The 40,616-nt window shown below is 71.1% G+C and carries 46 protein-coding genes and 1 pseudogene; 20 read left to right on the top strand and 27 right to left on the bottom strand.

Annotated elements, in window-relative coordinates:
• Nucleotides 1-226 (top strand): hypothetical protein (locus C472_RS17670; RefSeq protein WP_206536581.1); only part of this gene is annotated, 226 nt, incomplete at its 5' end.
• Here C472_RS17670 and eif1A read toward each other — a convergent pair.
• On the bottom strand, nt 218-508 hold the full coding sequence (eif1A, locus tag C472_RS12525; RefSeq protein WP_006630209.1) for a translation initiation factor eIF-1A: 291 nt from the start codon (nt 506-508) through the stop codon (nt 218-220). The two genes, C472_RS17670 and eif1A, sit on opposite strands and share 9 nt — an antisense overlap.
• 96 nt (nt 509-604) lie before the next feature.
• Between eif1A and C472_RS12530 the strand changes: the two genes are divergently transcribed.
• Nucleotides 605-784 (top strand): DUF7470 family protein, encoded by a 180-nt coding sequence (locus C472_RS12530; RefSeq protein WP_006630210.1) that lies wholly within the window; start codon nt 605-607, stop codon nt 782-784.
• Nucleotides 785-847: 63 nt separating this feature from the next.
• On the top strand, nt 848-1,093 hold the full coding sequence (locus tag C472_RS12535; RefSeq protein ID WP_006630211.1) for a hypothetical protein: 246 nt from the start codon (nt 848-850) through the stop codon (nt 1,091-1,093).
• Nucleotides 1,094-1,132: 39 nt separating this feature from the next.
• On the opposite strand, the gene C472_RS12540 is transcribed toward C472_RS12535, so the two are convergent.
• Entirely contained in the window at nt 1,133-2,845 is a 1,713-nt protein-coding gene (locus C472_RS12540) for a cryptochrome/photolyase family protein (RefSeq protein ID WP_006630212.1), read from the bottom strand.
• Between the two features lie 129 nt (nt 2,846-2,974).
• On the opposite strand from C472_RS12540, the gene C472_RS12545 reads away from it, so the two are divergent.
• Together C472_RS12545 and C472_RS12550 are read left to right on the top strand one after the other, a co-directional pair.
• Nucleotides 2,975-3,952, top strand: coding sequence for an aldo/keto reductase (locus tag C472_RS12545; RefSeq protein ID WP_006630213.1), 978 nt, complete (start codon nt 2,975-2,977; stop codon nt 3,950-3,952).
• Nucleotides 3,953-4,051: 99 nt separating this feature from the next.
• Complete coding sequence (locus tag C472_RS12550) at nt 4,052-4,486, top strand: hypothetical protein (protein ID WP_006630214.1); 435 nt, start codon at nt 4,052-4,054, stop codon at nt 4,484-4,486.
• Between the two features lie 188 nt (nt 4,487-4,674).
• On the opposite strand, the gene C472_RS12555 is transcribed toward C472_RS12550, so the two are convergent.
• Complete coding sequence (locus C472_RS12555) at nt 4,675-7,836, bottom strand: adenosylcobalamin-dependent ribonucleoside-diphosphate reductase (RefSeq protein ID WP_006630215.1); 3,162 nt, start codon at nt 7,834-7,836, stop codon at nt 4,675-4,677.
• 426 nt (nt 7,837-8,262) lie between these two features.
• Between C472_RS12555 and C472_RS12560 the strand changes: the two genes are divergently transcribed.
• Nucleotides 8,263-8,505 (top strand): hypothetical protein, encoded by a 243-nt coding sequence (locus C472_RS12560; RefSeq protein WP_049906626.1) that lies wholly within the window; start codon nt 8,263-8,265, stop codon nt 8,503-8,505.
• Nucleotides 8,506-8,535: 30 nt separating this feature from the next.
• Here the strand turns inward: C472_RS12560 and C472_RS12565 are convergent, their stop codons facing one another.
• A complete protein-coding gene (locus C472_RS12565; RefSeq protein ID WP_006630217.1) occupies nt 8,536-10,803 on the bottom strand; it encodes a CDC48 family AAA ATPase in 2,268 nt (755 codons plus the stop codon).
• Nucleotides 10,800-11,051, bottom strand: coding sequence for an Hsp20/alpha crystallin family protein (locus C472_RS12570; protein ID WP_006630218.1), 252 nt, complete (start codon nt 11,049-11,051; stop codon nt 10,800-10,802). The genes C472_RS12565 and C472_RS12570 overlap by 4 nt, the downstream gene beginning before the upstream one ends.
• A gap of 185 nt (nt 11,052-11,236) precedes the next feature.
• On the opposite strand from C472_RS12570, the gene C472_RS12575 reads away from it, so the two are divergent.
• The 4 genes from C472_RS12575 to C472_RS12590 all read left to right on the top strand — a co-directional run bounded on the left by C472_RS12575 (nt 11,237) and on the right by C472_RS12590 (nt 14,919).
• A complete protein-coding gene (locus C472_RS12575) occupies nt 11,237-12,007 on the top strand; it encodes an alpha/beta fold hydrolase (RefSeq protein ID WP_006630219.1) in 771 nt (256 codons plus the stop codon).
• An 83-nt stretch (nt 12,008-12,090) separates the two neighbouring features.
• On the top strand, nt 12,091-12,792 hold the full coding sequence (locus C472_RS12580) for a DUF2391 family protein (protein WP_006630220.1): 702 nt from the start codon (nt 12,091-12,093) through the stop codon (nt 12,790-12,792).
• Nucleotides 12,793-12,867: 75 nt separating this feature from the next.
• Nucleotides 12,868-13,242, top strand: coding sequence for an Hsp20/alpha crystallin family protein (locus tag C472_RS12585; RefSeq protein WP_006630221.1), 375 nt, complete (start codon nt 12,868-12,870; stop codon nt 13,240-13,242).
• 3 nt (nt 13,243-13,245) lie between these two features.
• Nucleotides 13,246-14,919, top strand: a complete 1,674-nt coding sequence (locus tag C472_RS12590; RefSeq protein ID WP_006630222.1) for an ABC1 kinase family protein — start codon at nt 13,246-13,248, stop codon at nt 14,917-14,919.
• A gap of 1 nt (nt 14,920) precedes the next feature.
• On the opposite strand, the gene C472_RS12595 is transcribed toward C472_RS12590, so the two are convergent.
• The 4 genes from C472_RS12595 to C472_RS12610 form a co-directional block, all read right to left on the bottom strand.
• Complete coding sequence (locus C472_RS12595; RefSeq protein ID WP_006630223.1) at nt 14,921-15,805, bottom strand: FkbM family methyltransferase; 885 nt, start codon at nt 15,803-15,805, stop codon at nt 14,921-14,923.
• A gap of 7 nt (nt 15,806-15,812) precedes the next feature.
• A complete protein-coding gene (locus tag C472_RS12600; RefSeq protein WP_006630224.1) occupies nt 15,813-16,961 on the bottom strand; it encodes a site-2 protease family protein in 1,149 nt (382 codons plus the stop codon).
• A 198-nt stretch (nt 16,962-17,159) separates the two neighbouring features.
• Nucleotides 17,160-17,420 (bottom strand): DUF7123 family protein, encoded by a 261-nt coding sequence (locus tag C472_RS12605; RefSeq protein ID WP_006630225.1) that lies wholly within the window; start codon nt 17,418-17,420, stop codon nt 17,160-17,162.
• A gap of 335 nt (nt 17,421-17,755) precedes the next feature.
• Complete coding sequence (locus C472_RS12610) at nt 17,756-18,619, bottom strand: molybdopterin synthase (RefSeq protein ID WP_006630226.1); 864 nt, start codon at nt 18,617-18,619, stop codon at nt 17,756-17,758.
• A 140-nt stretch (nt 18,620-18,759) separates the two neighbouring features.
• On the opposite strand from C472_RS12610, the gene pyrH reads away from it, so the two are divergent.
• The 4 genes from pyrH to C472_RS12630 all read left to right on the top strand — a co-directional run bounded on the left by pyrH (nt 18,760) and on the right by C472_RS12630 (nt 22,495).
• Nucleotides 18,760-19,479: a UMP kinase gene (gene pyrH, locus C472_RS12615; protein ID WP_006630227.1), complete on the top strand. Its 720-nt coding sequence runs from the start codon at nt 18,760-18,762 to the stop codon at nt 19,477-19,479.
• Nucleotides 19,476-21,224, top strand: coding sequence for a lysine--tRNA ligase (lysS, locus tag C472_RS12620; RefSeq protein WP_006630228.1), 1,749 nt, complete (start codon nt 19,476-19,478; stop codon nt 21,222-21,224). Before pyrH ends, lysS begins: the two co-directional genes overlap by 4 nt.
• Nucleotides 21,225-21,485: a DUF7573 domain-containing protein gene (locus C472_RS17385; protein ID WP_006630229.1), complete on the top strand. Its 261-nt coding sequence runs from the start codon at nt 21,225-21,227 to the stop codon at nt 21,483-21,485.
• Nucleotides 21,486-21,583: 98 nt separating this feature from the next.
• On the top strand, nt 21,584-22,495 hold the full coding sequence (locus C472_RS12630) for a sensor histidine kinase (protein WP_006630230.1): 912 nt from the start codon (nt 21,584-21,586) through the stop codon (nt 22,493-22,495).
• On the opposite strand, the gene C472_RS18035 is transcribed toward C472_RS12630, so the two are convergent.
• The 4 genes from C472_RS18035 to C472_RS12645 form a co-directional block, all read right to left on the bottom strand.
• Nucleotides 22,479-22,613, bottom strand: coding sequence for a hypothetical protein (locus C472_RS18035; RefSeq protein WP_004597316.1), 135 nt, complete (start codon nt 22,611-22,613; stop codon nt 22,479-22,481). The two genes, C472_RS12630 and C472_RS18035, sit on opposite strands and share 17 nt — an antisense overlap.
• A 117-nt stretch (nt 22,614-22,730) precedes the next feature.
• On the bottom strand, nt 22,731-23,024 hold the full coding sequence (locus tag C472_RS12635; protein WP_006630231.1) for a DUF5808 domain-containing protein: 294 nt from the start codon (nt 23,022-23,024) through the stop codon (nt 22,731-22,733).
• Nucleotides 23,025-23,100: 76 nt separating this feature from the next.
• Entirely contained in the window at nt 23,101-24,858 is a 1,758-nt protein-coding gene (locus tag C472_RS12640) for a bifunctional N(6)-L-threonylcarbamoyladenine synthase/serine/threonine protein kinase (RefSeq protein WP_006630232.1), read from the bottom strand.
• 10 nt (nt 24,859-24,868) lie between these two features.
• Complete coding sequence (locus C472_RS12645; protein WP_006630233.1) at nt 24,869-25,174, bottom strand: 30S ribosomal protein S24e; 306 nt, start codon at nt 25,172-25,174, stop codon at nt 24,869-24,871.
• 149 nt (nt 25,175-25,323) lie between these two features.
• Between C472_RS12645 and C472_RS12650 the strand changes: the two genes are divergently transcribed.
• Entirely contained in the window at nt 25,324-25,908 is a 585-nt protein-coding gene (locus C472_RS12650; RefSeq protein ID WP_006630234.1) for a hypothetical protein, read from the top strand.
• A 22-nt stretch (nt 25,909-25,930) separates the two neighbouring features.
• Here C472_RS12650 and C472_RS12655 read toward each other — a convergent pair whose 3' ends face one another.
• The 5 genes from C472_RS12655 to C472_RS12675 are packed head-to-tail and all read right to left on the bottom strand — an operon-like array spanning nt 25,931 to nt 29,153.
• Nucleotides 25,931-26,614: a GTP-dependent dephospho-CoA kinase family protein gene (locus C472_RS12655; RefSeq protein ID WP_006630235.1), complete on the bottom strand. Its 684-nt coding sequence runs from the start codon at nt 26,612-26,614 to the stop codon at nt 25,931-25,933.
• Between the two features lie 28 nt (nt 26,615-26,642).
• Entirely contained in the window at nt 26,643-26,840 is a 198-nt protein-coding gene (gene spt4, locus C472_RS12660; protein WP_006630236.1) for a transcription elongation factor subunit Spt4, read from the bottom strand.
• Nucleotides 26,840-27,415 (bottom strand): DNA-directed RNA polymerase, encoded by a 576-nt coding sequence (locus C472_RS12665; protein WP_006114408.1) that lies wholly within the window; start codon nt 27,413-27,415, stop codon nt 26,840-26,842. The genes spt4 and C472_RS12665 overlap by 1 nt, the downstream gene beginning before the upstream one ends.
• A gap of 21 nt (nt 27,416-27,436) precedes the next feature.
• Nucleotides 27,437-27,907 (bottom strand): DUF188 domain-containing protein, encoded by a 471-nt coding sequence (locus C472_RS12670; protein WP_006630237.1) that lies wholly within the window; start codon nt 27,905-27,907, stop codon nt 27,437-27,439.
• Nucleotide 27,908: 1 nt separating this feature from the next.
• Nucleotides 27,909-29,153, bottom strand: a complete 1,245-nt coding sequence (locus tag C472_RS12675) for a translation initiation factor IF-2 subunit gamma (protein ID WP_006630238.1) — start codon at nt 29,151-29,153, stop codon at nt 27,909-27,911.
• 543 nt (nt 29,154-29,696) lie between these two features.
• Here C472_RS12675 and C472_RS12680 point away from each other — a divergent pair.
• The gene (locus tag C472_RS12680) at nt 29,697-30,182 is read left to right on the top strand and encodes a DUF5810 domain-containing protein (protein WP_006630239.1); all 486 of its coding nucleotides are present in this window, start codon (nt 29,697-29,699) and stop codon (nt 30,180-30,182) included.
• A gap of 36 nt (nt 30,183-30,218) precedes the next feature.
• On the top strand, nt 30,219-30,656 hold the full coding sequence (locus C472_RS12685; RefSeq protein WP_006630240.1) for a DUF5809 family protein: 438 nt from the start codon (nt 30,219-30,221) through the stop codon (nt 30,654-30,656).
• 103 nt (nt 30,657-30,759) lie between these two features.
• On the opposite strand, the gene C472_RS12690 is transcribed toward C472_RS12685, so the two are convergent.
• The 8 genes from C472_RS12690 to cofD all read right to left on the bottom strand — a co-directional run bounded on the left by C472_RS12690 (nt 30,760) and on the right by cofD (nt 36,663).
• Nucleotides 30,760-31,026 carry an elongation factor 1-beta gene (locus C472_RS12690; protein ID WP_006630241.1) on the bottom strand — a complete coding sequence of 89 codons (267 nt, stop codon included), beginning with the start codon at nt 31,024-31,026 and terminating at the stop codon, nt 30,760-30,762.
• Nucleotide 31,027: 1 nt separating this feature from the next.
• Nucleotides 31,028-31,207, bottom strand: a complete 180-nt coding sequence (locus C472_RS12695) for an HVO_2753 family zinc finger protein (RefSeq protein WP_006630242.1) — start codon at nt 31,205-31,207, stop codon at nt 31,028-31,030.
• Nucleotides 31,208-31,350: 143 nt separating this feature from the next.
• Nucleotides 31,351-32,586, bottom strand: coding sequence for a tripartite tricarboxylate transporter permease (locus tag C472_RS12700; RefSeq protein ID WP_006630243.1), 1,236 nt, complete (start codon nt 32,584-32,586; stop codon nt 31,351-31,353).
• 182 nt (nt 32,587-32,768) lie between these two features.
• A complete protein-coding gene (locus C472_RS12705) occupies nt 32,769-32,963 on the bottom strand; it encodes a 30S ribosomal protein S17e (RefSeq protein ID WP_006630244.1) in 195 nt (64 codons plus the stop codon).
• Between the two features lie 130 nt (nt 32,964-33,093).
• Complete coding sequence (locus tag C472_RS12710) at nt 33,094-33,771, bottom strand: DUF447 domain-containing protein (RefSeq protein ID WP_006630245.1); 678 nt, start codon at nt 33,769-33,771, stop codon at nt 33,094-33,096.
• A complete protein-coding gene (locus tag C472_RS12715; protein ID WP_006630246.1) occupies nt 33,768-34,805 on the bottom strand; it encodes a triphosphoribosyl-dephospho-CoA synthase in 1,038 nt (345 codons plus the stop codon). Before C472_RS12715 ends, C472_RS12710 begins: the two co-directional genes overlap by 4 nt.
• Nucleotides 34,802-35,632, bottom strand: a complete 831-nt coding sequence (locus tag C472_RS12720) for a tRNA-dihydrouridine synthase (RefSeq protein WP_006630247.1) — start codon at nt 35,630-35,632, stop codon at nt 34,802-34,804. Before C472_RS12720 ends, C472_RS12715 begins: the two co-directional genes overlap by 4 nt.
• A complete protein-coding gene (cofD, locus tag C472_RS12725; RefSeq protein ID WP_006630248.1) occupies nt 35,629-36,663 on the bottom strand; it encodes a 2-phospho-L-lactate transferase in 1,035 nt (344 codons plus the stop codon). The genes C472_RS12720 and cofD overlap by 4 nt, the downstream gene beginning before the upstream one ends.
• Nucleotides 36,664-37,179: 516 nt before the next feature.
• On the opposite strand from cofD, the gene C472_RS12730 reads away from it, so the two are divergent.
• Complete coding sequence (locus C472_RS12730) at nt 37,180-37,494, top strand: nucleoside triphosphate pyrophosphohydrolase (protein WP_006630249.1); 315 nt, start codon at nt 37,180-37,182, stop codon at nt 37,492-37,494.
• Between the two features lie 107 nt (nt 37,495-37,601).
• On the opposite strand, the gene C472_RS12735 is transcribed toward C472_RS12730, so the two are convergent.
• Nucleotides 37,602-38,513 carry an isoaspartyl peptidase/L-asparaginase gene (locus tag C472_RS12735; protein WP_006630250.1) on the bottom strand — a complete coding sequence of 304 codons (912 nt, stop codon included), beginning with the start codon at nt 38,511-38,513 and terminating at the stop codon, nt 37,602-37,604.
• Nucleotides 38,514-38,668: 155 nt separating this feature from the next.
• Between C472_RS12735 and C472_RS12740 the strand changes: the two genes are divergently transcribed.
• The gene (locus C472_RS12740; protein WP_049906629.1) at nt 38,669-40,240 is read left to right on the top strand and encodes a hypothetical protein; all 1,572 of its coding nucleotides are present in this window, start codon (nt 38,669-38,671) and stop codon (nt 40,238-40,240) included.
• A gap of 79 nt (nt 40,241-40,319) precedes the next feature.
• Nucleotides 40,320-40,616: pseudogene (locus C472_RS12745) on the top strand (glycosyl transferase); the annotation flags it as partial.

A 40,616-nucleotide genomic window follows, 5' to 3' on the forward strand; every position in this document is an offset into this window, starting at 1 on the left:
CGCCGGCTGCCAGAGAATCTTCGATTCTCGCGGCTGGGGCTTCGGAGGTATTCGTGTCGATCGGCAATTTATAAACGAGGACGTACAGCCTCGCGGCTGGGGCTTCGGTGGGCGTGTCGCCGGAAACGACTGTTTCGTATCGAGCGGTCGGGGCTTCGGCGGTGTCGGCTGCGGAGGCGCTCGCGGCGAAAAACTCGACCGCTACTCTGTGGCCGACTTATTGTAGGTGGCCTTCCTCGCGGAGCTGTTCGGCCTCGCTCTTCTCGTAGCGCCACGAGATGTCGGCCTTCTCGTCCTGCCAGTCCCACGGCTCGACGAGGACGATGTCGTCTTCGCGGATCCACACGCGCTTTTGCATCCGGCCGGGGATGCGCGCGGTCCGCTCGGTCCCGTCCGCACAGCGCACTTTGACGCGGTTCGCGCCGAGCATCTCGACGACCTCCGCGAACACCTCGTCGTCGTCGGGCATCCGGAGGTCGTTCCGACCGCTGCCGTCTCCGTTGCTCATGCGTACGCGGCCATACGCACTCGCCGAAATAAAAGGGCCGCTCTCCGTCGGGACCGAAACGGCCCTTTTACTTCACCGGACCGCGGACCCGAGCACATGCGCGACACGCTCGGACTCGAAGGCATCGTCGGCGTCCTCGTCGTCTTCGCCGGAATCGGCATCCTGACCCTCCACGACCCGGTCGTCGCCGGCGCGCTGATGGTGGTTCTGGCCGGCCTCGCGCTGATCGCCAAGGGGCTGGCCGACACGGTCATGCGGTCGTTCGGACTGAAGTGAGTCGGGCGCGGCGTTCACCGTTCTCTCGAAAGAGTCATACTGATCGACCGTCCCTCGTCGGGTATGGTCGAAGTACCCGCCGTCGCGGTCGAACTCGCCGAACTCCTCGTCGTCACGCTGGGTGCCGGCGTCGCGTCCGTGCTCGGCGTCGTGCTCGAACAGTTCGGACTCTCCGCCGTCTCGGGCGGCGACCTCGTGCTCGGCGCGTGGGCCGTCGGGATGGGCCTGATCGCGCTGTACGTCGGCCTCGTCGGGCTCGGCTACGAGCAGGCGATTCCGCGGCTGCGGCGGCTCGCGAGCGGCGAATAGGCGGTCCGACCGTTCCGATAGAACGTCTCTCTCTCCCAGCTATAACTCGCCCTCCGCCGCGAGTTCGCGCACTCGGGCCGCGCGCTCGCGGATCTCCGCCCACTCAGCGTCGTCTTTCCCGTCGACGTGCGAGTACATCAGCCCCATCCGCCCGGTGCCGCGGAGCGTCTCCTCGTTCTCCTTCAGGAAGTCCCAGTAGAGCGCGTTGAACGGACACGCGCCCTCGCCCGTCGTCCGCGAGACGGCGTACGGGCAGTCGGCGCAGTGGTCGCTCATCCGGTTGACGTAGCTCCCCGAGGAGGCGTACGGCTTCGACGAGAGCACGTCCGTGCCGAACGACCCCATCGCGACGACGTTCGGCGTCGTCACCCAGTGGTAGGCGTCGACGAAGCCGAGGTGGAACCACTCGTTCAGGTCGGCGGGGTCCGCGCCGTAGATCAGCGCGAAGTTCGACAGCACCATCAGCCGCTCGATGTGGTGCGCGTAGCCGTACTCGCGGACGTGACCGACCGCCTCGGAGAGACACGCCATGTCGGTCTCGCCGTCCCAGTAGGCCGGCGGGAGCGCTCGCTCCTGTTCCAGCCGGTTCGCGTCGGCCAGTTCCGGCATCGCCTCCCGGTAGACGTGGCGCACGAACTCCCGCCAGCCGATCACCTGCCTGATGAACCCCTCCGCGGCGTTGAGCGGGACCGGGGCGGGGTCGTCGGCCGACGCGTCGGCTCCCCCGTCCTCCGAGCCGCGACCGTCCGTCGCGCCGTCGCCGAACTCGTCGAGCGAGGTCGCTCCGGCGTCCGCGCCGCCGCGCTCCGTCGGGTCGTACCCGCCCGGCTCGACGCCGCGCTCCTCGTAGGCGCGCTCGACCGCCCGCACCGGCTCGTGCGGATCGAGCAGCCCGAGGTTGATCGCCGGCGAGCACAGCGAGTGCGAGCAGAACGGCTCCCCGCCGACCATCGCGTCCTGATACCGGCCGAACGCGGGCAGCCCCTCGCGGACGAACCGGTCGAGCGCCTTCAGCGCGTCCTCGCGGGTGACCGGCCACGCGAACCCGTCGAGCGAGTCGTTCCCCCACGTGTCGAACCGCTCGCGGACCCACGCGTGCGTCTCGCGGGTCAGGTCGTCCGGCTCGAACGTCGGCCGCGCGGGCGGCTCCCAGCCGTCGGGCGGCGTCTCCTGGTTCGCGTCGTCGTAGTTCCACTCCCCGCCGACGGGGTCGCCGTCGTCCATCAGCACGCCCGTCTCCCGGCGGACGTGCCGGTACCAGTTCTCCTGTCGGTAGCTCCGGTCGGCGGCCCCGTCCGGACCGATCTCGGCCTCCTCGCCGCCGGCCCACGACCGCCAGTCGGCCGGGGTCGTCCAGAACAGCTCGTTGTCGACGAGTTCGAGGGTCCCGCCGCGCTCGGCGACCAGTTCGCGGAGCCGGTCGCCGGCCCCGTGGCTCGCGGGGCGCATGAGCCGCAGGTCGGACGCGTCGCCGTCGCCCCCCGTCTCCGCCGAACGCTCCGCGAAGAACTCGTCGAGGCCCTCGCCGAACGACGCGGCCCGCACGTAGGTCACGTCGTGGCCCCGCTCGCGCAACTCGTCGCGGAAGTGCCGCATCGCGGAGAACACTAAGGTTAGCTTGTGCGCGTGGTACGGCTTCCGGTCGGCGAAGCCGTGCGCCTCGATCAGTAGCACGTCGTCGGCGTCGTCGAGGACGTCGAGGTCGGGGTTGAGCTGGTCGCCGAGCAGCCAGCAGGTCGTCCGGTCGCTCACGCCCGATGTACGGGTGCCGGCGTCATAGCTCCGGCGGCGCGTCCGCGCACGGGACCGCTCGCGACGCCCCGTGACCCTCCGGATCGCCGCCGCGCGTAGCTTTTTGTCCCGCCTCGAACTGATCCGCGTATGGAGTACACGACGCTCGGGAACACCGGCACCACCGTCTCGAAGATCTGTCTGGGCTGTATGAGCTTCGGGGACCCCGACTGGCGCGAGTGGGTCCTCGACGAGGAGGCGGGGAAGGAGCTGATCGAGCGCGCGATCGACCTCGGGGTGAACTTCTTCGACACCGCCAACATGTACTCGAACGGCGAGAGCGAGCGCGTCCTCGGCGAGGCGCTCGACGGGTACGACCGCGACGAGTACGTCCTCGCCACGAAGGGGTACTTCCAGATGGACGAGTCGAACCCGAACTCGGGCGGACTCTCGCGGAAGGCGATCGAACAGGAGCTACAGCACAGTCTCGACCGCCTCGGCGTCGACGCGATCGACCTCTATCAGATCCACCGCTGGGATTACGAGACCCCGATCGAGGAGACGCTCGCCGCGCTCGACGACGCCGTGCGGCGCGGCGACGTGCGGTACGTCGGCGCGTCCTCGATGTGGGCCCACCAGTTCGCGGACGCCCTCCGCACCAGCGAGCGCGAAGGGTACGAGCGGTTCGCCACGATGCAGAACCACTACAACCTCGCGTACCGCGAGGAGGAGCGGGAGATGCTCCCGTTATGCGAGAAGGAAGGGATCGGCGTGATGCCGTGGAGTCCGCTCGCCCGCGGCTACCTGACGCGCCCCCACGAGGACGTGGACGCGACGCTCCGCGGCGAGACCGAAGAGCACCTCTACGCGCACCCCTACCGCGAGGGCGGCGGGCTCGCGGTCAACGAGCGCGTCGAGGAACTCGCCGCGGAGAAGGGCGTGAAGATGGCCCAGGTCGCGCTGGCGTGGCTGTTCCACAAGGAGTGGGTCGACACGCCCATCGTCGGCACGACGAGCGTCGAGCACCTCGAGGACGCGGTCGAGGCGCTGGACATCGACCTGTCCGACTCGGACATGGAGTGGCTCGAAGCGCCATACGAGCCCGTCCGCGTCTCCGGCCACGAGTGAGCCGCCGGAGCCCCGACTCGGGCGCGTCGCGCCGCTTATAAACGCACCGTCGCGGACGCCACGACAACCCTTTTCGGCAGCGCCGCCGAACCGTGGCGCATGGCAGACGACGACGCCACAGACGGCGGAGCCGACGAACAGGGCGACGCCCCCGAGGGCGACGACGGCGAGGAGAAGTCCTTCCGCGAGCGCGTCGAGGAGATCCGCGAGCGACGCGAGGAGGAGCGCGAGGAGGGCGACCGCCCCGACCCAGAGGAGATGATGGGCGGCGGCGGCCCGCCGGGGATGGGCGGTGGCGGCGGCGGCAACCCCTTCGCGCAGATGATGTCCGGCATGATGGGCGGCGGCGGCCCCGGCGGCGCGGGCGGCCCGCCCGGCATGGGCGGCGGCCCCGGCGCGCAGGGCGAGCGCGGCGGCCGCGGCGACGACGGCGGCAACGAGGAACTGGTCCGCGAGGTGCGCCAGCTCCGCGACGAGGTCCGCGACGCGACCCGCCAGCTCCAGCGCATCGCGCAGGCGCTCGAAGACGACTGACTGACCCGTCGGCGATTCTCTCTCCGCTTTTCGACCCCCAGAACCCGCGTGTCCGCCGATCGACGGGAGATTACCACCCCGTTCCCGTCGAACCGCGACGTTCGCCCCCGACAGCCGTCGCTTCCGAACCGATCTGAAAAGAACAGCCGCGTCGCCGACCGCTCGTTACCGGCGTCGATCCGGCCCGTCTAACACTCCGACCAGCCGCACGACTCGCACGTCTTACAGCCCTCGGAGTAGTAGAGGTTCATGCCGCCGCAGTCCGGACACTCGGGCGACTCGCCCGCCGCGATGAGCTCCTGCATCGCGTCGTCCGCGCCCGCCGCGTCGTCCTCTGCCGCCGGTCCGGGTCCGCTCGGGGCGTCGGTCGCCGTGGCCGCGTCGACCGCACCGCCGTCGGTCTGGCTCGGGCGGCCCGCGGACTCGCTCGCCGCGCTCTCTTCGACGTCGTCGAGGCTCTGCTGTTGGGGGATCCCCTTGTCGACGTCGTCGTCGAGGTAGCGGCGCAGGGCCGTCCCGATCGCGTCCGGGATCGACTGGATCTGCTCGCCCTTGTCCCACGCGACCTTCGGGCTCCGGGTGCCCTGTAGCTCGTCGACGATCTCCTCGGGGTCGACGCCCGAGCGGAGCGCCGTCGAGATGACCTTCGCGAGCGCCTCCGTGAAGGAGTTGGTGTAGCCGCCGGAATGGCCGATGTTCGCGAACAGCTCGAAGGGCAGCCCCTCGTCGTCCTCGTTGATGGTGACGTACAGCTTGCCGTAGCCGGTCTCGACCCGCTGCGTGACGCCGTTCAGGGAGTCGGGACGCGGACTGCGCTCGCTGTAGTCGATCCGGGGCTGTTCGGTGGCTTCGAGCAGACCGTCGACCTCGGCGTCGATCGCGGTCTGGACGTCCTCGTTGTCGAGGAACGCCTCGACGCCGCCGAAGACCTCGTTGATCTGCTCGACGATGGTCTCCGCGGCCTCGCTCTCGTCGGCGAACTCCGTGTTCTGCGCGCGCGTCGTGAGCACCTGCTTCGAGCGGGTGCCGTCGCGGTAGTAGGTGACGCCCTTCCCGCCGTTCTCGTAGATGTACTCGAAGACCTCCTTCGCGTCGCCGAGCGTGGAGTCGTTCGGCGCGTTGACGGTCTTCGAGATGGCCGAGTCGACGCCCTTCTGACAGGCGACCTGAACGCCGGCGTGGTCCTTCGCCGTGAGGTCGCCGGTGACGACGAACAGCTCGCCGATCGCGTCCGGCACCGTCTCTAAGCCGTCCACGCCGTCGAACTCGTTTTCGGCCATCTGGGCCTGCGCCTCCTGCTTGACGGCCTCGACGTCGATGTCGTTGGCCTCCAGCGTGCGGAGGAAGTAGTCGTCGAACTCGACGAGCATCTCGTCGCCCTGGACGTCGTCGGAGACGTTCTTGTAGTAGGCGACGTTGTAGATGGGCTCACAGCCGCCCGTCGTGTTGCCGATCATCGACGTCGTGCCCGTGGGCGCGATCGTCGTCGTGTTGTGGTTGCGGATCGGGAACCCGTCCGCCCACTCGTCGGCGTCGAGCCCGGTGTAGTGTTCGAACCAGTCGCGGTACTCGGTCGGGTTCGCGTACTTCGAATCGCCCCAGTCGTTGAACGTCCCGCGCTCCTCGGCGAGCTCGTGGGAGGCCAGCTTCGACTCGTGGTTGATGTGAGTCATCAGCTGGCGGGCGATCTCGTTGCCCTCCTCGGAGCCGTAGCGGACGCCGAGCTGGATGTACAGCTGCGCGAGCCCCATGATCCCCAGCCCGATCTTCCGCATGTCGCGGACCTTCTGCTCGATCTGGTCGACCGGGAAGTCGGACATCGTGACGACGTTCTCGAGGAAGCGGGTGCCGTACGCGATCCGGTCGTCGAACTCCTCGAAGTCGATCGCCTCGTCGAGGAAGGCGTCGATCGCGTCGGCGCGCGTCTCGTACTCGTCGCCGTGCTCCTCGGACCAGACGCGCCAGTCGGGCGCGTCGAAGTCGGCGAGCGTCGAGAGGTTGATGTGCCCGAGGTTACACGCCTCGTACTCCTCTAGGGGCTGCTCGCCGCAGGGGTTCGTCGCGAGGATCCGGTGGTCCGGGTTCTCCTCGACGTCGAAGGAGTGCTCCTTGTTGATCCGTTCGAGGTAGACGACGCCCGGCTCGCCGTTCTCGTGGGCCCCCTCGATCATGTCGTCCCAGATCTCGGCGGCCGGGATCGAGAGCTCCTCGCCGACCTCGACGTGCTCGCCGAGCCCGAACATGTCGTACAGCTCCTTCGTCTCCGGCGTCGCGACGTGGGCCTCACCGGTGCGGGGGTTGGTGAAGGTGAACTCCTCGTCGTTCCGCAGCGCGTCCATGAAGTCGTCGGTGACGCCGACGCTGATGTTGAAGTTCGAGAGGTGTCCCTCGACGGCGTTGCGGAGGTGCTCGGGGACCTTCCCGTCCTCGTCGATGAGGTCGCGGGCCTCCTCTAGGGCGTCCGCGAAGGAGTTGTGCGTGAAGTCGTCGGGGTCGTTGAGCCGCAGCGAGTGGGCCAGCGAGACGTCCTTGTTCTTCGCGTGGATGAACTGGATGACGTCCGGGTGCGAGATGCGCATGACGCCCATCTGCGCGCCGCGGCGCGCGCCGCCCTGCGCGATCGTCTCGCACATCTGGTCGAACGTCCGCATGAACGTGATCGGTCCGGAGGCGATGCCGCCGGTCGAGCCGACGGAGTCGCCGTAGGGACGGAGCTGCCAGAAGGCGTACCCCATGCCGCCGCCGGACTGGAACACCTCGGCCGCCTCCTTGGCGGTCTGGTGGATGTCGGTGATGTCGTCGCCGGGGGAGTCGACGAAGCAGGCGGAGAGCTGCTGGAGCTCGTCGCCCGCGTTCATCAGCGTCGGGGAGTTCGGCATGAACGACAGCGACTCCATCCCGTCGCGGAACGTGTCGGCGGTCTCCTCGACGTGCCCGCGCACGCCGTCGGGCAGCTCGGGCACGACGGTCTCGTACGCGAACTTGTTGACGTTGTGCTCCGTCAGCGTCGTCTCGATGTCGTCGTCGGCCGTGACGCCCGCGCCGAAGACCTCCTCGGCGAGCTCGTCGCGCCGCGGATGGTCGGGCTTCAGCTGGTCGGGCGTGACGGTGACGTCGACGCCCTGTCGCTCGGCCTCGAAGACCGCCTCCGCGAGCGCGACGTTGCGCGCGACGCGGTCGAACAGCTCCTCTTGATCTTCGTCCGGTTCCCCGTCCGCGTTCTTCCGGAGGTAGCGCGCGGGCAGAATGTTGTGGTAGGCGTTGCCCGTGAGGCGCTCCTCCATCGTGTCGCCCGTGGTGCGTTTGATCGGCAGTTCGAGGTCGTCCGCGGTGACACCGTCGCTGCTCATTCGACGGTCACCCCGCTGGCTTGGCGTGGGATCTGGATCATTCGTAGTGTTGGTGTACTGGCGAGGCGGGCCCTTGTAGGTTCGGATGTCCGGACCCGACCGGCGTCTACGTGTCCGATTCGATATGTAACGGCTGTGCCGCGCGTCTGACGCTAACTCCGGTACGTCGGCAACGAACGGACTCCGGACACATAAGCGTAGCCAGACCGCGGTGAAACTGATCGTCGCTCGCGGAAAACGCGGGACAGAAGCGGCTTCCCACCGGAACAGAAGGGGGGTTGGCCGTCGGCGATTCTCGGAGTCAGGATGGCCAGTAGCACCGTCTTGATCCCCGAGTCGGCGTGCGTACGTCCGGATTTCCCGCAGTTCTTGTCGCGTACATATCAGATTCCGATAACTGTTGCCGCGGCCCGGTCCCACAAGCTTATGCCCGGCCTCGCCATGGTCCCGGACATGACCGCTTCATCCCTCGCGCTCGCCGGCCTCGCCGTGCCGGCGCAGGCCGCGCTCCTCGGTAGCCAGGTCGGGCAGTTGCTCGTCGCACTGGTCGCCGTCGCGCTCGTCATCGTCGTCGGGAAGTTCGTCCTGAAGCTGGCGTGGCGGCTCGTCACGATCGGCATCGTCGTCGTCGCCGCGTTCTACCTGCTGTCGACGGTCGGACTGATCTGAAAAACGCAGTCAGAAGGCCGGCGAAGCGTTCTACTGGAACGCCGCGCCCGGCTCCGCCTCGGTGCGGTCGACGTCGGACCGCTTGAACTGCTTTTCAATCTCCTCGTAGCGCTCGCGCGTCTCGGGGGTGACGCTGGGGTTCACCTCGCTCAGCGCGTCCTCGAAGTGCTCCATCGTCACGCGGACGTTGCCGACGGACTCGCCGACCTCCTCGCGGGAGACGCTGCCGATGAACTCCCGGGAGGCGTTCATCGAGGCCTCGCGGGCGACCGCTTCGATGTCGGCACCCACGTAGCCGTCGGTCTTGCGGGCCAGCGCGTCGAGGTCGACGTCGTCGGCCAGCGGCTTGTCGCGCGTGTGGACCTCGAAGATCCGGCGGCGCGCCGTCTCGTCGGGGACGGGCACGTGGACGTGCCGGTCCAGCCGACCGGGACGCAGCAGCGCGGAGTCGATGAGGTCGGGCCGGTTCGTCGTCGCGATGACGACCACGTCCTCCAGCGATTCGAGCCCGTCGAGCTCCGTCAGCAGCTGGGAGACGACGCGCTCGCCGACGCCGGAGTCGCCGGAGTTCTTCCCGCGCTCGGTCGCGATCGAGTCGATCTCGTCGAAGAACACGATCGTCGGCGCGTTCTCGCGGGCCTTGCTGAACACCTCGCGGACGCCCTTCTCGGACTCGCCCACGTACTTGTTCAACAGCTCCGGGCCCTTGATCGAGATGAAGTTCGACTCGCTCTCGTTTGCGACGGCCTTCGCGAGCAGGGTCTTCCCCGTGCCCGGCGGGCCGTACATCAGGACGCCCTTCGCGGCCTGCATGTCGAGCTCCTCGAACACCTCGGGGTACTCCAGCGGCCACTGGATCGTCTCGCGGAGCCGCTCTTTGGTGCCTTCGAGACCGCCGACCTGATCCCAGGTGACGTCGGGGACCTCCACGAACACCTCCCGCAGCGCGGAGGGTTCGATCCCCTTGATCGCCTGCTTGAAGTCGTCCTCGGTCACCTGGATGCTGTTCAGCACGTCGGCGTCGATCTCGTCGCTTTCGAGGTCGATCTCCGGGCGGATGCGCCGCAGCGCGTGCATCGCCGACTCCTTCGCGAGCGACTCGAGGTCCGCCCCGACGAAGCCGTGCGTGTTCTCGGCGTACTCGTCCAAGTCGATCCCGTCGGTCAGCGGCATGTTCCGCGTGTGGACCTGAAGGATCTCCTTGCGGCCGTCGCGGTCGGGGACGCCGACCTCGATCTCGCGGTCGAAGCGGCCGCCCCGTCGGAGCGCCTGGTCGATTGCGTCGACGCGGTTCGTCGCCCCGATGACGACGACCTCGCCGCGCTCTTCGAGCCCGTCCATCAGCGAGAGGAGCTGGGCCACGACGCGGCGTTCCACGTCGCCGCCGGCCTCCTCGCGTTTCGGCGCGATGGAGTCCAGCTCGTCCATGAAGATGATCGAGGGCGCGTCCTCCGCGGCCTCCTCGAACACGTCGCGGAGCTGTTCCTCGCTCTCGCCGTAGTACTTCGACATGATCTCCGGGCCGGAGATCGTGTGGAAGTTCGCGTCGATCTCGTTGGCGACGGCCTTCGCGATCAGCGTCTTCCCCGTGCCCGGCGGGCCGTGGAGCAGGACGCCCTTCGGCGGGTCGATGCCGAGCCGTTTGAACAGCTCCGGATGCCGCATCGGCAGCTCGATCATCTCGCGGACCTGTTCGAGCTCGTCGTCGAGCCCGCCGATGTCCTCGTAGGCGACGTCCGGCCCCTCGCCGGTCCCGCCCGCCGCCTCGCCGCGGTCGGCGATCTCCTCGGCGGAGATCTCGGAGATGCTGATCTCCGTCTCGTCGGTGATGACCACCGTGCCGCCGGGGCTGGTCTCCGCGATCTTCATCGGGACCGCCTGCGACTGGCCGCCCATCAGCCCGAAGCCGAGCGACGTGCGGATCGTCTGGCCCTCGGTCACCGGCTGGCCGGAGAGCTTGTCGCGGATGAACGGGGCGATCTGCCCCCGCACCCGCAGCTGGCTGGGGAAGGCGATCGTCACCGCGTCCGCCCGCGAGACGTCCACGTCCTCGACGGTCACGCGGTCGTCGATCCCCACGTCGGCCTCCTGCCGGAGGCGGCCGTCGATGCGGATCACGCCCGTGCCGTCGTCCTCGGGGTAGCCGGGCCAGACGCGGGCGATCGCCGCCCCGTCCGAGCCCTCGACGCGGACGATGTCACCGCCGGAGAGCCCCAGCTCGTCGGCCGCGACGCGGTCGATCGCTGCGAGGCGACGGCCGGCGTCCTTCTGTTTCAGCGGCTTGACGGTGAGCTTCATCGCTCGCCCTCCACGGTGAGAACGCCGTTGTTCACGGCCGCGGACGCGGCCGTTCCGGGCAGTTCGAACTCCGTTTCGACCGGCTCGTCCGGTCCCTCGACGACGACGATCGCCGTCTCGCCGACGGTGTCGATCGCGACGGTCTCGTCGTCGACGCCCAAGTCGGCGGCGACGATCCACCCGTCGTCGTACTCGTACCGGCGCAACAGCGCGCCGTCGCCGGTCGATTGGGTCTGTATGTGATCCATCCTAACTACGAGTTAGTCGCACAGATATATAAACTTGTCGCAGAAAACCGCATGACGTGAGTGTTTCGCCGACGTACCGGTAGTGTAGCGGTTCGGGTCGGATCGACGACGATCCCGGCCCTCGTTCCCGACCCCGCGTCCGCTCCCTCCGGCGTTTATTGCCCTCCGCGTCGAACCGGTCCGCCATGGAACGGCTCCCCCACGACGGCCGCGCGACGGCGTACCGGCGCTTCGACCGCGGCGGCGACGGACCGACGGTCTGTTTCGTCCACGGCAGCGGCGGCACGTTGGACGTCTGGAAGTCGCAGGCGCGGCTCGCCGACCGGTTCCCGGGCGTCGCCGTCGACCTCTCGGGGCACGGGGACAGCGACGACGTCGCGACGCCCGCCGGCCCCGAGACGCTCGACGCGTACGCCGACGACGTGGTCGCGGTCGCCGAGGCGACGGGCGCGACCGTGCTCTGCGGCAACTCGCTGGGCGGCGCGGTCGCGCTGCGGATCGCCTTGGAGCGCGACCTCGCGCTCGACGGGCTCGTCCTCGCTGGCACGGGCGCGAAGCTCGCGGTGGCCGAGCCGCTCCGCGACGCGCTCGCGAGCGACTTCGACCGGGCGGTGTCGACGCTCCACGAACCCGACCGGCTGTTCCACGACGCGCCCGCCGAGTACGTCGAGCTCTCGGAGGCGTCGATGCGGGCGTGCGGTCGCGAGGTGACCGAACGGGACTTCCTGACCTGCCACCGGTTCGACGCGCGGGACCGGCTCGACGCGGTCGACGTCCCGGCGCTCGCGGTCGTCGGCGAACACGACGAACTCACCCCGCCGGCGTACCACGAGTACCTCGCCGACCGGATCCCGGACGGGGAGTGGACCGAACTCCCCGACGCCGCCCACCTCGCGATGCTCGAACGGCCGGCCGCGTTCAACGAGGCGCTCGCGGAGTTCCTCGATCGACTGTAGCTCGGCGAGGGATCGCGGCGCGCGTCCGCCGTCCCGCCCCGCCGCCGGCAACGCTTTTGGGGCGCTCGCGCGTCGCGGACCACATGGTCGACAGCGACGAGCGGGACCCGGACACGGGCGCGTCCGACCCCCCGGAGCCGACGGACGCCGCGGCCCCCGACCACGGGCCCGCCGAACCGGACATCGACGACCTGCTCGCGAAGCTCGACGCGCTCAGCGACACGGTCGACGAGGGCCACGAGCGCGAGAAGGTCCGACAGACCATCTCGCTCGTCGAACGCATGCCGGGGAGCGCCGCGTTCGCCGAGCGGATCACGAAGTACACCTCCCGGGACCTGGCCGAGTCGTTCGTGGGGGCGGTGCTGTTCGCGCTCCCGCTGCTCGTCGAGGGCGGGGTCTTCGAGATCGCGGCGTGGTTCGCGGCGGTCACCGTCGCGGGCGTCCCCGTCCTCCTCCTCGCTCACGTCGGGTTCGTGTTCGTCGCGGTCGCCGGACTCCTCTACTTCGCCGACTTCCGGCAGATCGCGATCCGCCACCCGATCCTCGGGGTCATCCCCCGGCGGTACGCCGGCGTGCTCCTCGTGTCGCTCACCACGTCGACGGTGATGCTGCTGTTCTGGGGCCGCCTCCACGAGGGAGACCCGACGACGCTCGAACGGCTCGGCCGGATCGCGGTCGTCTGGGCCGCGGCCGCGTTCGGCGCGGGGCTCGGCGACATCCTCCCCGGCGAGTCGGAGGGCGAGGACATCGGGCCGCTCGACCTCGACATCGGCGACGAAAGCTGATTCGGGACGACGCCTCCCCCGTTCGCCGACCCTCCTTTCCACAGCTTTTTCGCCGCGGCGACCCTACCAGCGTCCATGTCAGCGCTACGCGACGCGCTCCGGGACCTCCCGGACGCGGTGTTTGCGGACTTACTCGAATCCGACGAGGGGTACGTCCTCGTCATCGACCTCCCGGGCGCGACCGCCGAGACCACCGAGGTCCTCGTCGAGGACGGCCGCATCGAGATCGAGGGCCGCCGCGAGAAGGCGGTCCCCGAGGGGTTCGAGTACGTCCGCGAGGACCGCCCGCTGTTCCTCGACGCGGAGCTCCCGCTCCCGACCGACGCCGACGGCGCGGGCGCGGACGCCGAGATCGACCGCGGCGTCCTCGAGATCTCGCTCCCCAAGCGCGAAAGCGACGTCTCCCGGACCATCCCCGTCGATGACGCGGACGACGAGGGCGACGCCTGACGGGTGGTCACGCTGGTCAACCTTCGCGCCTACTGGCGGTTCGTCGTCGTCCTGCGGCAGTTCTCGCCGCTCATCGTCGCCTACTGGCGTGACAGGCGGCGGTACTTCCTGTTCGGCGGGAGCCGCGAGGTCGACGCCGAGACCCAGCGCGAGCGCGCCGCGGTGCTGCTCGACATCCTGCTCACGCTCGGCCCGACGTTCATCAAACTCGGCCAGATCCTCTCGACTCGGCCCGACATCCTCCCGCCGGCGTACATCGAGGTGCTGGAGGGGTTACAGGACGACGTGCCTCCGGCGTCGTGGGAGGAGTCCCGCGCCGTCCTCGAAGACGAGTTCGGCCCGGTCGACGAGACGTTCGACGACTTCGACCGCGAGCCGATAAGCGGCGCGAGCCTCGGGCAGGTGTACACGGCCCAGTACGAGGGGGACTCCGTCGCGGTGAAGGTCCGCCGTCCCGGCATCGAGTCGCTCGTCGAGGCCGACCTCCGGACGATCCGCTGGTCGATCCCGCTCATCAAGCGGTTCACGGGTGCCGGCCGGGCGTTCTCCTTGGAGAACCTCGCTGACGAGTTCGACAAGACGATCCACGAGGAGATGGACTACGCCCGCGAGCGGACGATGCTCGAAGAGATCCGCGACAACTTCGCGGACGAGGAGCGGATCCGGATCCCGCGCACGTACGAGGCGGTCTCCGGCCCGCGCGTGCTCACCATGGAGTACGTCCCGGGCACGAAGATCAGCGACGTCGACGCGCTCGACGAGGCGGGTCACGACCGGACCGCGATCGCCGAGACGCTCCAGGAGGTGTACCTCCAGATGATCATCGAGGACGGCGTCTTCCACGCCGACCCCCACCCGGGGAACCTCGCGGTCGCGGACGACGGCTCCGTGATCTTCTACGACTTCGGCATGGCGGGCCGGGTCGACCCGTTCATCCAGGAGAAGATCGTCGAGTTCTACGTCGCGGTCGCCAGACAGGACATCGACGCCATCCTCGACACGCTCATCTCGATGGGCACGCTCTCGCCGGAGGCCGACCGAGAGGTGATGGGCAACGTGATGGAGCTGGCCATCGCCGACGCCAGCGGCGAGGACATCGAACAGTACCAGGTGAACCAGATCATCGAGCAGGTGGAGTCGACCATCTACGAGTTCCCGCTGCGGCTCCCCCCGAACCTCGCGTTGGTCCTCCGGGTCGCCACCGTCGTCGAGGGGGTCTGCGTCACGCTCGACCCCGAGTTCGACTTCATCTCGACGGCGACGGACTACCTCCGCGAGGAGGGCTACTACGAGCAGACCGCCCGCGACCTCGCCGAGGACGCCGGCAGGCAGGTGCAAAAGACCACCGAGGCGCTGTTCACGGTCCCGCCGAAGGCCGACGAGTTCCTCGACCGCGCCAACCGCGACGACCTGACGGTCAACGTCGTCTTGGAGGACGACACCGACGTCTTGGAGAAGCTGGCGATGCGGATCGCCTACTCCGTGCTGCTCGCCGTCGGCGTCCTCTCGGCGACGATCCTCTACTCGTTCACCCAGCAGTGGCGGATCGCCTTGGGCATCCTCGCGCTGTCCGCGCCGCTCGCGATCGCCTTGTACCGGTCGTTCCGCACGAAGCGCGGGCTCCGCGCCACGCCGCAGTTCACCAGACAGGGCATGAAGAACCGGCGCGACGACTGACTCAGTCCCGCGCCGACGGCCTCTCGGCCGGCCGGCAGATCCACACGTCCTCCGTGTCCTCGACCGCGTAGCCGCGCGCCTGTAGCCACTCGCGGAGGTCGGCGTCGCCGCCGGTCGCGGAACCGTCGGCCGCGGAGTCGTCCGTCTCGGGGTCGACTCCCGACTCGGGGTCGACTCCCGAGCCCGCGTCGTGAACCTCGACGACGAGCAGCGGGCGGTGGGTTTCGATCGCCGCCGCCGCCCCCCGGAGGACCGCGGCCTCGTGGCCCTCCACGTCGACCTTGATCGCGTCCGGCGGCGGGACGGGGACCCCCTCGGTCGGGTCGGACTCGCCGACCCTCTTGTCCGGTCGGCGACCGCCGACCCCCTCGACGAGGTCGTCGAGCCGCCGGACCGGGACCGACTCCGTGCCCGCGACGCTCGCGCCCCACCTCGTCGCGAGGTCGCGGTCGAACGCGGAGCACTTCGAGAACGTCGACCGGTAGAAGGTCAGCGTCGCGTCCGCGTCCCCGACGCCCGCCCGCCTGAGGTCGATCCGGTCGCCGAGCCCGTTCCGCTCCGCGTTCCGCGCCAGCCGGTCCGCGCTCTCGCCGTTCGGTTCGAACGCGACCACCCGCCGGTCGGTGTCCCGCGCCAGCGGGATCGCGTGTTCGCCGACGTGCGCGCCGGCGTCGAGGATCACCGCGTCGTCCGGCAGGCGGTCGAGCGCGGCGAGCCCGGGGTCGTCGCCGTGGGGGTTCGTCGGCTCGTAGCTCCAGTAGGTCCCGGCGACCGTCCGCTTCGGGGTCGCGACGCCGAGCGCGTACGTCAGGTCCGCGAGGCGGTACAGCGTCCGGAAGCCGAGCCGTTCGGCCCGCGCGGACAGCAGCGGGGCGAGTCCGCTCATCGCGGCGTCACCCTCCGATGACCTGGATCGGCACGAGGAGGAAACAGAGCGCGCCGACGGCGAACGTGGCGACGCCGACGGCGAGCCGCGGCAGTCCCAGTCCGCCCTCGTCGGTCGGGTCCGCCGGGCCGTTGAACGCGATCACCGCCGCGAACACGCCCCAGAACGCCCACAGGCCGACGGACTCGTTCAGGCCGAGACCCCGCCAGAAGTAGAGGTACGCGGCGATCCCGAACAAGACGCCGGGCACGAGCGCCGCGACCGTCTCCTGTCGCGGGCCGAGCATCGCCCGGACCATGTGGCCCCCGTCGAGCTGACCGACCGGCAGGAGGTTCAGGAGGGTGAAGAACATCCCCAGCCACCCGCCGATCACCACCGGGTGGGCGGTGAGCCGCGGGTCGCCGTAGCTCGTCGGCCGGCCGAGCGCGTCGGCGATGAGCCCCAGAAGCGGCGGGTTGTTGAACCGGATCATCGCCCCGGAGGAGGTCGCCAGCTCCGCGGGCACGCGGATCGGATCGAGCGAGAGGCCGATCGCGGTCACCGCAACCGTTGCGACCAGTCCGGCGATGGGGCCGGCCGCGCCGATGTCGAAGAGGACCTTTCGCGACGGCATGCGGCCGCGGATGCGGATGATCGCGCCCAGCGTCCCGAACGGGAAGACGAACGGGATGACGTACGGCAGCGAGACGGGGACGCCGTGGTAGCGCCCGGCGGCGTAGTGGCCGAGTTCGTGGGTCATCAGGACGCCGAGGACGGCGGCGGTGAACGGCCACGCCTGAAGCAGGGACAGCGGGTTCGACTGAATCTCCGAGAGCGGGACGTAGTACCAGCCGTACGCGCCGATGAACAGCGTCGACAGCACGGTCGCCGCGAACATGGCGACGTTCACCCAGGGGATCCCGTCGCTCCCGCGGTCGAACGGCGTCGCGACGACGACGTGGCCGCCCTCGACGGCCTCGACGTCGACCTCGTAGCCCGCCTCCCGGAAGTGCGGGGTCAGCTTCCGCAGCAGCGTCCGCTCCGGGACGTACGACTCGCCGTGGTATCGCACGCGGCCGTCCTCGCGGCGGACCTCGTCGATCCTGAAGAACGTCCGGAGGGGGTCCGGACGCGGCGCGCCGTCGTCGGGCGTCGCCGCGTCCTCGTGGTCTGGCATCGGCACGTCGTAACCGGTCGGCGAGTATAAACCCCGCGTCGGCGGGCAGGGGGACCGGAATCGGACGACCGGAATCGGACGACCGGAGCGGCCGCTCGCGGATTCGAGCGTGTCCGAAAAGCGCGGGCGGGGACCGCGCCGCGGGTCGAGCGCGGCGGGGATCGAACGGGTCGGGTTTGGTCGCGGCGCGAGACCGGATCAGGCGGGCTCGACGCGCCAGGTCGTCGCGCCCGTGTACGACCACTTCTCGACGGTCAGCTCCGTCGCGGAGTCGCGGAGCTTCACCATCAGCGCGCCGATCTCCTTCGGGGAGAGGTCGACGTCCTCGGAGATGAACTTCCCTTTGAAGTACATCTCGCCGTCCTGTGCGCGGTCGAGCAGGTAGTCCTTCAGCCGCTCTTCCTTGCTGCGGTCGTCGTTCGCGCTCGCGTTCGTGGAGGGGTTTGCAGTCGCGCTCATAGTACATCCCACGCTTGCCGCCGGAGGGTGTTATAAAGGTGACACCGTTGGGTGACGTTCAGAGGGTTTCAGGGCGTTTCACCGAGACCGCGCGGCTAAAACGTGTCTGACGGACGTTTTAAAAACGTTTCAAACCGGCTTAGAAATTTTATAAACGGTTCTGAGACCTTTTAATCGGGTCACGACTCCGTCATCGGTTCCGTCGCCGTCGCTCCGTTCGACCGACGGTTTGCGGCAAAAATAACTCCATTCCGACCCCTCTGACCGACCGCGCGCCCCTCGCGCGGCGTCGACCGCGCCGGCGTCCGCACCGTCCGCGCGGGCCTCCGGCTCCCTCAGTCGCGCCGGTGAACCCAGAACGTCTCCGACTCCGTCGCCTCCTTTTTGAATATCGGCACCTCGTCCTTCAGGCGGTCGATCCCGTCCTCGACGGTCCGGAACGCCTCCCGCCGGTGGCCGGCGAGGACGACGACGAACACGATGTCCTCGCCCGCCCCGATCACGCCCGTGCGGTGGTGCATCCGCACGTCGAAGACGCCGTCGCGGTCGGTCAGCTCGTCGGCGATGGCGTCCATCCGCTCGGCGGCGACTCCCTCGTACTTCTCGAAGGCGAGGTGCGTCGTCCGGTCGTCGTCCGGGTCGTCGCGGGCGCGCACGCGACCGGTGAAGGTGGCGATCGCGCCCGACCGGTCCGCGTCCACCGACGCCTCGACGCGCCGCACCAGCGTCTCGCGGGTGATCCACGGCTCCGCGGCGTCGAGGTCGGCGACCAGCCCGTCGAGGTCGACCGCGTCCGGGGCGGGCGCGGTCGCGAGGACGGCCCCCGGCACGCCCTCGGGGTCCGGATCCTCGCCGAGGAGGGCCGCGGGCACCCGCAGCCGCGACTCGCCGACCGCGATCAGGTAGTCGTGGTCGGGGGCGAGTCCGTCAAGCAGGTCGTCGAACCCCTCGATTTCCCCTCTCCCGGTCCAGTGCCCGTCGCCGTCGAACGCGAGCGCGGTGTCGGCCTCGGGGCGCTGTCCGGGGTCGGCGGCCCGGCCGTCGACGACCCCGCCGTCGGCGGTCGCGTCGCCCGAGTCCGGTCGGTCGCCGTCGGCAGCGTCGTCCCGCTCGACGACGGCAACGCGCCCGCCGAGCCGCGCCGCGAGCCGTCGCGCCAGCCTCGGAGCACCGTCCCCGACGATCGATATCGGTCGCATACCCGAGAGCGGGACGCGACCGGCTTAGGCGTTTCCCGGTCGTCTCGGGGCGACGGCCGGGAGGTCGGCGGCTCCCCCGGCGCGACCCGCGCGTCCGGGCTTGACAATCCTTAAGACCGCGACAGGGGTACTCGTCGGCAATGAGAGTCGTCGTTTCTGTCGGCGGAAGCGTCCTCGCGCCGGACCTCGACCCCGAGCGCGTGGCCGCGTACGCCGAGGCGATCGAACGGCTGGTCACCGACGGCTGCGAGGTGGGGGTCGTCGTCGGCGGGGGCGGCGTCGCCCGCGAGTACATCGAGACGGCCCGCGACATCGGGGCCAACGAGGTCGAACTCGACCGGCTCGGCATCGGCACCACTCGGCTCAACGCGCGACTGCTGATCGCGGCGCTCGGCGACCGCGCGAACCTCGCGCCCGCGACCGACTACGAGGAGGCCGGCGCGGCGCTCCGCCGCGGCGAGGCCGCGGTGATGGGGGGCGTCACGCCCGGCCAGACGACCGACGCGGTCGCCGCCGCGTTCGCGGAGTCGGTCGACGCCGACCTGCTCGTGTACGCCACCAGCGCCGACGGCGTGTACGACGCCGACCCCAACGCCGACCCCGACGCGACGCAGTTCGCGTCGCTGTCGCCGGCCGAACTCGTCGATATCGTCCTCCCGATGAGCCGGAACGCGGGGGCCTCCGCGCCCGTCGACCTGCTCGCCGCGAAGCTGATCGACCGGGCGGGGATCCGGTCGATCGTCCTCGACGGGACCGACCCGACCGCCGTCGTCGACGCCGTCCTCCGCGGCGACCACACCGGGACGGACGTGGTGCCGACCGACGGCGACGAACCGAGCTACTGGGCGGGTGAGCGATGAGCGCGGACGACGCCGACCGCGACGGCCCGGCCGACTCCTCGCCCGCCGATTCGCGGCCCGACGACTCGCCGCACATCCTCTCCGAGGAGTCCGCGCTGGACGAGGGAGCGGCGACCGACGACCGGGCGGACGAGATGTTCCGCGCCTTCTGGGCCGATGTCGTCGCCGACGAGATCGAGGCGCGCGAGCCCGACGAGCCGATCGTGATCAAGGGCGGGGTCTCCCCGTCGGGCGTCGCCCACCTCGGGAACTTCAACGAGATCATGCGCGGCTACTTCGTCGCCGAGGTGCTCCGCGACCGCGGCCGCGAGGTCCGCCAGGTGTTCACCTCAGACGACAAGGACCCGCTCCGGAAGGTCCCGCGAAAACTGGCGAACGCGGACGGCGACATCGTCGGGCTCGGCGAGGTCGACGCCGGCGCGCTCGGCCGCAACCTCGGGAAGCCGTACACGTCGATACCGGACCCGTTCGGCGAGTCCGAGTCGTACGCCGCCCACTTCGCCGGCCTGCTGAAGGCCGACGCCGACCGCCTGAACGTCCCCGTCGAGATGCTCTCGAACACCGAACTGTACGCCGACGGCGACTTCGACGACGCGGTCCGGACGGTCCTCGCCGACGTCGACCGCGTCCGCGAGGTGCTCTCCGAGTACCAGGACAAAGTCGACGACGAGTACGTCCCGTTCAATCCCGTCTGCGAGGCGTGCGGGAAGGTCACGGAGACGGTGACGGCGATCGACCTCGACCGTGAGACCGTCGACTACGTCTGTACCGACATGGACGCCGGCGGCAACACCATCGAGGGGTGCGGCCACGAGGGCACCGCGACGTTCCGGGAGGGGAAGCTCCCGTGGCGGCTGGAGTGGCCCGCCCAGTGGGGCGTCCTCGGCGTCGACTTCGAGCCGTTCGGCAAGGACCACGCGGAGGGGTCGTGGCCCTCCGGCGTCGACGTCGCCCGGAACGTGTTCGGCGAGGAGCCGCCCGTGCCGATGGTGTACGAGTGGTTCACGCTCAACGGCGAGGCGTTCTCCTCCTCCGAGGGGAACGTCGTCACGGTCCAGGAGCTGCTGGAACTGCTCGAACCCGAGGTGCTGCGCTTCTTCTTCGCGCTCCACCCGAAGAAGGCCCGCGACCTGAGCGTCGAGCGGCTCGACCAGCTCGTCGACCGCTTTGACCGGTTCGAGCGCGCCTACTTCGGCGAGATCGACGACCCGGACCTGACCGCCTTCGCCGAGCGCGCGTACCCGTTCGTCGTCGGTCGCCCCGACGACCCGCCGACGGAGAGGCCGATCCGGCTTCCGTACACGTTCGCGGCGGTCCTCGGCATGGTCGACGACCCCGACTTCCGCGAGCGCCTCGCCCGTGACGAGGGACACATCCCGGACGACGCGGACGCCGACGCGGTCGACGCCGCGCTCGCCCGCGTGGAGCAGGCCCGGAACTGGGCGGAGCGGACCGGCAACGAGTACGACTACCGGCTCCAGACCGACCTGCCCGCGGTCGAGTTCGACGACGCCGTCGCGGCCGCGCTCGACGACCTCGCAGACTTCGTCGCGGCCGGCCACGACGGCGAGGCGATTCAGGCGGAGATGTACGAGACCGCCCGCGAGCACGACGTCGAGGTGAGCGACTTCTTCGCGGCGGGCTACCGCCTGTTCTTCGACGACACGCAGGGGCCCCGGCTCGGCGAGTTCCTCGGCGAACTGGAGCGCGAGTACGTCGTCGACCGGCTCCGGCGGGAGGCGTAGATGTCCGAGGACCGGTCGCTCGACGACTTCGCCCCGGACGGAGCCGTCGACGACTCCGACGAGACCACGGACGCCGACGCCCCGGACGCCGACGCCCCGGACGCCGACGCCCCGGACGCCGACGCCCCGGACGCCGCTCCCGCGACCGCCACCTCGACGTGGCACGCCGACGGCGCGGCCTGCGACCGGTGCGGCGAGCGCGTCGAGCGCCGCTGGCGCGACGGCGAGGCGTTCGTCTGTGCGGACTGCGCCGCGTGGTGACCGCCCCGCCGTTCCGGCGTCGGGCGGTTAAAGCTTAAGTCGTCGGCCGTAGATGCGTCCCGTACGAGAATATTCACTTGAATATAAATTAAATACAAATGAAATGTATATCGGAATTCGTCTACGGCCGGTCGGCGACCGCACTCACGGCAGCGTACCTCAGTGTCGGAGCGCTGTGCGCGGTCGCGGCCGACCTCGCGGTCGCCGCCGCGACCGGGACCGCGACCGCGTGGACGCCGACGCGTCTCGTCGGCGACTGGCTGCTGATCGTCGGCTCCGGCGGCGTCCTCTACGGGGCGGTCACCTACCACCGCCGCCGGGCGGAGGTCGCCCGTCGGGACCTCGAGACCTCCAACCAGCAGCTACAAGTGTTGAGCCGGGTGTTCCGTCACAACGTCCGGAACGACCTCAACGTGATCCGCGGGTACGCGGACCTCCTCGGCGACCGGATCGACGACGACCGCAGCGAGGAGTACGTCGCGACGATCCGGGAGACGACCGACGACGTCGTCGCGATCAGCGAGAAGCTCCGGGTGATCGAGGACGCGTCGCCCGAGCGACCCGACGGTCGGGTCAACCTCGTCGACGCGGTTCGCGAGGCGGTCGGAACCGTCGACGCCGCCGACGCCTCGGTCACCGTCGAGGGCCCCTCGGAGGCGTGGATCCGGGCGGACGACTCCGTCGCCTTCCCGATCCGCGAGGTGTTCGAGAACGCGGTCACGCACAACGACGCGTCGACCCGACGCGTGGACGCGACGATCCGCGACGACGGGGCGACGACGTGCCTGGAGGTCACCGACAACGGCCCGGGCATCCCCTCGGACGAACGCGCCGTGTTACAGGCCGAAGAGGAGACGGCGCTCTCGCACGCGAGCAGCATCGGGCTGTGGCTCGTCAAGTGGATGTGCGAGACGCAGGGCGGCACCGTCCGGTTCGAGGCGGACGACGACGGCACCACGGTCCGGCTCCGCTTCGAGTCGACGGCCCCGCCCGCTACTCCAACTCGGTGATCGTCACGGCGTACACCGCGCCGCAGTTGCCGCACTCCACGTGAACCCCGCGGCTGGTCTCTCCGCGGGTAAACTCGGAGATCTCCTCCGAACACGAGCACTCGAACTGTACCTTCATTGGCTCCACTCCGTTCTTCTCGTATTTAAAAGAAACCGATACGGAATCAGCGGCGAGAACCGGCGACCGCGTCGGCGCGGCACGGGGGACCGACCGGCGGATCCGGCGCGACCGCGCTCAGTCGTCGTCGACGATCACTTCGACCGGCCCGTCGTCGTCCTCGGGCGCGTCCTCGTCGAGGCCGCCCGAACCCCCGGACTGCTGTTGCTGGTAGTACAGTCCGCCCGCGACCGCCAGGACGATCCACGACCGCCAGTTGGCGAGGTTGAGCGTGTAGCCGATGCCGAACGGCTTCTCGACGAGCATCCCCTTGTCGGGCTGCCAGTACGACGAGAGGAGCCGTCCGAGGCTCGGCCGCTCGAAGTTGTACGGAATGCCGAGAATCTCTCCCGACGACTGTTTGTCTGCCATACGACGCACTCTGTCGGCCGGCACCATAAATCGTGGCGCAACCGGTCTCGGGTCGCGCCGCGCGGCGCGGTCGCCGTCAGCGGTACCGCCCGCGGTCGGCGACGTCTCGGAGCCGACCGAGGACCTCGGGGTCGCCGACGGACTCGTACCCCGCCTCGAACGCCGCGATCAGCGGGTCAGGGTCGGCCGCGGTCGCCCGGATCGACCCCTCGAACACGTGGAGGTCCATCGCGTGGTCCTCGACGTGTCCCGTGTGGTAGCCGAGTCCGAAGTCGATGAGGTACGTCTCCGGCGTCCCCTCCGCGGTCCCATCCGATCTCGCGCCGTCCCGACCGTCCGGCGACACCCGGACGTTCCGGGTGGTCGGGTCGCCGTGGACCATCCCCGCGCGGTGGAGCCGCGCGAGGTGGCGGCCGACGCGCTCCGTCCAGCGCTCTTCGAGGGCGGCCGCGAGGTCTCGTTCGCCGACGTGCTGGAGGCTCAGCGTCGTGGTCGCGAGGTCGACGTCGTACACGAGCGGCGTCGGGACGCCCGCGCGCCGCGCCTCGCTCGTCAGCCGGGCCTCCGCGACGGTCCGGTCGCGCCTGAGCGTCCGGTCCAGCGCCGGGTATCGGTACGACTTCGCCACCCGCCGCTTGGTCACACGGCGGCCGTCGCCCGTTCCAGTAACCGTGACGGTCGCCTCCGCGCCGCGGCGGTCGACCGTCTCCGCCTCCGCCGCCTCCGCGCTTGTCTTCCCTGCGCCCGTCGCCCCCGCGCCCGTCGACTCTCCGCTACTGGGGACCCGCGCGACGGACTCGCCAGCCCGCCACGTCACCGGCACCTGATCCGGCCGGAAGTTCGGGTCGACCGCAGACTCGGCGACCGGGAGGGTGTCGCCCGCGGCGGCCATCTTCGCGCCAAGCACGGCGATCATCCCCGCGTTGTCCCGGAGGAAGCGCGGCTCCGGGGCGAAGAAGTCCGCGCCGCGGGCCTCGCACATCGCGGCCAGCATCTCCCGCAGGCGGTCGTTCTGCGCGACGCCGCCGCCCAACACCAGCTCGTCCGCGCCCGTCAGCGACAGCGCGCGCTCCGACACCTCCGCGAGCATCGCGAACACGTGTTCCTGAAGCGAAAAGCAGATCCGCTCCACGGCGACCCCGTCGTCCGCGGCGTCGTTGGCGGCCGAGCTGATCCCGGAAAACGAGAAGTCCATTCCCTTGACGACGTACGGGAGATCGAGGAGATCGGCGGGCGCTCCGGCCTCTCCGCCCCCGGCCTCGCTCGCGTCCGCGGCGAACTCCTTCGCGGCCGCCTCGACCTTCGGGCCACCCGGGTGGCTCCACCCGACGTGGCGGGTGAACTTGTCTATCGCGTTGCCAACGCCCGCGTCCATCGTCTCGCCGAGCACGCGGTAGCGCCCGTCGTGGTAGCCGAGCAGGTGGGCGTTCGCCCCCGAGGCGTTCAGGCACACCGGGTTGTCGAACCCCGACTGATGACGACCGATCTCCAGGTGCGCCACCATGTGGTTGACGCCGACGAGCGGCACGTCGAGCGTCCCGGCCAGCGACCGCGCCGCGGTCCCGACGATCCGGAGACAGGGACCGAGCCCCGGCCCGCGCGAGAACGCGACCGCGTCGACCGCGTCCGGACCGTGTTCCGCCTCGGCCGCCGTGAGGACCCGGTCGACGACCTCCGGGATCGCCTCGGACATGTGCTCGGCGGCCTCGCGCGGGTGAATGCCGCCGCTGTCCGGCTCGTAGGGGTCGGATTCGATGAGAACTGAATCGGCCTCGGCGTCGTACAGCGCGGCGCTCGCGCACCACGCGGTACCTTCGATGCCGAGAACGCGCATCCGGCGGGCGTTAGGCTTCCTCGGCGTCCGCCTCTTCGTCGCCGATCTTGTTGCGTTCGAGCATGTGCTCCTGTTCGACGTCTAAGGCGTCGGCGGCCGAGTCGTACACCTTCGCGTAGCCGATCGTCTTGCGCATGCCGAACTTCGTGTCGAGCTCGTGGACGACGACTTCCTCGGAGTCTTTGTCCAGCTTGGCCGCGAGCGAGTCGCGGACCGACAGCCGCGAGGGGGTCGCCTCCTCGTGCGTCGTCTCGAAACGGATGTCCGTGCGGTGCAGCATCGGGTTCTCCTCCTCGGAGATGATATCGACGTCCATGGTTCAGTTAAGCGTATATCCCCTCGAAAGCTGTAAAAGGATTTCGAAGCGGGGGTGTCGCCGCCGAACTGCCCGCCGACCGTCGACCGAGCGCACGGTTCGGCGTCAGGGTTTCAGTCCTCCGTCCCCTGTGTCCCATTACCACGCGGATGTCTGACGACGACGCCCGATTCGACCCGGCGGACCGCTCGCAGTACGACCTCGTCCGAGCGGCGAATATCATCGTCCCGCTGTCGCCGATCCGGAAGGCCCGGATCTGCGGCGTCGTCGCGCTGCTCGGCGCGCTCGCGGCCCCGCTCGTCGCGACCCTGCCCGCGGCCGTCCGGGAGGCGGGCTTCGGCGGCCCGCCGGCGACGACGCCGCTCGGCGTCGCGGCGGTCGTGCTGGCCGGGACCGTCGCGGCCGGCGGCGCGGGCCTCGGCCTCGTCGCGCTCCAGCGCCGCCTCGCCCGCGGTCCCGAGCCGACCGACGCAGACGTCTGGACGCTCCTCGCCGCGGAGGACGCGCTCACGGGCGTCGGGTTCGTCACCGGCGGGCTCGGCGTCGGCGTCGGTCTCGCGCTGCTGGCGAGCGGTCACTGGGGGGTCGAAACGCTCGACGGACTCCGGGAAAACGGGATCGAGCCGTACCTCGCGGTGTCGACGGTTCCGGTGACGCCCCGACTGACGAGCGCGGTCGCGCTCGCGGTCGGTCTCGCCGTCCTCGGTGCGACGGTCGCCGTCGACCGCGAGTGAGTGCCGTCTGTCCGACGGCGGCCTACGCTCCCCCGGCGGCGTCGTCGCCCGAAGCGCCGCCGTCGCTCGAACCGCCGTCCCCGCCGTCCGCGTCGGTCCCGCCGACCCCGTCCGGATCGACGCCGAGGATCTCGTACGCGGCCGCCGTGTCACCCGCCAACCCATCGAACAGCTCCCTCGCCCGCCGGCGGGTCTCGGGCGTGACCGCGACGCGGACCATCCCCTCCCCGGGCTGGCCGTAGACGACGGTGGAGCCGAGCGGTGCCGCGAGCATCGCCGGCAGCGCCGCCAGGTCCTCCTCGCCGGCCACCTCGATCGTCACGGGGTCGGCGGCCGCGAGCGCCTCGGCGAGCGCGTCGAGCAGCGCGGTCGACAGCGCCGCCGCCGGGTTCTCGACGGTCGTCCGTCGCCCCTCTGTCTCGGCGAGCGCGGACGCTATCTCCTCGCGGACCGCCTCGCGCTCGGTCTTCCCGTCGACGAACGCCACGTCCGGCGCGCGACCGGCTTCCCGGAGGTGGTAGGTGACCACGTCGCCGACCGCGATCAGTCGGGGGCGACCCGTCCCCGCGGAGCCGTGCCGCTCGCGGGTCTCGTCGGCGGCCTTTAGCAGGGCGCTGGCGTCGGTCGTCACCGGTCCCAGCGGCTCTTTGAACGCGTCGCGAAGCGACTTGGGCAGCGTGAGAAGGGGGTCAGGCGAGTCGGTCATCGGGTTCCGTCGGCGGCCGCGGGAACGGTTATCGGACCTTGAGCGCGTACGCGCCCGCCTCGGAGACGTTCATCTCCTCGGCGATCTGGCTGTCCGCGGGCTTGGTGATGATGACGTAGCCCGCCCAGTCCTCCGTCAGCGACGACGACCCGCACAGCGCGCAGGTCTGGGCGTCGGGGTCGTTGACGTGGTGACACTCCCGACACGCCAGGCGGTCCTCGACCATCAGTCGGCCTCCTCACCGGTCTGTTCGCGGTGTTTCCGCTGGCCTTCGAGCCAGTCGTGTTTGCCGAGGCCGGGCTGTTTCGCCGTGAGTCCGATCTTCGAGTCGCGGGGGTTGCGCTCGTCGATGCTCTTCGTGACGACGCGGACGCGCACGGCGTCGTCGACCCCGAGCGTCTTGTCGGAGTCCGACGAGGCGAGCTGCTGGTTCGCGCCGTCGAACGTGAGGTACTCGTCGGTGATCTGCGAGACGTGGAGCAGGCCGTCCACCGGACCGATCCCGACGAAGGCACCGAACTCCACCGTCTCGACGACGGTCCCGTCGGCGACCTCCTGCATGTCGGGGTCGTAGGTGAGCGCGTCGAACTCCGCCTCGTAGTAGACGCCGGGCCGGTTGTGTAACACCGCCCCCTCGCCGATGTCGTGAACCTCGATGACGCTCACGACGCTGCCGACGTCCTCGTCCATCCGTCCTTCCAGCTTGTCTTGGAGCAGAGCTTTCACCCGCTCGTCGGTGACGTCCGCCAGGTGCTTCGGCGGGACCTCGACCGTGTCCTTGAGTCGAACTCGTTTGTACATGTTGTTGGTTGTCCGCGGCCGCTATGGTTCCGTTATCGCCAGTGTGTTCCGACCCCTTAAACCGATTACTGGTGCGCCCGCCTCCAGCACCCGGTTCGCGAGGGGTCCGTCGACCGTGACGACGGCGTCGACCCGGCCGGCCGCGGCCAGGGCGACGAGCGCGTCGTCGGCGTACGATTCGTCCGTCTCGACCGGCTCCGCCCGCGCCGCGAGGTCCGCCCCGACGCTCGCGGCGGTCGCCTCCGCGCCGTTCCCGGCCTGGAGGCCGTCGAGCTCCGCGGTCACCGTCGCCGGGACCACGGCCTCGTAGCCGCCGAGGACCCGGTCCAGCTCCTCGAACAGCCGGAGGTCGGCCTCGACCGGAGCCATCAGGGCGCTCGCGTCGAGCGCGACGACGGGCACGCCGCCGGCCCCGTCTCCCGAGAGCCCCTCGGCGTGGGCGTCGCCCGCGACGGTCGGCGTCCGACCGTCCGAACGGGCGTCGTCGGTCACGCTACGCGAGGGTCCCGACGCCGATGAGCCGCCAGCGCGCGCCGACGCGCCGGTTGATCGCGATCTGTGCGCCCTCCTCGGCGCAGACGGGCCGCTTGAGGCTCACCTCGCACTCGCCGTCGCGCGCGCTCGTCACGGCACCGACCGTCGTCGCCGTGCCGACAGTGAGCATCAACGGCTCGCCGGTGCTGATGTCTTCGATGTCGCTCTCGCCGCTTTCGTCGTCCTCCTTCCCGACGACGCGGTCGAGGAGGTCGACTTTCATCTCGAACTCCTCGCGGGTCGGCGGGAGCGTCCCCGGCTCGCCCGCGACCTGCCCGGCGAGGGCGTCGCCCTTCGTCAGGCTCGGGTCGAGCCCGGTGCCGACGCCGAGGAGGCCGCCGGGGTGGGCGGTCTCGACGTCGTTGTTGCCCGCCTGAAGCGACCGGACGGTGGTCTCGAGGGGCCGCCACTCCGTCTGGCCCTCCTCGTCGACCTCGCGGCCCGGGCGGATCTCCAGCCCGTCGCCGACCGACAGCTCGCCGCTGACCAGCGACCCGCCGACGACGCCGCCCTTGAGGTCCTCCGCGGTCGCGCCAGGTCGGTTGATGTCGAACGAGCGGGCCGCGTACATCCGGGCGCTCTCGCCCGGGTCGCGGTCCGGCGTCGGGATCTCGGACTCGATGGCGTCGATGAGGAGGTCGAGGTTGACCTCCTGTTGGGCCGAGACGGGGACGATCGGCGCGTCCTCGGCGACCGTGCCCTCGACGAACTCCTGAATCTGCCGGTGGTTGTCGACCGCGCGGTCGCGGTCGACCAGGTCCACCTTGTTCTGCGCGATGACGATGTTCTCGATCCCGATGAGATCGAGCGCCATCAGGTGCTCTTCCGTCTGGGCCTGCGGGACGTCCTCGGTCGCGCTCACGACGAGGACCGCCCCGTCCATGATCGAGGCACCCGACAGCATCGTCGCCATCAGCGTCTCGTGGCCCGGGGCGTCGACGAACGACACCGTTCGGACCGGCTCGCTCGCGGAGCCGTCCTCGCACTCCTCGTCGACGGTGTAGCACTCGGGTTCGTCGACGCCGGGACAGCGGCGGAACGTCGCGTCCGCGTACCCCAGCCGTATCGAGATACCGCGTTTCATCTCCTCGCTGTGCTGGTCGGTCCACGAGCCGGACAACGCCTGTACCAGCGTCGTCTTCCCGTGGTCGACGTGACCGACGAGACCGATGTTCACCTCCGGTTGTGTGTTGGCTTCAGTCACTGTTGGACCTCCTAACGGAGTAGTCTTACCGGAAATTCGCCCCGTGCGAGTGATAAAGTTGCTGTTATCGATACAGGACGGCGACTGTTCTATTGATAAACGGTCCCGCGGTCGGCGCGTGCCGACGAGCGCCCGGAGGGCGCGAGTCGCACGCGCGAGGGAGTCGCGAGCGGACGGGCGACCGAAGGGAGCCCGGAGCGAGCGACGAGGCTGGGGAGGCGTGAGGTGCTGTGCGGAGCGGGGCGGAGCGGGGCGGGGCGGGACTCGAAGGGGCAGCCGCGAGGGCGACGCACGCCGCAGCAAGCACCGCAGGGAGTAAGCGGAGCGAACGACCGAGGAGCGCAGCAAGGCGCGCGAGCCCTCGCGGCTGGGGCTTCGGCGGCCGTGTCGCCGGTAACGACTGTGTCGTATCGAGCGGCCGGGGCTTCGGTGGTCCAGTCTGTAGTCGCTCCAGCCCCGACAGCACCGTTCCGATCGTTCGACACGTTTCGCTCGTACGAGGCCGACGCGGCTTTACGGCTCACCGACGAACCAACGCCCGACATGGGATACGCGTGCCCCGTCTGCGACACTCCGCAGCGCGACGGCGAACACCTCGCGCATCACCTCGCGTTCACGGCGATGCTCCACGGCGGCGACCACGAGGACTGGCTCGACGAGCGCGTCCCCGACTGGGGCGACCGGGAGCCGGCGGGGCTCGCGGCCGAGGTGACGCCCCACGCCGACGACGCCGAGTACGAGGAGGTGTTCGAGGACACCGTCGCCCGCGGCCGCCTGGACGTGGGGATGGGGTCGGGCGCGACCGACGCCGGCCACGCCGGGCACGGCCACGCCGGCCACGACCACGGCCACGCCGACCAGAGCGAGTCCCGCGGGGTCGGCGTTCCCGACCCCGACGCGCTCGACGACCCCGCCGTCGCGGAGGCGATCCGCGAAGCGCGCGAGCTGACCCGAGAAGGGGCCGAAGACGGAGCCGCCGCGGACGACGCCGATTCCGAGGGAGGCGACCCCGCAGACCGCGACGCGTAGCGGAACGCCCTTGCCCGCGCCCGGTCAACGCCGCGTATGGAGACCAGAGGCACGTTCGCCCCCGAGACGCGAGCCGAGGCGCTCGAACGCTACGAGGAGGTCGGTCCCGTCGCGCAGGTCGTCGTCCGCGAGGCGACCAAGGCGATGTCGTTCGACGCCGACGAGTACGACGAGCGCGTCACGCCGGAGGTCATCCGCACCGCGCGCGACGCGACGTTCGCCGAACTCCTCGCGGTCCACGTCGGCGAGGGCGACGAGTTCGACGCGTGGCTCGCCGACAGCGAGTTCGACGACGAGGACGTGGACCGGATCGGCTCCGACAACGTCGACAACGTCGTCTGGCACCCGATCCCCTTCGCCGACACGGTGATCGCCGCGACGTATCAGGACGAGCCGGACGCGGCGGCCAGCACTCTCCGGCGCAACGCCTTCGGGCGCGTGTACCGCGAGGAGTTCTACGAGTCCGGCCGGTAGGTCGACCTCCAGCAGTTCGCGGCGCTACCGCTCTCCGAAACGAACGAAACCGCAGAACGGACCGCGAGCGTCGCGAACGCGACGCGTCAGTCGGGTCGCGGCCTCAGAGGCGACCGACGTTCTCGACGTTAACCGACTCGACGCCGTCGACCTCGGAGAACGCCTCCTCGACGGCCTCCGTGCCGCCCGCGCCGTCGGGAACGATGACGGTCGGGAGGAGCGCGACCAGCCCGAACGCGACGTCGTCGCGCTCGAAGCCGCGGATCTTCGCGCCCTCGGGCAGGACCTCCTCTAAGCGGTCCTGGAGGTCGTCGAGGTCGACGTCGGGGCTGTTCGGCATGACCTTGATCTTCGCGGCGACGTCCCCCATCTTACGGCCCCCGGAAGCCGCAGTCGTGACACTCGTAGAGGTTGCTCTGCTTCCGGCACTTCGCGCACCGGTAGATGGTCGCGCCGCAGTCCGGACAGGAGAACTGGGCGGCGTTCATGCCGGACACCTGGATCCCACAGGAGACGCACTGCGGGGTACCCTTCGAGTCGCTCTGGCTCATACACGTACTCACCGGCGCGCGACTTTTAACCGTTGTTCTTTGCCCCGGAACGCCCGTGCGGCCCGATACCGCACCGCTCGACCGCCCGGACCGCGCCCGCCGACGGCTCTCCGGAGCCCTCCCGTAACGCCCCCGTCGCGGTCTCAGCCGACGATCAGCGGGCCGATCAGCACGCCCATCAGGTGGACGCGCCGGGCCCCGAGCCGCGGCGGGACGAGCCCCAGCGCGCCGGCGACGAGGAGAACGCCGACGCCGAACGCCCCGGCGAACGCGTACGAGAGGAGCGCGAGCAGTCCGAGCACGCCGAGCGACAGCCGGGTGTAGTCGGCGTCGCCGACGATCCGGAGGTACGGGTCGCCGAGCAGCACGACGAGGGCGAACCCGAAGCAGGCGGCGGTCGCGGCCGCGACGAGCAGTATCGGCAGCGCGAACGGGACCCCGGCCCGGTCGATCGCGACGGTCACGCCCGTTCGCGGCGTTCCGAGCGCGACCAACGCGAACAGCGCGAATATCGTGTTCGCCGTGCTCGCGCCGCTCGTCGCCACGACGAACCCGCGGTCGGCCGACTCGCGCGGCACCGCGGGCATCGCGGCCGCGGCGGCGATGGCGGCCGACACGCCCGGCACGTAGCCGACCACCGCGCCCGCGAGCGAGCCGGCTCCGGCGCTCGTCCCGAGGGCGCGCGCGTCCATCGCGATCCGCGGGTCCGCCTGCGGCGGGACGCCCTCGCCGCCGACGGCGTCCACGAGGACGGGGACGCCGAACAGCCCGGCGAAGAGCGGCGCGAGGACGCCGCCGGTCGACAAGGGAGCCGCGGGGTCGGCGTCGAGCGTCGCCAGCCCGAGTGCGGCGCTCGCGAGGAACGCGACCGCTCCCCCCACCGCGGCCCGCCGCGACGACTCCGTGAGCACGAGCAGCGCGACGACGGCCCCGAGCAGGAGCGGCAGGTGCGCCCGCAGCGTCGGGTACGCCCGCACCATGACCCACGTGACCGGAACCGCCAGCGGGACCGCGAGCGCGACCGCCAGCCCGGAGCCGACCGCGGAGAGCCGGACCGCCTCCCGCCCGCGTCCCGCGATCACCAGCCGGTGACCGGGGAGCGCGGCGACCGCGGTCGCGGCGTCGGGGACGCCGAGCGCGAGCGCGGGGACGATGTCGAGAAAGGAGTGGACGACGCCCGCGCCGAGCATCGCGACGCCGACGAACAGCGGGTCGGCCGGCACCGACGGGGCGAAGCCGGCCAGAAGCAGCGCGAAGTTGTTGGCGTGGAGCCCCGGAACCAGCCCGCTCGCCGTCCCGAGGGCGACGCCGCCGAGCAGGAACGCCAGCGCGCCCGCCGCGAACGTCGGGTCGACCACCGGTCGCACCAGCGCGTCCATCGGCGGCGGTGGCCGCGGCTTCCGGGATAAACGTCGGGTGAGGGGAACTACGCGCGGGAGAAGCGCCGGGCGGAAGAAACGCCGGGCGGAAGAAGCGCCGGGCCGAAAACCCGGACGGCCGTCGCCGGCGACGACTGCGGCGGTCGCTGGGCGCTGTCGAAACGAACCGGTAGAGAACCCGCTTACGCGTGCTGTGCCGCCTGCGACTTCTTCTGCGTGACGTAGCCCGCGATGCGGTTGCGGACGCCCTTGGACTCGACGGTGGTCAGCGCCGTGACGCTCTCCTTGTTCGTCTCGAAGTCCGTGTTGAACGAGTCGGGATACCGCTCCAGCAGGGCGTTCCCCAGCTGCTTGATGTACTTGGGCTTGATGGCCATACCGAGCGATACCGGTGGCCCGAACTAAAAGGGTTCGTTCCGCCGCGAGCGGCCGCGAGGCGCGGTCCCCACCTCGAATCCGACCCGCGGCGTCGCTCCCGCGTCCCCACGAAAGGTCGCGGCCCTGCTCTCACGACCGGTCGCGTCCCTCCCCTCGTGACCGGTCGCGCTCCCGCCACCCGGTCGCCTCGTCGATCCGCCTGAACGCCTCGCGCTCTGCCGGCCCGCCGCACCGCTCGACCACGTCCGCGAAGTAGCGGAGGCGGTCGAGCAGCTCCCCGGTGTCGAACGACGGCACGTCCAGCCGCGAGGCGGCCACCGTGGCGTCGACGACCGCGCCGAACCCCCGGTTCACGGTCGGCACGCGCTCGGCCACGACCGCCGACTCCACCGGCTCCAGCTCCCACGTTCGGATCGTGGTGTCGCCCTCGGTCTCGACCGCGACCTCCTCGGCTTGGACCTTCACCCACGCGTCGGCGCTCGGCAGGACCGGCTGGTCGACCTCGCGGACCGTGAGCGCCGCGTCCACGAACGTCCGCGGGTCGACGGTGAACTGGACTACGCCACCCCCGCGCTCGGCGAAGTTCCGCCACGTTCGGGTGCGGCCGTAGGTGCGCGCGGTGACCGGATCCCCCGGATCGTCCGGCGCGTGAAGCCCGAGCGCGGCGACGTTCCACCGGTCGTTCGGGCCGCGCGTCGTCACGACCGACTCGGTGACCCCCCGGAGCGACACCGGCCACCCCTCGGGCGCGACGCCCGTCGGACCGTCACCTCCGGGATCGCTGTCGCCCCCCGGATCCGCCGTCACGGCGTCACCTCCGCGCCGCGCCGGAGCGCGACGAACAGCGCCGCACAGGTGAGGTCGGCGGTCGTCCCCGGGTTGATCCCCTCGTCGACGAACGCCTCGGCCAACGACTCGGCGGCGTCGCGGTCGGCGCGGTGAACGGTCTCGGCGCTGACCGCGTCGACGCTCCCGGTCGGGCCCGGCTCCGTCGCATCCACTTCGCTCGGCTCGCGCTCGTTCCTCCCGTTTTCCAAGGTCGCCCGCGCTCGCGCGCTCGCCTCGCGGGCCGCCTCGACGCCGCGGGTCGACGCGACGAGCGTGTCCGGCTCCGCGGCGAGCAGTCCGAGGAACGCCCGCGCGGCCCGGTCCGCGAGCGGCCCCTCGTCGGTCAGGATCCACTCGGCCGCGCGGAACGTCCGCGGGAACCCCTCGACCCACTCCGCGGCGTTCCGATCGGGGACGCGGTCCGGGTCGGCGGGGTCCGCCGACAGCGTCAGCACGTCTCGCAGCGTCATTCCCCGCTCCCGGAGCGCGGGTCCGGCGTCGCCCCCGCGGCGCACGTCGAGGTCGTCGGCCCCCGCCGGCGGGTCGTCGACCGCGACGTCGACGGCCTCGAACGCCCGGTAGAAGGCGACGGCGTCGTCGACCGTCGTCCCTCGACAGACCGCGTCGACGCCGCCGGGCGAGAGGTCTCGATCGGGATCTGCGGCCGCCCGAACCAGCGGCGCGAGGAGCAGCAGACAGCCGAACTGCGTGTTCGTTCCCGCGCGCGCGGCCATCCCCCCGACGGCGCGCTCGAAGGCGTCGCCGACCGCGGGGGCCTCGTCCGCCGAGCCGCCGTTCGTCGTCTCCGCCGCCAGTTCGAGCCCCGCCCGGGCACCGACCGCGCCGCCGAGGAACGACCCGAACCGCAGGTCGTCGAGGTCGCGGTGACGGTCGACGTTCCCCGGCTTCGGCGTCCCGGCGACCTCCACGAGGAGCGCGAGCGTCGCGTCGCCGACGGGGTCGGTCGCGTCTGCCTCGCCGCGCTGGCGCTCCCGGCGCTCGCGTCGGGTCACGGCCGCGCCTCCGGCTCCGGGTCCTGCTCCGGTTCATACTCCCCGTCGCCGCTACGGTCGCACAGCGCCCCCGCCCGCCAGTCGGCCACGGCGTCGGCGACGCGCGCGAGGACCGGCGGGTCCTCCGTCGGGCGACCGACGCTCACCGCGTCAGCGCCGCGGGCCGCGTACTCGGCGACCGTCTCCCGGCCGCGGACGCCGTTGTTGGCGATAAGCGTCGCGTCCGCGGGAGCGTCGTCGAGCGCGCTCGCGACCGCGCCGACCGCCGCCTCGGAGTCCATCGCGTCGACGTGAAGCCAGTCCGCGCCCGCCTCTGCGGCGACCGTCGCGGTCGCGGCGAGGTCGACGCCGGGGAGTCCCGCTCGGACCTTCACGCTCGTCGTCGCGCCCGTCTCGGCCGCGGCGGCGACGTACCGCGACAGCCGGTCGGGGTCGCGCAGCAGCGACTCGCCGCAGCCGACCGCGCGCAGCTCCGGCTGCCGGCAGTGGGCGTTGATCTCACAGACCGCGTCGCGGTCGGCGCAGATCTCGGCGGCCTCGCGGACCGGTCCGAGGGTCGCGCTCCGGACGTTGATCCCCGGCCGAACCGGCGAATCGTCGATGTCCGCGACCGCGTCGAGCTGGTCGGCCACGAACCCCAGCGGGTCGGTCGGGAGGAACTCCTCGCGCCCGCGGGCGACGAGGTCCCGGGCGGCGGCGCGGCTGGCCGGATCGAGCGCGACGCCGCCGAGCAGCGCGACGTCGACGTAGCCGGCCGCCCGCCGGGCCCACTCGGCGTCCGCGGCACCGCTGAGGCTCGCGGCGACGAGGAAGGGATCTCCGGTCACTCCGCGCCCTCCCGCGGCGCTGCGTCCGCCGCGTCGCCGGCGACCGCCGTCAGCGCGCGTTCGCAGGCGCGGGCGACGCGCTCGGCGTCGTCCGCGTCGTCGATCCGCGCGTCGGTGCGCTCGACGTGCCGGCCGAGCTCGGTCGGGTCCGCCTCGTCGAGGACGAACGCGTCCGCGAAGGGGTACGCGGCCGCGACGCCCGCGGTCGACGGCTCCCGGCCTGTCCCCTCCATCAGGTCGGCGGCCGGCCCGGAGAACACCTCGTCGCCGACGAACGGCGAGACGGCCACCACTGGTGTCTCGCGGAGCGCGCGCTCGAAGCCGGGCAGCGCCAGCATCGGGCCGAGGCTCGTCACGGGGTTCGACGGCCCGATCACGACCGGGTCGGCGAGCGACTCCCGGACCGCGTCGGTCGGTTCGGCGTCCTCGGCCCCCCGGAACTCCACGTCGGCGACCGGCGGCTCGCCGCGGCGCGCGACCCAGTACTCCTGGAAGTGGAGCGTCTCGCCGCCCTCGGTGTGGATCAGCGTCGCGACCGGGTCGTCGGACATCGGGAGGAGGTCGATGTCGAGGTCGAAGGCGTCCGCGAGGACGCGGATCGCCTCGGTGAGCGTGTGCCCCTCGTCGAGCAGGCTCGTTCGCGTGAGGTGGACCGCGCGGTCGCGGTCGCCGATCTCCATGAACTCGGCGACCGCCGAGAACCGCCGCCACCGCGCGATCTCGCGGCCGGCGGTCTGGGCGTCGTCGTCGAGGTACCGCGGGCCGGTTTCGAGTCCGGCCGCGTCGGCGAGCCGACCCAGTTCCTCGTGGGTCGCGGTCGTGTCGCCCTCGATCCCCCACCACGTCTCGCGGTCGAGGACCCCGCCGCCGGCGAACAGCACCGTGTCGACGTCCGGGCAGACGAGGTGGCCGCCGAGTTCGACGTCGTCGCCCGTGTTGGCGACGACCGCGGTCTCGGCCGGATCCCACACCCGGGCCGCGCCGTCGAGGAGCTTCGGCGTGCCCGTCCCCCCGGCGAGGAAAGTTACCATACCGGCGCAAGGCGACGCCCGGATTTGTATCCTCGCCTCCGCGGACGACGCGGAGGGCCGGATTCGAGGCAGAATCGCGCACACCGACGTGGGAACGAACGACGACACTCGGTCGATTTTCCCAGTTGGCGCGTGCCTGCGAGCGGCCGACAGGCCGCGAGGAGCACGCGCGAGGGAGTCGCTGGCCCCGGAGCGAAGCGGAGGGTGCCAGCGACGAGGCTGGGGAGGCGTGAGGTGCGGTGCTGTCGCGGGGCGGGACTCGAAGGGGCAGTCGGGAGGCGGGCGCAGGCGACGTAAGCACTGGAAGGAGCGAGCGAAGCGAGCGACTGAAGCGCGCAGCGAGCGTGCGCCCGCCTCCCGACTGGGGCTTCGGAGGAGTCCGCATCGGGGGTATCCACGAACAGACGGCCCGGCCAAAACCTGATTCCCAGATATGTACTCACCGGAATCAGCCGCGAAATGCGGGGACGAACCGGCCATAGCTACTTCTATAAATCGCTCTTCGAACATCGAAATATGACCGAGGAGTTCGACAAACTGGTCAGAGACGAGATTCCACGGATCATCGAGGAGAACGGAGAAACGCCGATCACACACCCCGCCGAGGGCGACGAGTACTCCGAGCGACTGGACGAGAAGTTAGCCGAGGAGGTCTCGGAATACCTGGAGAGCGGTGAGATCGAGGAGTTGGCGGACGTCTTGGAGGTGCTTCACGCCATCCGAGAGGACCGGGGCGTTTCCCGCGAATCCCTCCGGGAGAAGCGGAGACGGAAAGCCGAAGAGCGGGGTCGATTCGAAGAGGGGACCGTCCTCGAACGGGTCGAACGCTGAGTCCTCCGTACTGACCGACAGAGCCACTAATCTCGTCAACTGTCGACGATCGCGACCAAGAGGAACAGAGCTATCCGAAGTCCCGGAGCGGGCTCCGACGCGGTTACCTACCTATCGGCGACGCTCGTCTGCATCCCGTCCGTATTGTAAGCGCTCCCGGCCCTCTCGTCGCCGAGAACGATGACGCCCGCCCCCGATCCGGTGATCTCCTCGAACTCGTCGATCGCTCGGTCCGCCGCCGCCTGCGCGTCGAGGCCGTCTTCGAGGTGCCCGACCGCCCGCCGCGAGAGCGTCACGCGGGCGATGTCCTCGCCGGCCCCCGTCGCGCTCGCGCCGCCCGCCTCGGTGCAGAAGAAGCCTGACCCGACCTGCGGCACGTCGCCGACGCGCCCGGCGAGCGCGAACGATCGTCCGCCCGTCGAGGTCACCGCCGCGAACGTCTCGCCGTCGGTCGCGACCGCACCGACCGTGTCGTGGTCGGGGGCGGCGTCCTTCTCGCTCGCATCCCCCTCCGACCTTCCGCCCGCCTGATCGTCGCCCGAGCCGAACCGCGAGGCGAGCCAGTCGAGGTGCTCGCGCGGGCCGCCCCGGGGCGGGTCCTCCGCCTCGTACCGCTCGCGCTTCTCGTCGGTGAGCAGGTCGACGCCCGTTTCGACCCCGAACTCCGCCGCGAGGTCGACCGCGTGTTCGCCCGAGACGAAGATGTGCGGCGTCTCGGAGCGAACTATCCGAGCGACGCTCGCCGCGTGTTCGACGCCGGGCATCGAGCAGGCCGCGCCGATCTCGCGGTCCGAGGTCATCACGCCCGCGTCGGTGCGGACGACCCCGTCCGACTGGACCGCGCCGCCGACGCCCGCGTTGAACCGGTGGTCGGATTCGAGGACGCCGACCGCGGACTCCACCGCGTCGAGCGGCGTCGCGCCCGCCGCACCGGTCGCGGCCGCCTCGTCGAGGACCGCCTGTCTGGGCTCCGGGTCGTCCGGGACGCCGCCGGCACCGCCGTGAACGATGACTCGCATACCGGAGGCTCCCGCGGCGGCCACATAAGCGCCCGGAAGCCGGCGGCGGAGCGCGGCGTCTCACCCGTCGCCAGTCCCCCCGTTTCCGCCCCCAGTCACCGCCCCGCTCCGACGCCGCAAGACCTATTCCCGCCGCCGGGCGATTCGTGGCCATCGTGACGACGGCCGACCCCGCCGGCGGCGACACCGGGCGCTCACCTCTCGCCTCCCGCTTCTCCGCCTCCCGCTTCCGCGCCGCGCTCCGTCGCCGTCTCGGGGTCGACCCCCGCGCGCTCGCCGCGTTCCGGGCCGCGCTCGGCGTCGTCCTCCTCGTCGACCTCGCGCTCCGCGCGCGGAACCTGACGGCCTTCTACACCGACGCCGGCGTCCTCCCTCGCGCGACGCTCGCCGAGACCTACCCCCTCGCGGCCCGGCTCTCGCTCCACGCCCTCTCCGGTGACCCGCGGGCCGTCGCGCTGCTGTTTCTCGTCGCCGCGGTCGCCGCCGCCGCGCTCGCGGTCGGCCACCGAACTCGGGTCGCGACCGCGGTCTCGCTGGTCCTGCTCGCGTCGCTTCAGGCGCGGAACCCGTTCGTCCTCAACGCCGGCGACGTCCTCCTCGTCCGCCTCCTGGGTGCCGGCCTCCTGTGCCCGCTCGGCGCGCGCTGGTCGCTCGACGCGGTCCGGCGCGGGGGCGGCGTCGCCGCTGCGGCCGACCGCGTCGCCTCCTCCACCGACCGCGTCGCCTCCTCCACCGACCGCGTCGCCGGGAGCGCCACGGCGCTCCCGCTGGTCCTCGTCGTCGTGGTGTACGTCTCCAACGCGGTCGAGAAACTCCGCGGAACCGCGTGGCCCGCGGGGGAGGCGGTCGAGCGCGTCTTCCGACTCACCTACCTCCACGGCCCGCTCGGCGGACTCGTCCCCGAGTGGTCGCCCCTGCTCACCGCCGCCACCTACGGTTGGCTCGCGCTGCTCGTCGCCTCCCCGCTCCTGATCGCGGCCGTCGGGTGGCTCCGCGCCGCGCTCGCCGGGACGCTCCTCGCGGCGCACCTCTCGATGGCGTTGGGGCTCCAGATCGGCGTCTTCTCCGCGATATCCGCGGCCGCGCTGCTGCCCTTCTTCCCGCCGTTCGTCTGGGACCGAGTCGAGCGGGCGGTCGCTCCAGCCGCCGACCGGCTTCGCTCCGCCGTAGGCCGCCGGTCGGTCGCCGCGACCACCGCGCCCGCGACTGAAAGCGAACCGCTCCGGGCGGTCCGCGACCGCGCCGCGGCCGCCGTTCCGGTCCTCGCCGCCGTCCTCCTCGTCGCGCTCGTCGCGTGGAACGGGATGGCGCTCGGGCTGGTCGAGACCCCCGACCCGGTCGCGTCGGTGGCGGACCCAGCCGAGGGCGGCTGGGACATGTTCGCGCCGAACCCGCCGTCGACCGACGCGTTCGTGCTGGCGACCGCGACGACCGCCGACGGCGACCGGATCGACGCGCTGTACGGGGACCCCGTCGCCCGCGACCGGCCGCCCTCCGACGCCCGCGCGTACCCCACCGCGCGCTGGCGGAAGCTCCTCGCCCTGCTCGCGGACGATCCCGAGCCGGCCCGCGTCGACCCGCTGCTCGCGCACCTCTGCGACCGGGCGGACGCGTTCGCCGGTGACGGACGCGTCGCGTCGGTGTCGCTCTCGGCGGTCGAGGTCGACGTCGAGACCGGGGAGACGCGGATCGAGACGCTCGGCTCCCGAGAGTGCCGACCCGAGTGAGCGACGGCGACCGACCGTCCCACCGGCCGATCCCCTCGGCGTTCGACCGTTTATATTCCCGGCGAGCGAACGGCGCGACGTGACCGCTTCGGAACCGGACTCGACGGCGACGCGTTCGGCGTCCTCGACGGCGACGCGTTCAGCGCCGATATCCGTCCTGCTCCCGACCGTCAGCTGGACCGACGCCTGCGACGAGGTGGCGGAGCAGATCCGCGGTCCCGAGGCGTTCGGCGGGGACGCCGCCGGAGACGACGTACCCGACCCCGACGGCGCGGCCGACGCGGCCGACGAACTGCTCGTCGTCTGCGACTCCCCGGACGACCCCGTCGCGGACCGCCGCGGCGACCTGCCGCCCCGGGCGCGGATCGTGATCGCC

It is taken from the genome of Halorubrum tebenquichense DSM 14210, from assembly GCF_000337415.1.
Taxonomy (GTDB): Archaea; Halobacteriota; Halobacteria; order Halobacteriales; family Haloferacaceae; genus Halorubrum; species Halorubrum tebenquichense.

Excerpts from the sequence above, each read along its gene's own strand:
- C472_RS12665 (WP_006114408.1), bottom strand. The coding sequence starts at position 27,415 with ATGTACAAACGAGTTCGACTCAAGGACACGGTCGAGGTCCCGCCGAAG.
- C472_RS12650 (WP_006630234.1), top strand. The coding sequence starts at position 25,324 with ATGTCTGACGACGACGCCCGATTCGACCCGGCGGACCGCTCGCAGTAC.
- cofD (WP_006630248.1), bottom strand. The coding sequence starts at position 36,663 with ATGGTAACTTTCCTCGCCGGGGGGACGGGCACGCCGAAGCTCCTCGAC.
- C472_RS12735 (WP_006630250.1), bottom strand. The coding sequence starts at position 38,513 with ATGCGAGTCATCGTTCACGGCGGTGCCGGCGGCGTCCCGGACGACCCG.
- C472_RS12685 (WP_006630240.1), top strand. The coding sequence starts at position 30,219 with ATGGAGACCAGAGGCACGTTCGCCCCCGAGACGCGAGCCGAGGCGCTC.
- C472_RS18035 (WP_004597316.1), bottom strand. The coding sequence starts at position 22,613 with ATGAAGGTACAGTTCGAGTGCTCGTGTTCGGAGGAGATCTCCGAGTTT.
- C472_RS12655 (WP_006630235.1), bottom strand. The coding sequence starts at position 26,614 with ATGACCGACTCGCCTGACCCCCTTCTCACGCTGCCCAAGTCGCTTCGC.
- C472_RS12565 (WP_006630217.1), bottom strand. The coding sequence starts at position 10,803 with ATGAAGCTCACCGTCAAGCCGCTGAAACAGAAGGACGCCGGCCGTCGC.
- eif1A (WP_006630209.1), bottom strand. The coding sequence starts at position 508 with ATGAGCAACGGAGACGGCAGCGGTCGGAACGACCTCCGGATGCCCGAC.
- C472_RS12530 (WP_006630210.1), top strand. The coding sequence starts at position 605 with ATGCGCGACACGCTCGGACTCGAAGGCATCGTCGGCGTCCTCGTCGTC.
- C472_RS12630 (WP_006630230.1), top strand. The coding sequence starts at position 21,584 with ATGAAATGTATATCGGAATTCGTCTACGGCCGGTCGGCGACCGCACTC.
- C472_RS12585 (WP_006630221.1), top strand. The coding sequence starts at position 12,868 with ATGTCAGCGCTACGCGACGCGCTCCGGGACCTCCCGGACGCGGTGTTT.
- C472_RS12555 (WP_006630215.1), bottom strand. The coding sequence starts at position 7,836 with ATGAGCAGCGACGGTGTCACCGCGGACGACCTCGAACTGCCGATCAAA.
- C472_RS12730 (WP_006630249.1), top strand. The coding sequence starts at position 37,180 with ATGACCGAGGAGTTCGACAAACTGGTCAGAGACGAGATTCCACGGATC.
- spt4 (WP_006630236.1), bottom strand. The coding sequence starts at position 26,840 with ATGGTCGAGGACCGCCTGGCGTGTCGGGAGTGTCACCACGTCAACGAC.
- C472_RS12575 (WP_006630219.1), top strand. The coding sequence starts at position 11,237 with ATGGAACGGCTCCCCCACGACGGCCGCGCGACGGCGTACCGGCGCTTC.
- C472_RS12570 (WP_006630218.1), bottom strand. The coding sequence starts at position 11,051 with ATGGATCACATACAGACCCAATCGACCGGCGACGGCGCGCTGTTGCGC.
- C472_RS12640 (WP_006630232.1), bottom strand. The coding sequence starts at position 24,858 with ATGCGCGTTCTCGGCATCGAAGGTACCGCGTGGTGCGCGAGCGCCGCG.
- C472_RS12605 (WP_006630225.1), bottom strand. The coding sequence starts at position 17,420 with ATGAGCGCGACTGCAAACCCCTCCACGAACGCGAGCGCGAACGACGAC.
- C472_RS12705 (WP_006630244.1), bottom strand. The coding sequence starts at position 32,963 with ATGGCCATCAAGCCCAAGTACATCAAGCAGCTGGGGAACGCCCTGCTG.
- C472_RS12690 (WP_006630241.1), bottom strand. The coding sequence starts at position 31,026 with ATGGGGGACGTCGCCGCGAAGATCAAGGTCATGCCGAACAGCCCCGAC.
- C472_RS12550 (WP_006630214.1), top strand. The coding sequence starts at position 4,052 with ATGGCAGACGACGACGCCACAGACGGCGGAGCCGACGAACAGGGCGAC.
- C472_RS12680 (WP_006630239.1), top strand. The coding sequence starts at position 29,697 with ATGGGATACGCGTGCCCCGTCTGCGACACTCCGCAGCGCGACGGCGAA.
- pyrH (WP_006630227.1), top strand. The coding sequence starts at position 18,760 with ATGAGAGTCGTCGTTTCTGTCGGCGGAAGCGTCCTCGCGCCGGACCTC.
- C472_RS12610 (WP_006630226.1), bottom strand. The coding sequence starts at position 18,619 with ATGCGACCGATATCGATCGTCGGGGACGGTGCTCCGAGGCTGGCGCGA.
- C472_RS12545 (WP_006630213.1), top strand. The coding sequence starts at position 2,975 with ATGGAGTACACGACGCTCGGGAACACCGGCACCACCGTCTCGAAGATC.
- C472_RS12695 (WP_006630242.1), bottom strand. The coding sequence starts at position 31,207 with ATGAGCCAGAGCGACTCGAAGGGTACCCCGCAGTGCGTCTCCTGTGGG.
- lysS (WP_006630228.1), top strand. The coding sequence starts at position 19,476 with ATGAGCGCGGACGACGCCGACCGCGACGGCCCGGCCGACTCCTCGCCC.
- C472_RS12700 (WP_006630243.1), bottom strand. The coding sequence starts at position 32,586 with ATGGACGCGCTGGTGCGACCGGTGGTCGACCCGACGTTCGCGGCGGGC.
- C472_RS12595 (WP_006630223.1), bottom strand. The coding sequence starts at position 15,805 with ATGAGCGGACTCGCCCCGCTGCTGTCCGCGCGGGCCGAACGGCTCGGC.
- C472_RS12560 (WP_049906626.1), top strand. The coding sequence starts at position 8,263 with ATGCCCGGCCTCGCCATGGTCCCGGACATGACCGCTTCATCCCTCGCG.
- C472_RS12580 (WP_006630220.1), top strand. The coding sequence starts at position 12,091 with ATGGTCGACAGCGACGAGCGGGACCCGGACACGGGCGCGTCCGACCCC.
- C472_RS12635 (WP_006630231.1), bottom strand. The coding sequence starts at position 23,024 with ATGGCAGACAAACAGTCGTCGGGAGAGATTCTCGGCATTCCGTACAAC.
- C472_RS17385 (WP_006630229.1), top strand. The coding sequence starts at position 21,225 with ATGTCCGAGGACCGGTCGCTCGACGACTTCGCCCCGGACGGAGCCGTC.
- C472_RS12645 (WP_006630233.1), bottom strand. The coding sequence starts at position 25,174 with ATGGACGTCGATATCATCTCCGAGGAGGAGAACCCGATGCTGCACCGC.
- C472_RS12535 (WP_006630211.1), top strand. The coding sequence starts at position 848 with ATGGTCGAAGTACCCGCCGTCGCGGTCGAACTCGCCGAACTCCTCGTC.
- C472_RS12600 (WP_006630224.1), bottom strand. The coding sequence starts at position 16,961 with ATGCCAGACCACGAGGACGCGGCGACGCCCGACGACGGCGCGCCGCGT.